Source organism: Nocardia sp. NPDC055029 (genome assembly GCF_053608525.1).
In genome coordinates this window covers 1-55,449 of record NZ_JBSGVQ010000024.1, presented here as the reverse complement: position 1 = coordinate 55,449, position 55,449 = coordinate 1, and the positions used below count along the sequence as shown (strand labels likewise).

Sequence of the window (55,449 nt, the reverse complement as noted above, 5' to 3'; positions counted from 1 at the left end):
CTGGTCGCGTTCTCCTATGCGGTCGACACGCTGCCCGGCCCGCACGCTCAGGGCGCGGATTCGGGCGAACCGATGGTTCGATGGGAGTCGGGTTCCGGTGTCGACTCCGTGTACGCGATGCGGATTCGGCTACCGGTTGTCGATCCCGGCACTTTGCGGCTGGGCCGAGTGGAGGACGATCTGATCGTGGGAGCGGACGGGGTGCGCACACGCGTACGGCTCGCGCCGGTGCTGCAACGCTGCACGGTGGCGGGCGCCGAACTCGACGACGGTCACCTCGTGGTCCGCTTCCGGCCCGATCCGCAGGTGTGGCCCGCCGATCCGAACTACACGAAGGCCACCGCAGATGAGCAGTGACAGGCAGTCCGACCGCCACGGCCACCCCGACGGTTTCGCCGAGTTCACCGAGGAGCTGCGGCTGCTGGCCGAAGTGCTGCTGGCCAGAGTCGAACCGGTGCTGCGCCGCACCGCCGCCGACGGCCAGGCCGATCTGGGCGGCTGCGCCTGGTGCCCGGTCTGCGCGGCCGCCGCCCTGGTACGCGGCGACCACCACGACGTCGTTGCCGCCCTCGCGGACCACGGGACGTCGATGGTGACTGTGCTGCGCGAGGCGCTCGCCGGTGTCCCCGTCGAGCCGGTGATGCCCCCGGAATGGGCCGAACACGCTGCGGGACACCATGATTCGCACGCGGCATGGGTCCACAACGGTGCCGGTGACCCCGTCACGCCGGACCACCCCGCCGAACCGTCGGCTCCCGCGGATCCCGCGGTGGCTCCGTCGGCCGACCGAGCCACCGGAACCGCGCCGCAGCCCGACCACCCCGACACCGCGGGCCGGTCGCGCCTGCGCTGGGGCTCCGCACGTACCGACCAGTCCGCGACTCCCCGCCCCCGCCGGGTCGACGAATACGCGGCGCCACGACAGCAGGGCGCCCCGGCCGGGACCGGCATGGGCCCGCATATCCCCGCCGATTCCGGAACGCCCTCCGGCACCGGTCTGTTCGCGGCACCGACCGAGGACGCCGACCACCACCGCGACGATCGCCCGCGCACCACCCGCGCGCCACGCTCGCGTTATGTCGACATTCCGGTGACGATCCGGGGATGACCCAGCGGATCGACCGTCAACACCTGCTCACCGTCGGCATCGACGTCGGCGGCACGAACATCCGCGCCTCGGTCGTCGACGCCGAGGGTGAGGTGCTCGACAGCGTGCAGGCCCCGACCCCGCATTCGGCGCGCGCGCTCGAGGACGCCATCGACCGCTCGGTGCGCGAGCTGGCGCGCAGGCATCCGATCGCCGCGGTCGGCCTCGCGGTCGCGGGCTTCATCTCCGACGACCGCTCGACCGTCCTGTTCGCCCCGCATCTGCCCTGGCAGGATGCCCCGGTCGCGCAACGGCTCTCCGCGCGCCTCGGCCTGCCGGTGATCCTGGAACACGACGCCAATGCCGCGGGCTGGGCCGAATACCACTTCGGCGCCGCCGCGGGCGGGCACACCGTGGTCCTTGTCGCCATCGGCACCGGCATCGGCGCCGCCCTGCTCATCGACGGTCAGCTCTACCGCGGCAGTCACGGCGTCGCCCCCGAGCTCGGCCACCTGCAGGTGGTGCCCGCGGGCCGGGCCTGTGCCTGCGGCAAGCGCGGCTGCTGGGAGCGCTACTGCAGCGGAACGGCACTGGCCGACACCGCGATCGAACTGCTGGCCACCGATCCGGTGCGCTCGGTGCTGGCTCGCGACGTGATCCACGATCCCGGCTCGCTGACCGGACGCCGGGTGGCGGGCGCCGCCCAGGACGGCGACCCGCTCGCGGTCAGGGTGATGGCCGATTTCGCGCGCTGGCTCGGGCTGGGCCTCGCCTTCGTCAGCGACATCTTCGATCCCGATCTGGTCGTGATCGCCGGTGGCGTGAGCAGTTCGGCCCCGCTGTTCCTCGACGAGGCGCGTGAGCACTACGCGAGGGCGGTCACCGGGGCAGGGCACCGGCCGCTGGCGCGGCTGCGCACCACCCAGCTCGGTGAGGCCGCCGGCATGATCGGCGCGGCGGAATTGGCCAGGGCGGCGGTCGGCGCGCCGGTAGCGGGCCGAAGCGGGAGATGAGTGTCACAACACTGTGACTTGGCTACCGTCCTGGGTTGGTTGTGACCTGCGACCAGCGGTAAAGTCGGTTTCCGACGAGGCTGCACACCACGATCCCGGTCCCAAGAAAGGACGCCATGTTCTACTGGCTGCTCAAGTTCGTCTTCCCGGGACCGTTCATGCATCTATACAACCGACCCGTGGTCGAGGGCGTCGAGCACGTCCCCACCGACGGACCGGCGATCATGGCGGGCAACCATCTCTCGTTCTCCGACTGGCTGTTCGCCCCGCTGCTGAGCCCGCGCCGGATCAGCTACCTCGCCAAGGCCGAGTACTTCACCACCCCCGGCATCAAGGGCCGCCTGCAGAAGTTCTTCTTCAGCGGCACCGGTCAGTACCCGATCGACCGCAGCGGCGCCTCCGCCGCCGAGGACGCGCTCAACGCGGCCCGCAAGCTGCTCGACAAGGGCATGCTGGTCGGCCTGTACCCGGAGGGCACCCGCTCCCCCGACGGTCGTCTGTACAAGGGCAAGACCGGCATGGCGCGCCTGGCCCTGGAGACCGGCGTCCCGGTCATCCCCGTCGCGGTCATCGGCACCGACAAGGTGAGCCCGCCCGGACCGTTCAAGTGGCGTCGGCACAAGGTCGTGCTCAAGTTCGGTGCCCCCCTGGACTTCTCGCGCTACGAGGGCATGAGCGGCAACCGTTTCGTCGAGCGCGCCGTCACCGACGAGGTGATGTACGAGCTGATGCGCCTCACCGGCCAGGAATACGTCGACGTCTACGCGCACAGCCTCAAGAAGGGCGTCGCCCCCACCGATCGCCAGCTCGACGCCACCCGCATCCCGGACACCGCCGCCAGCTGACCCGTAATCCGGTGCGCCGCGGCGCACCGAGCCCAGGCACAGCACTGGCGCCCGGCAAGCGAACGATAAGGACCGTCGGCCAGACTGCTCGCATGTTCAAGCAATTGCTGGCCGCGGCCGGTGTCGGCGGCGCCGAGGTCGAAACCGAATTGTTCACCCCCGGCGTGCAACCCGGCGGACTCGTCGACGGCGTGATCCGGTTGCGCGGCGGCCGCGTCGACCAGGCGATCGGGCACGTGGCGGTCGAGTTCGTCACCCGCGTGGAGCGGGAGTACTCCGACGGCGAGGAGCGGATCGCCGACCTCGGCTTCGGCCGGGTCGGCGTCGCGGGGCCGTTCACCCTGATCGCGGGCACGGTGGCCGAATTGCGTTTCGCCGCACCGGTTCCGTTCGAGACACCGATCACCTTCTTCGACGGCCACCACCTGCCGGGTGCCGCGGTCGCGCTGCGCACCGTCGTCGACATCCACGGCGCCGTCGACGCCACCGACACCGATCCGATCGGCATCGGGGCGCTGCCCGCTCAGCACGTCGTGCTCGATGCCGTGCGGCGCATGGGTTTCGGGCTGCTCCGCACCGATGTGGAGGCGGGCACGATCGCCCGGACGCCGCAGCGGCTGCCCTTCTATCAGGAGATCGAGTTCGGCCGCTCGCACCACTTCCCGCGGGTCAACCAGCTCGAGCTCACCTTCGTCGCCGCGGAGCAGGGCATGAGCGTCGTCCTCGAGGCCGATATCGAGGGTGGCTGGTTCCGGGAGGACCGCGACGGGATCGGGATGTTCTGGGTCGACTACTCGCGCCTGGCCGCGCAGGACTGGACCGCCGAGATCCACCGCACCCTGGCCGGGCTCGGCGCCCTCGGCTGAGGGGCCGTAAGCCCACCGGGCCCACCCACCCGCTTGGTAGCCTCTTGCGAGGCACTGAGCCGACGGGTGGGCGGCCACAGCAGTGGCGGGCGTCGGTGGACAGCGAGGTGGACATGGTCGGACGAGACGCAGAGGGCCGGGTGATGCCGTTCACTCGCCGCGCGAAATCGCCCGATGATCCACGGATCGGTAATCCGCCCACCGGCAAGGTCGCCCGCAGCGCCCGGCTCGCCGCGGTGCCCGTCGCCTACGCGGGGCGGCGCATCGCCGGACTCGGCAAGCGCGCCGTCGGCCGCAATGCCGAGGACGTGGAACGCGAAATCCGCACCAGGACCGCCGAGCACCTGTTCCAGGTGCTCGGCGAATTGAAGGGCTGCGTCGCGAAACTCGGCCAACTGCTCGGCCTGCTCGAACTGGGCCTCGCGCCCGACCTGGCCGAGCCGTATCGCCAAGCCCTTGCGCGCCTGCACGACTCGGCCCCCGCCATGCTGCCCGCCGCCGTGCACGCCGAGCTGGCCGTGCACCTCGGTGCGGACTGGCGCTCGCTGTTCCTCGATTTCGACGACCGTGCGGCGGCGGCGGCCTCGGTGGGCCAGGTCCATCGCGCACACTGGCACGACGGCACGCCGGTGGCCGTGAAGGTGATGTACCCCGGCGCCCGCCGTGCCGTCCTGGCCGATCTACACGCCCTGCGCCGCGCCACCCCACTGTTCACCGCGCTGCTGCCCGGTGCCGACACCCGCCCGGTGATCGAGGCGCTGTGCGACGAGATCCACGCCGAACTCGACTACGCGCGGGAAGCGGCCAACCAGCGCGCGTTCGCCCTCGCCTTCGCCGGTGATCCGGACGTGGTGGTCAGCCGGGTGATCGCCCAGCGCGGCGACGTGCTGGTCACCGAATGGCTCGACGGCGCCCCGCTGACCCGGCTGATCGCCCGCGGCGAGGCCGCCGAACTCGACCGGGTCGGCGTGCTGATCCTGCGCTTCCTGTTCTCCGCGCCCGCCCGCGCCGCCCTCGTCTACGGCGACCCGCATCCCGGCAACTTCCTGCGCATGCCCGACGGCCGCCTCGGCGTCGTCGACTTCGGCGCGTGCACCCCGTGGCCCGCCGCCTTCCTCGACGTCGCCGGTGACGTGGGCGCGGCCGTGATCGCCGACTCCCCCGCCGACCTCGAGGCCGCCATCCGCCGCCACGGTTTCGTCGCCCCCGGCCGCGAACTCGACATCGCCACCGTCGCCGCCCGCCTGCAACCGGTCCGCGACGCCCTGCTGGCTCCCACCTACCCGCTCTCGGCCGACTGGCTGCGCAAGCAGGTCCGCCTGGCCACCGACCTGCGCCTGTCGAATGTGTTGCGCCAGTTGACGATGCCGCCCGACCACACCCCGATCCTGCGCTCCTTCCTCGGCGGCGTCGCGGTCCTGTGCCAGCTCGAGACCGAGGTGCCGCTGCGCGCGGAATGCACCCGCTGGTACCCCGAAACCGCGGCCGCAGCGGGGCTATGACCCGTGGTGCACTGGGACATTCCGCGCACGCCGATGGGGGCGCTGCTGACGACCCGCCTCGGCGAGGAGCGCGGTGTCCCCATGGAAACCTGCCTGCGCGGCACCGGGCTCACCGCCGAGCTGCTCGCCGACCCGAACGCCGAGATCTCCGCGACCGCCGAGCTGGCCGTCATCGCCAATCTGCTTCGTGAACTCGACGATCCGCCCGGCCTCGGCGTGCGGGCGGGCAGCCTGTTCCGGCTCACCTCCTACGGCATGTGGGGTTTCGCGCTCATCAGCAGCCCGACCGTGCGCTCGGCGATCCAGGCCGGTCTGCAGTTCATCGACCTCACCTTCGCCTTCAGCGACATCCGGATGCGCCGCACCGACACCGAACTCCAGCTCACCCTCACCGCCCCCGATGTCGCCGAACCGCTGCGCCGCTTCGTGATCGAACGCGACATGGCCGCCATCCAGACGCTGAACCGGGACCTGCTCGCCACACCGATCCCGATCAACCATGTGCGCTCGGCCTTTCCCCCGCCGCCGCCCGCGGACCTCGCGCTCTACACCGAAACCTTCGGGCTGACCCCCGTATTCGACGCCGAGGAGTGCCTGGCCGGTTTCGACCAGGCCCTCGTCGACGCCCCGCTACCGCAGGCCAACGAGCACACCGCCGCCGTCGCGATCGAGCACTGCCGCGACCTGCTCGACCGGCGCAAGGCCCGCGGCGGCACCGCGGGCCGAGTCCGCGACATCCTGGTCGAGCACCTCGCCCAGCCGCCCGACGCGCCCCGGCTGGCGGCCATGCTGTTCGTCAGCGAACGCACCCTGCGGCACCGGCTGGCCAAGGAGGGCACCTCCTACCGTGCCCTGCTCGACGAGGTCAGACAACGACTGGCGGAGGAGATGCTGGTGACCCGCGGCCTGCCGGTCGCCGAGATCGCCCACCGCCTCGGCTATGTGGAGGTGTCGAGCTTCTCCCAGGCGTTCCGCCGCTGGAAAGGCATGGGGCCCCGCGCCTATCGCGATCAGTGCCGGTCGCGCGATGCTCAGCGAGCCGTCGGCACCGGCTCGTCCGCGGCGGTGACGACGAACTCCGCGTCGTCGAAGCGGCGCAGCCGCCTGCGATAGTCGAAGGTGAAGCCGGGCCAGTTGTTGGTGTTGCGGCCCGCCGCGGTCGTGTACCAGCTGGTGCAGCCGCTGTTCCACACCGTCGCGCGGATCGCCTCCTGCACCGCGGCGTTCGAGCGCTCCTGTACCTCGGGCCGCACATCGATCGAGCGCGCGCCCGCGGCGAGCCGGTCGATGGCCTGCAGCACATAGCCGAACTGGGATTCCAGCATGTAGACGATCGAATTGTGCCCGAGGTTGGTGTTGGGTCCGTAGAGGACGAACAGGTTCGGGAAGCCCGCCACGGTGATCCCGAGGTGAGCTTGCGCGCCGTCGCGCCACACCTCGTCGAGGCGACGGCCGCCGCGCCCGGTCACCGTCATCGGCGCGAGGAACTCGTTGGCCTGGAATCCGGTGCCGAGCAACAGCGCGTCGGCCTCGTGCAGCACGCCGTCGGCGGTGCGCGGACCCGTCGGCTCGATCCGGGTGATCCGCTCGGTCACCACATCCACGTTCGGCCGGTTGAGCGTCTCGTAGTAGTCGTTGGAGATCAGGATCCGCTTGCAGCCGATCTTCGTCGACGGAGTCAGCCGTGCCCGGAGCCCGGCATCGGGCACCTGATCGGCCAGGTGGCGCTCGAAACGCCGCTGCACCAACGCCATCGCCCGCGGGAACTTGGTGAACGCGAAGGCGCGCGGTTCCAGCGTCAGATAGGTCGCGGCGCGCGAGAGCGCCAGCAGGCCGGGCACCCGGCGCAACGCGACCAGAGCACGCGCGCTGTAGGCGTAGTCCGGCTTGGGAATCACATGCGCGGCCTCACGCTGGAACAGCTCCAGGCGCGCCGCCCGGCGCGCCACCCGCGGCACGAACTGGATCGCCGACGCACCGGTACCGATCACCGCGACGCGCTTGCCGTCCAGGTCGTAGTCGTGGTTCCAGGTGGCGGAATGGAACATCTCCCCGGCGAATTCGTCGATGCCCTCGATCGCGGGGATCGCGGGCCTGCTCAGCTGACCGGTCGCGGCCACCAGCGCACGCACCCGGTACTCCGCGCCGTCCGCGACCCGCACCACCCACTCCCCGGACGCCTCGTCGTAGGCGGCCGAGGTCACCTCCGCGGCGAACCGGATGTGCTTGCGCAGGTCGAACCGGTCGGCGACCTCGCGCAGGTACGCGAGGATCTCCGGTTGCTCGGCGAACCGGCGCGACCAATCGGCCTTGGGCGCGAAGGAGAACGAATACAGATGCGACGGAACATCACACGCGGCGCCGGGATAGGTGTTGTCCCGCCAGGTGCCGCCCACCTCGTCGGCCCGTTCGAACAGGACGATGTCGTCGTAGCCGGCGGCCTTCAGCCGCACGGCCATGCCGAGCCCGCCGAATCCGGTCCCGATGATCCCCACCGAGGGCCGCGTGGTGTGTCCAGTCATGCCGATGACGGTAGGCGCGCGACGACTCGCGGCACAGTGCGCGAACGGCGGCATAGTTACTAGATCCGGCAATGCCGGTGCGATCCGTACGGCACCGTTCACGCGGTGTTGCCGCGACCGCGTCCCCCTGTTCCGACCGGTGTTGCACCGTGAAACGCATGGCTGGTTCGGATTTCGCGATGTCCCGGCGCACCCTGTTGCGCGCCACCGCCTTCGGCCTGGTGACCACCCCCGCACTGGCCGCGTGCGGCGATGACGGCCCCGGCCTGGTCCGGGCCAGGCCCACCCTCACCCACGGCGTCGCCGTCGGTGACCCGCGCAGCGACGGCGCCCTGATCTGGGCGCGTTCGGACAAGCCCGCGACGCTGATCGTGGAGACCGCGGCGACCGAGAAGTTCAGCGACGTCAAACGATTCACCGGTCCCCTGCTCACCCCAGCCACCGACGGCACCGGCCGGGTCCGCGTCAACGGCCTGCCCGCGGGCGAGCTGGTGCACTACCGGGTCCGCCTCGACGACGAGGACGGCGCGAGCTCGGAGACCGTCACCGGCGTCTTCCGCACCGCGCCGATCGCACCCGCCGACATCAGGCTGCAGTGGTCCGGTGACGTCGCGGGACAGGGCTTCGGCATCAACCCCGAGCTGGGTGGCATGAAGGTCTTCGCCACCATGGCCGCCCGCGACCCGCATCTGTTCCTGCATTCCGGCGACTGCGTCTACGCCGACAACGCGCTGAAGGAGTCGGTGACGCTGCCCGACGGCCGGATCTGGAAGAACATCACCGCCGAGGCCAAGAACGCGCCCGCGGAGACCCTCGACCAGTTCCGCGGCAACTACGCCTACAACCTCACCGACGACAACTACCGCCGCTTCAACGCCGCCGTCGCCCAGATCGTCCAGTGGGACGACCACGAGACCACCAACAACTGGTACCCCGGCGGCACCGTCGCCGCCGACAAGGGCTACACCGAGCGCAGCATGGACACCCTGGCCGCGCGCTCGTGGCAGGCCTTCCACGAGTGGATGCCGCTGGAGCCCTCCGAAGCCGTCGACGGCAGGCTCTACCGCACGATCGCCTACGGCCCGCTGCTGGATGTGTTCGTCCTCGACATGCGCGCCTACAAGGACGCCAACAGCGCCAACACCGCACCGCAGGGCGCGGTCCTCGGCGCCGCGCAGACCAGGTGGCTCATCGACGGCCTGCGGGATTCGAAGGCCACCTGGAAGATCGTCGCCGCCGACCTGCCGCTCGGCGTGATCGTCCCCGACGGCAAGACCGCCTTCGAGGGCCCGGCCAACGCCGCCCCCGGCGCACCGTCGGGCCGCGAAACCGAGATCGCCCAGGTGCTCTCGGCGATCAAGGCGAACAGGGTCGCCGACGTCGTCTGGCTCACCGCCGACGTGCACTACACCGCCGCGCACCACTACTCGCCCGCCCGCGCGGCGTTCACCGATTTCGACGAGTTCTGGGAGTTCGTCTCCGGCCCGCTCAACGCGGGCGCGTTCGGCCCCAACGACCTCGACTCGACCTTCGGGCCCGAGGCGGTCTTCGTGCACGCCCCGCCCGCGCCCAACACCTCGCCGCTGGACGCGCAGTACCAGCATTTCGGTGAGGTCCGCATCGACGGGCGCTCCGGCGAACTCACGGTCGACCTGTGCGACGCGACCGGAAAAGTCCTGTTCAGCAAGCAGCTCGCCCCTGCCCGGAATTAGCTGCGAGGTACCGTGCGCAAGAAACGCCGAGCTGTGGTTAGCTATGCGGTCATGGGCACGCCGCACACCGTTATCTCCGAAGAATATCTCCCCCGGGACACTGCGGATGTCGTTCGCACTGTGCGTGATTCGCGTGATCGTTCGGAACGGTTGACGGTTCGCGGCGGCGAGCAGACCGAAGAGTCCTATGGCTTGACCGATCAGCGCGCGGTGCTCTCGCTGCGCAAGATGAACTCGGTGCTCGACATCAACCTGGGCAGGCGCACCGTCCGCGTGCAGGCGGGCGCCAAGCTCTCCGAGATCGACCGCCGCCTCGGCGCGCACGGTCTCGGTCTGCCCGTGGTCGGCGACCACCGCGACATCACCGCGGGCGGTTTCGCCTCCGTCGGTGGCGTCAGCACGGCTTCGCATCGCTACGGCATGTTCATCGATCAGATCGTCGACCTCGAGTACGTCGACCCCGACGGCCGGATCGGCACCTGCGGGCGCGGCCACCACACCGAGCGGTTCCACCGCATCCTCGGCGCGGGCGGCCGGGCAGGCATCATCACCGCGCTGACCCTCGACGTCGTCGAGGTCGACAAGGACCACACCTGGCTCACCACCGACGCCGACCGGTTCCTCGACTTCGATTCCTTCGTCGAGCACGCCACCACCGAGATCACCAACCCTGGCAGCGCGGCGCTGCAGGTCGGCCGCTGGGTCGACACCGCGCCGCTGAAGGTGGCGCGCCCCGTCGGCACCGGCCAGGTGACCCTCGGCGCCGTCCGCTTCGGCCAGTGGTCGAGCCTCTACCCGACCGCCCCCACCCGTGGCCTGCGCGCCCGGCGCGAGGTCGGCACCCGTACCCGGAAGTCACTGGGCGCCATCGCCTCCGCCGCGGGCGGCCGCGCGGGCATGCCGGTGCGCAATGCCGCGGCGGGCGCGCTGATGTTCGCGCCGAAGGTACTCACCATGCGCGACGCGGAGTACCTGGCCGACACCGTCATCAGCTCCTCCGAGCGCGGCCCGGCCTACCGGGTCGGCGTGTTCGCGCCGCTGGCCAACTACGGTTCGGTGTTCTACGGCCTGCACGACCTGTTCGCCGATCACCGCGAACGCACCGGCTGCTTCACCGTCATCTCCGCGATGACCTACGGTGTGCGCTCGCCGTACCTGCGCGCCGAAGCCGCGGCCCGTGGCCTCGCCGCCGCCGACTACGGCCTGATCACCTTCACCTGCCGCCTGCGCCCCTCGGCCCTGCCCTCGGAGCAGCTGCGCGAGATCGTGTCCGGCATCGACGACATCTGCCGCTCGGAGCAGGCGCTGCGCTACAGCGTCTAGCCCACAGACATCCAACCCACAGACAAAAGGAAGGGCCCCACCGGGATTCCGGTGGGGCCCTTCCTTGCGTTGTGTGTAGCAGTCGCTCAGTGCTTCTCGGCGCCGATGTAGTACTCGAACACCAGCCCCGCGGCGGCGGCGAGCACGAGCACGACGCCGAGGGCGATCAGCCACATCTGGAAGAACGCCAGGCCCAGCGCGGTCACCGAACCAGCGGCGGCCAGGGTGATGGGCCAGAAGCTACCGGGCGAGAAGAAGCCCAGGTCACCGGCGCCGTCGACGATCTCGGCCTCCTCGTAGTCCTCGGGCCGCAGGTCGATGCGGCGCGCGACGAACCGGAAGTAGGTGCCGATGATCAGCGACAGGCCCGCGGTCAGCACGATCGCGGTGGTACCGGCCCATTCGATGCCGGTGCGCGACTGCGCGGTGAAGAAACCGTAGACGATGCCCACCAGGATGAAGAACGCCGTGAGCAGTTCGAAGATCCGCGCTTCGATCCTCATATCAGAATCCTCACTTGCTCTCGTTCACCGAAGCGCTCTTGATATCACGCTTGGTGTTGAAGGGGTACGTGGAGGTGGCCACCGGCGACTCGCCGATCGACTCGAGGGCCTCACCGTTGGTCTTGCCGTCGATGCGCGCCTGCATGTACTTGGCGTACTTCTCCGGCGAGACCGCGCGGACCTCGAAGTTCATCATCGAGTGGTAGGTGCCGCACATCTCGGCGCAGCGGCCGACGAACGCGCCTTCCTTCTCGATCTCGGAGATCTGGAAGACGTTGTCGGACTGGTTTTCCTTCGGGTTCGGCATCACGTCGCGCTTGAACATGAACTCCGGCACCCAGAAGGCGTGGATCACGTCGGCGGCGGCGAGCTGGAACTCGATGCGCTTGCCGGTCGGCAGCACCAGGACGGGGATCTCGTCGCTGGAGCCGATGGTCTCGACCTTGTCGTAGTGCAGGTACGAGAGCAGGTCGTTGGCCGGCTTGCCGTGCAGCGGACCCGGCTGCGGGTGGCCCTCTTCGTTCTTGCGCTCGGCGTACTCGGCCAGCTGCTCCTGGTTGATCAGCTCACGCTCGGAGTCGATGCCGTTCCAGGTCAGCCCGCCGACATTGTTGATGTTGCGGTAGCCGAACTTCCAGTTCCACTGGAAGGCGGTCACGTCGACGGTGACATCCGGGTTGTCGGTCTTCTCGTGCACGTAGTTCTGCACGACCACGGTGAAGTAGAACAGCACCGCGATGATCACGAACGGGATCGCCGTGTAGGTCAGCTCCAGCGACACGTTGTAGCCCGTCTGGCGCGGGAACTCCGGGGAGTCCTTGCGCTTGCGGTGCATGATGACGGTCCAGAAGGTCAGACCCCAGACCAGCACGCCCATGGCGAGCGCGGCCAGCACGGACCAGGTCCACAGCTCCCGCATCCGGGTGGCCTGCGGCGTGATGCCCGAGGGCCAGCCGAACCGCAGCCATACATTGTCGATCGAGCAGCCCGAGACAAGGACGGCAGTGATCCCCAAGGACACCGCCAGCCCGGCCCGTCGAAGGATGCGGCCCTGCCGACCCCGAACGGGTCGTGCCCCGATCTCTTCGCTCGCCTTGTGCGCCACGCTCACGCCTTCCTGGTCGCTACACATTCCGACACATTGCGTCGTCCGGGCCGCGATCCGCCCGTTCCGACACCGCTTTCAAGCACGTTTCAGGCCGCCCTCGAGTATTGCCGCTGTGACGCCTGCACACCTGAGAAGGACCTGAGTACTACGCAGCGTAGACCAAAGCGGGCGCTGACTTGTCGCGGGGTCGTCTTCGACACTCCGCCGCACCCGTGCCGGATGCGGCGACCTGCGGTTTGCCGCCCTCAGCGCGTCGCGGTGGCCGTGGCGACGGGTTGCGCGCGGCGCGTCGTGCCGGTGTGCGGCATACTCGGACACAGCGTTTGGGCCCGGAAGTGGCCACCCCATCATCGAACGAGAGAAGGTTGCCGACACCGTGTGCGGACTGCTCGGATTCCTGACAGCTGATACGGCGACGACCGAGGTGGTCGATCAGGTGTACGACGCGCTGCACTGCCAGCGGCATCGCGGCCCCGATGAAAAGGGAACCTGGCACGACGATCACATGATCTTCGGCTTCAACCGGCTCTCCATCATCGACATCGAGCACTCGCACCAGCCGCTGCGCTGGGGCCCCGCCGAGAACCCGCAGCGCTACGCGATGACGTTCAACGGCGAGATCTACAACTACCTGGAGCTGCGCGAGCAGCTGGCCGCCGAGCACGGCGCCGAGTTCCCGGACGGCAAGATCTTCGCCACCGACGGTGACGGCGAGTCCATCGTGGCCGCCTTCCACTTCTGGGGCCCCGAGGCCGTGCGCAAGCTGCGCGGCATGTTCGCCTTCGCGATCTGGGACACCGAGAAGAACGAGCTGTTCCTCGCGCGCGACCCGTTCGGCATCAAGCCGCTGTTCATCGCCACCGGCCCGGGCGGCACCGCCTTCGCCAGCGAGAAGAAGAGCGTGCTCGAACTGCTGAACCCGCTCGGTGTGTCCGACGACCTCGACCCGCGCGCACTCGAGCACTACACGGTGCTGCAGTACGTGCCCGAGCCCGAGTCGCTGCACCGCAACATCCGCCGCCTCGAATCCGGCACCTACGCCACCATCGAGGTCGGCAAGGAACCGAAGACCACCCGCTACTTCCGTCCCGACTTCCGGGTGCGCCCGTTCGCCGAGGGCGCCGCGCAGGCCCGTTACGCCGAGATCGCGGCCGCGCTCGAGGACTCGGTCGCCAAGCACATGCGCGCCGATGTCACCGTCGGCTCGTTCCTGTCCGGCGGCATCGACTCCACCGCCATCGCCGCGCTGGCGATGCGGCACAACCCGAAGCTGATCACCTTCACCACCGGCTTCGAGCGCGAGGGCTACTCCGAGGTCGACGTGGCCGCCGAGAGCGCCGAGCTGATCGGCGCCCGCCACATCGTCAAGGTGGTCTCCCCCGCCGAGTTCGCCGCCGCCATCCCGGAGATCGTCTGGTACCTCGACGACCCGGTCGCCGACCCGGCGCTGGTCCCGCTGTACTTCGTGGCCAAGGAGGCCCGCAAGCACGTCAAGGTGGTGCTCTCCGGCGAGGGCGCCGACGAGCTGTTCGGCGGCTACACCATCTACCGGGAGCCGTTGTCGCTCAAGCCCTTCGAGTACCTGCCCGCCGGGCTGCGCAAGCTGGTCGGCAAGCTCGGCGACAAGATCCCCGACGGCAAGCGCGGCAAGTCCCTGCTGCAGCGCGGGTCGCTCACCCTCGAGGACCGCTACTACGGCAACGCCCGCAGCTTCAACGACGCGCAGCTGCGCTCGGTGCTGCGCGAGTTCCGCCCCGAGTGGACCCACCAGGACGTCACCGCCCCGATCTACGCCCAGTCCGCGGGCTGGGACCCGGTCGCCCGCATGCAGCACCTCGACCTGTTCACCTGGCTGCGCGGCGACATCCTGGTCAAGGCCGACAAGATGACCATGGCCAACTCCCTGGAACTGCGCGTGCCGTTCCTGGACAACGAGGTCATGCGCGTCGCCCAGGGCCTGCCCTACGACCAGAAGATCACCAAGGAGACCTCCAAGTACGCGCTGCGCCAGGCGCTGGACGGGATCGTCCCCGACCACGTCCTCAACCGCGCCAAGCTCGGCTTCCCGGTCCCCCTGCGGCACTGGCTGCGCGGCACCGAACTCTACGACTGGGCCGAAACCCAGATCGCGGAGTCCCAGACCGACCACCTGATCGATAAGGCGGCGGTCCTGCAGATGCTGCGCGACCACCGCGCCGGCGTCTCCGACCACAGCCGCCGCCTCTGGACCCTGCTCGTCTTCATGGTCTGGCACGGCATCTTCGTCGAGGACCGGATCAAGCCGGAGATCCAGGAGCCGGTCTACCCGGTCTCGCTGTAGTCCCCCGCGACGCACGAACGCCCCCTCGATCGGAAGATCGAGGGGGCGTTCGGTTTTCGGTTACAGCAGCACGGACAGTTCGTCGGCGGCGTCGGCGCCGTAGGCCTTGGTGAGGCGTTCGACGGCCTCGTCCTTGTTCAGGGTCCACTCCTGGGTGCCGGTGGTCTCCAGGATCAGCACGGCGATCAGAGAACCGAGCTGGGCGGAGCGCTCCAGGCTCAGGCCGGCGCGGTGGGCGGTGAGGAAGCCGGCGCGGAAGCCGTCGCCGACACCGGTCGGGTCGACCTTGGCCACCTCGGGAACAACGCCGACGCGCACCTCGGTGCCGTCGGCGTCGACGACGAGCACGCCTTCCGAGCCCAGCGTGGTGACCCGGATGCCGACCTTCGCGGTGATCTCCGCTTCGCTGAGCCCGGTCTTCTGCTGCAACAGGGCCCACTCGTACTTGTTGGTGAACAGGTATGCGGCACCGTCGACCAGCTCGGCCGCCTGCTCGCCGTCGAGGCGGGCCAGCTGCTGGGACGGATCGGCGGCGTAGGCGATGCCCTCGGCCTTGGCCTGCCGGGTGTGGGCGACCATCGCCTCGGGATCATTGGCACCGACCAGCACCAGGTCCACCTCGTGTTCGGCGGCGATCGCGGCGATATCGATATCGCGCGCCTCGCTCATCGCACCCGGGTAGAACGACGCGATCTGGGCCATCGCCTCGTCGGTGGTGCACACGAACCGCGCGGTGTGCGCTTTGTCGGAGATGTGCACGGCGGAGCAGTCGACCCCGTTGGACTCCAACCACTGCCGGTACTCGGCGAAGTCGGCGCCGACGGCGCCCACCAGCACCGGACGCTGCTTCAACAGGCCCATCGCGTAGGCGATATTGCCCGCGACACCGCCACGGCGGATCTGCAGATCGTCGACGAGGAAACTCAGGGACACATGATCGAGCTGATCGGCGAGCAGCACATCGGCGAACTTGCCGGGAAATCGCATGAGGTGGTCGGTGGCAATAGACGCGGACACGGCAACAGACACGAGGCAAGGCCCCTTCGACACTAGGCGCGGAAAGCAAGAAGTCCGGGATCGTCAGATCCCGGACTTCAACGGTAGCAAGCCGCTACCCCCGCTGGTTCACCTCCGCGCAACCACAGCGTTTTCCACGGCGTGGCCGCCGAGCGTCAGTTGAACGAGTCGCCGCAGGCGCAGGAGCCGGTGGCGTTGGGGTTGTCGATCGTGAAGCCCTGCTTCTCGATGGTGTCGACGAAGTCGATCGAGGCGCCCTGGATGTAGGGGGCGCTCATGCGGTCGACGGCCAGCTTCACGCCGGAGAACTCGACGACGATGTCACCGTCGAGGACGCGGTCGTCGAAGAAGAGCTGGTAGCGCAGACCGGCACAACCACCCGGCTGCACGGCGATACGCAGGGCCAGGTCGTCGCGACCTTCCTGGTCGAGCAGCGCCTTCGCCTTGGCGGCGGCAGCGTCGGTCAGCGTCGCACCGTGGGTCTCGGTGGCGGTCTCGTTCTGCACAGTCATGGACACTCCTAAGTCGGCCGGCCCGTGAAACGGACCTCAGGTGCACAGCGCACGACTGATTTCAACACCATCGCGGCGGCTGCTATTCCTATTTTGCCACCCCTGCCACGCAGCGTGGATTCGACCTGGGTGGTTCGCCCCACAGTACCCGCCGGACCGGGGTGACCGGGGTCTCACGCCACTGTCGATGAGACCGGGCGCACCACTGACCGGACCGCATTTCCCGATGCTCGGCACCATCGAATAGCCTGGTGAACGTGAAATTGTTCCGTCGCGACGAGTCCAGCACCATCGACGAGTCCGTCGACCCCTCGGTGCCGGACGTCGAACAGACCGCTCCCGTACCCGCCTCCACCACGCCGGGCAAGGGTCGCCCGACCCCGAAAAGGCGTGAGGCCGAAGGCAAACGACGCGGCCCGGTCGCGCCCGCCCCGATGACCGCCAAGGAAGCCCGCGCCCGCCGCAAGGCAGCCAAGGGCACCAAGGAAGACCGCAAGGCCGCGGCGGCCGATCGCCGCGCCGCCGTGCAGGATCGCCGCGCCAGGATGCTGGCGGGCGAGGACAAGTACCTGCTGCCGCGCGATCAGGGCCCGGTCCGCGCCTACGTGCGCGATCTGGTCGACGCGCGCCGCAACCTGGTCGGCCTGTTCATGCCGATGGCGCTGGTGCTGATCATGTCGATGTTCGTCGCGCCGGGTCTGCAGACCATCGTCACCCTCGCGATGCTGGTCATGATGGTGTTCATGATCATCGAGGGCTTCGTGCTCGGCAAGATCGTGAACAACCGGGTGATCGAGCGGTTCCCCGACACCACCGACACCGGCTTCAAGCTGGGCTGGTACGCGTTCGTGCGCGCCTCGCAGATCCGCAAGATGCGCGCGCCCAAGCCGCGGGTCGGCCCCGGCGACGCCGTCTGAGTTCTCCCTGTCGCGAATGCCGTTCCACCTCCTCGGGTGGGGCGGCATTCGTGCTGTCAGTGGTGGCCGGGCCGGATGTAGTTCGCATAGCCGGCGATGGCGGACAGTTCGGCGTCGATCCGCTGGGCGTCCCGGTCGACGACCCCGGTCGATCCGGCGGTACCGCGGCCGATGAGGACGGCGAGTCCGATGATGGCGGCGAGGACGATCAAGAAAGTAACCATGGCAGAAATTTTGCGCTCGTTGCTTTTCGGCCGAAAGTGGCTGTTCTGTCATTGTGCGTAAAGATTCAGCCAGATAGCATGGGGTGATGCTGTCGAAGGTTGCCGTCGTCCTCAACGACAAACTCGCCATGTTCGAATTCGGCGTCGTCTGTGAGGTTTTCGGGCTCGACCGCACCGCCGACGGCCTACCCGGCTTCGACTTCCGGGTCTGCGGCGCCACCCCCGGCAAGCCGCTGCGCTCCACCACCCCAGGCGTCTCGGTGACCCCCGAGTACGGCCTCGACGAGCTCGTGCACGCCGATCTCGTCGCCATTCCCGCCTTCCCGTTCACCCTCGGCCAGGGCTACGACGAGCGGGTCGTCGAGGCTGTCCGGGCGGCATCGGACGCGGGCGCGATCGTCCTGACCGTGTGCTCGGGCGCCTTCCTGGCCGGGGAGGCCGGGCTGCTGGACGGCCGCAAGTGCACGACCCACTGGCGCTACGTCGACCTCCTCGCCGCCCAGTTCCCCGCCGCCACCGTCGACCCGGATGTCCTGTTCGTCGACGAGGGCAACCTGATCACCAGCGCGGGCACCGCGGCGGGCATCGACGCCTGCCTGCACCTGGTGCGCCGCGAGATCGGCACGGCCGCCGCCAACGGCATCGCCCGCCGCATGGTCGTGCCGCCGCAGCGCGACGGTGGTCAGCGCCAGTTCATCGAGCAGCCGGTGCCCGAATGCCGGTCCGAGGGCCTGTCGACCACGCTGACCTGGCTGACCGAGAATCTCGCCCACCCGCACACCGTCGACGAGCTGGCCGCCCGCTCGAGCATGTCCACCCGCACCTTCGCCCGCCGCTTCGCCGCCGAGACCGGCACCACCCCGGTCAAATGGCTCACCACCCAGCGCGTCCTGTTCGCCAAACACCTCCTCGAGGCCACCGACATGCCGCTCGAGCGCATCGCCGACCAGTCCGGCTTCGGCTCCGGCGCCCTGCTGCGCCACCATTTCCAGCGCCAGGTCGGCATCGCCCCCACCGAGTACCGCCGCCGCTTCGGCGCCCCTACCCCCGAGCCCGCAGCCGGCGACCGTCCCGCGCGTTGAGCGACATCAGCACGATATTGACCGCGCCCGCGGTGAGTTCCAGCGCCTGCACGCCGTAGAAGGCCGCCCCGAACCGATCCGCGCCCGCCAGCACCGCCAGCGTGATCGCCGACGGGATCAGCACCAGCAGACCGTTGCCCGCGATGAACGGCATCCGGCGCTTCTTCGCGGCAATGATCGGATCGGTCGAGCCGCCCGCCAGCCGGAACCCGCCGACCCCGGTCAAGGCCAGCGCGAGCACCAGCACCGGCAGCCCCCACGGAATCGCCAGTTTCACCGCGCGCACCGCGGCTTCGGACCCGAAGAGCTCGGTCAGCACGGTGGACGTCCAGAAGGTGAGGATCGTGAGCAGTCCGAGCACACCGGCGACGGGATGGATTCGAGCGAGCACGGCTACCCCTCCAGGGTGACGATCGCGTGGCGGATCATGCGCAGGAACACCTCGCGGTCGGCGTCCGAGAACCCGGCGGTGGCAAGGGCATTCACCTCGCGCGCGGCCACGGTGAGTTCCGGGCGCAAGCGCCGCGCCCGGTCGGTGAGGTGGATCAGGGCGCGCCTGCCGTCGGCGGGGTCGGCGGTGCGCACGATGAGGCCGTCGCGTTCCATCCGTTTGAGCGTGTGCGCCATGGTCGACTGGTCGATCCGGACCTTCGCGCACAACTGCTGCTGAGTGACGCCCTCCTCCTCGTAGAGGGCGAGCAGTTGGGCGAACTGACCCGGCACCACGCCGTGCGAGGCGATCCGGTCGCGCAGCGCCTGTTCCATGAGGCGGGCGAGATGATTGACCACGTAGCCCAGTGACGCGCCGCGCTCCATCGGGCGCCTGCCGACCGGTTCCATTCCCACCTCCGCCATCGGGTTCAGCCTCCAGAATACATGGCAAGCCATCTAAATGCTTGCCCAGCGCCGAATTGATTGGTGAACAGCACAGTTCTCCACCTGCCCGGTCTGTATCCCCTCAGCATCGCCTTGACTCGGCGGTATGCCGCTGGCCAGGCTGGCTGGCGTGTCATATGCCGGGTGGGGAAGTCTTCGTAGGCTGATGAGAGCGGTCGTCACGGCGGCCGTGGTCGTGTCGTCGATCGGCGTGTCCGTGGCCGCTGCCGCGCCGGTATCCCGTGCTCCCGCAGGGGGTTTCGAGGAGCTGTTCGTTCCGTCGAGCATGGGCCCGATCAAGGTCCAGGTGCAGTGGGCGGCGCGTGGCGGCAGTTCGGCGCTGTACCTGCTCGACGGTCTGCGCGCGCCCGCGGACCACAGTCAGTGGACCACCGATACCGACGCGCTGCGCCAATTCGCCGGTGACAACGTGACTGTGGTGTTCCCGGTCGGCGGTCACTCCAGCTTCTACACCGATTGGTACCGCCCGAGCAGCACCAATCAGCAAGCCACGACCTACAAATGGGAAACCTTCCTCACCCGCGAACTGCCCGACTTCCTGGCCGGATACGGCGTCTCCCGCACGAACAACGCGATCGCCGGCGTCTCCATGGGCGGCAATGCCGCGCTGACCCTGGCCGCCCACCATCGCGACCAGTTCCGCTTCGCCGGATCCTTCTCCGGGTTCCTCAACCCGACCTATCCGATGTGGAACCAGGCCATGCGGGCCGCCATGCTCCACGAGGGCGGCTTCAATATCGACGACATGTGGGGCGCCGCCGGCGATCCCGCCTGGAGCCGCAACGACGCCACCGTCCAGGCCGACCGGCTGCGCGGCCTGCCCGTGTACGTCACCAGCGGAAACGGTGTCCCCGGGCCGCTCGACCTGCCGAGTGCGGTCGGCGACACGATCAACGCGGCCGGGATCGAAGCGTTCGCGGTGATCGCGGCGAGCGTCTTCCGCGACCGGACCGCCGCCCTCGGCGTCCCCGCCCGGGTCGACTTCGGCAACGGCACCCACACCTGGCCGTACTGGCAGCAGTCCCTCGCCACCGCCCGTCCGATGATCCTCGACGCTCTGGGCGCGCACTGAGCGCATCGCCGCTGATTGCTACCGTGCTGGAATGCCTGTGAGTGTCACGCCGGTCCGCACCCTCGTCCTCGGCGGCGCCCGCTCCGGCAAGTCGGCCTTCGCCGAGAATCTGGTAGCCGACGCGCCCGCGGTTCGCTACCTGGCGACGGCGGTGCTCGACCCCGCCGACCATGATTTCGCCGACCGGATCGCGGGCCATCGCGAACGCCGCCCCGCGCACTGGTCGACCGTCGAGAACACCGAGCCCGCAACGGTTCTCGCCACCGAGGCGCCCGCGACCCTGCTCGACGACATCGGCACCTGGCTCACCGCCCGCCTCGACGCCCGCGCCGCCTGGGATGCCCCGCGCGGCACCGTCGCCCCCGACTGCGACGTGCTCGTCGCGGCCGTCGACGCCTACCGGCAGCGGCTGGTGATCGTCTCGCCCGAGGTCGGGATGGGTGTCATCCCGGCGACCCGGTCGGGCCGGTTGTTCCGCGACGAGATCGGCACGCTCAACCAGCGGCTCGCGCAGGTGTGCGACGAGGCGTTCCTTATTGTCGCCGGGCTGCCGGTCCGGCTGAAATGAGCCGGGTCGGTCGGCGCGACGCACCATGATCCGGGCAAGATGAGCGTCGACACCAGGCACCACTGTCGAAAGGCTTCCCAGTGACTCATGGATTCGGACCTGTCGCGGCCCCGGACGCGCAGGTGCGCGCGGCGGCCGAGCAGCGCCAGACACAGCTCACGAAGCCGGCCGGATCGCTGGGACGGCTCGAGACACTCGGCAACTGGATCGCGGCCTGCCAGGGCGTGTGCCCGCCCAAGCAGTTCGAGCGGGCCCGCGTGGTGGTGTTCGCCGGTGATCACGGGGTCGCCGAGCACGGTGTCTCGGCGTATCCGAGCGCGGTCACCGGGCAGATGGTGGCCAATTTCCTGGCGGGCGGCGCGGCGGTGAACGCATTGGCCGCGGTCGCGGGCGCGACGGTCCGGGTCGCCGATATCGCCGTCGCGGGTGACACCGATCCGTCTGTCTCCCAGCACAAGGTGCGCCGGAGCAGCGGGTCCATCGACCGCGAGGACGCCCTCACCGACGACGAGGTCACCGCCGCGCTGGCCGCGGGCCGCGCCATCGCCGACGAGGAGATCGACGCCGGCGCCGACCTGCTCATCGCCGGGGACATGGGTATCGGCAACACCACCCCCGCCACCGTCCTGATCGCCACCCTCACCGGCACCGAGCCGGTCGCCGCCGTCGGCCGCGGCACCGGTGTCGACGACGCGGGCTGGATCCGCAAGGTCGCCGCCATCCGCGACGGCATGCGCCGCGCCCGTCCCGTCGCCAAAGATCCCGTCGACCTGCTGCGCGTCGCGGGCGGCGCCGACTTCGCCGCCATGGCCGGATTCCTGGCCCAGGCCGCGACCCGCCGGACCCCGGTCATCCTCGACGGTGTCGTCGTCACCGCCGCCGCGCTGGTCGCCGAGGACATCGCCGCGGGCGCGAAAGAATGGTGGCTGCCCGGCCACCGCTCCACCGAACCCGCCCACGACCTGGCCTTGCGGCACCTGCGCCTGGAACCGCTGGTCGACCTCGGCATGCGCCTCGGCGAAGGATCCGGCGCGCTCACCGCCCTGCCGATCCTGCGCGCCGCCGTCGCCACCCTCGCGGACATGTCGACCTTCGCCGACGCGGGCGTCAGCACGGCCGACCAGCCGGACACCGTCGACCTGGTCAAGTGACACCCGGACGGCCTCCGGCGGGCGTGAGCTCGCGGACTCGGTGTGATCCCGACGGCAGCGACCGAGGAGTGCCGTCGTGAACAGCGTGCGACTGGCCGTTTCGTGGCTCACCGTTCTCCCGATCACCGGGCCCGCCACCGTCGATCGCCGCGCCGCGGGTCACGCGATCGCGCTCGCACCGCTGGTCGGCCTGCTGCTCGGCGGTCTCGCCGCGGCGGCGACGCGCCTGTCGGTCGCGGCCGGACTCACCACCCTGCTGGCCGGGCTCCTCACCGTCGGGCTGCTGGCCCTGCTCACCCGCGGCATGCATCTGGACGGTCTCGCCGACACCGCCGACGGCCTCGGCAGCTACGGCCCGCCCGAGCGGGCCAGGCAGATCATGAAGTCCGGCGGGGCCGGTCCGTTCGGTGTCGCCGCGCTGATCTTCGCCATCGCAATCCAGGCTGTGGCCTTCGCCGCCCTCGCCGACGAGGGCCGCTGGCTCGCGATCGCGCTGGCCGTGACGCTCGGCCGGGTCGCCGTCGTCCTCGCCTGCCGCCGCGGCATCCAGGCGGCGCCGGACTCGGGTTTCGGCACGCTGGTGGCGGGCACCCAGCCGCTCACCCCGGTGCTGATCTGGTCGGCGCTGGCCACCGGCTGGTCAGTTTTCGCGGTCCCCGGCAACCTTTGGCTCGGCCCGCTCGTCACCGTCGCAGTTCTCGCCGTATCGGTGCTGATCACGCGGCACAGTGTCCGGCGATTCGGCGGATTGTCCGGTGACGTGCTCGGCGCTGCGGTCGAGATCACGGTTTCATTTGCGGCTGTTGGGTTCTCACTCGCGGGGTAAATCACGCCCGGCAATGTGAAACCTGCACTGTTCATAACTCCGGGGCGTCGCCGGTTGTGTGGTCCCACAGACCGTCCGCTCATCGGTACTCGGGTGCTCCCCCAGCACACCGGTGGCAATACAGTGATGACATGTCTTCCGAACGCCTCTACTTCCGCCAGCTGCTGTCCGGCCGGGATTACGCCGTCGGCGATCCGATCGCCACGCAGATGCGTAATTTCGCGTATCTGATCGGCGACCGGGAGACCGGCGAGACCGTCGTGGTCGACCCCGCGTACAAGGCATCGGACCTGGTCGACGTCGCGACCGCCGACGGAATGACCGTCACCGGCGTCCTCGCCACCCACCACCACCCCGACCACGTCGGCGGCACCATGCTCGGTTTCACCCTCGGTGGCGTGCGCGAGCTGCTGGAGAAGACCAGCGTCGCGGTGCACGTGAACAAGCAGGAACTGGACTGGGTCGCCCAGACCACCGGGATCGCGCCGAGCGAGCTGACCGGCCACGACAACGGCGACAAGGTCAAGGTCGGCGCGCTGGAGATCGAACTCCTGCACACCCCCGGCCACACGCCGGGCAGCCAGTGCTTCCTGTTCGACGGCCGCCTCATCTCCGGCGACACCCTGTTCGTCGACGGCTGCGGCCGCACCGATTTCCCCGGCGGCGACTCCGACGAGATGTTCCGCAGCCTGCGTCATCTGGCCGCACTCGACGGCAACCCGGTCGTCTACCCCGGCCACTGGTACTCCGAGGAGCCCAGCGCCGAACTGTCCTCGATCCGCGACAACAACTACGTGCTGCGGCCGCAAACCTTGCAGCAGTGGCAGGCCTTGATGCCGGGCTGACAGACGAAAGGAGCGGGCCCCGTTCGGGACCCGCTCCTTTTCGAATGCCGTGCCTACACCGTGCGCATCCAGCCGTGGGAGTCGGCGAAGGTGCCGCGCTGGATGCCGGTCAGCGTGTCGCGCAGCGCCATCGTCACGGCGCCGGGCTCGCCGCCGCCGATGCTGAACTCGCCCTCGGCCGATTTCACCCAGCCGACCGGCGTGATCACCGCGGCGGTTCCGCACGCGAAAACCTCGCTGATCTCACCGGATTCGGCGCCCTTACGCCATTCCTCGACCGAGACCTTGCGCTCCTCGACCGGGTAGCCGGAATCGGCGGCCAGGGTGAGCAGCGAGTCGCGGGTGATGCCCGGCAGCAGCGAACCGGACAGTTCCGGGGTCACCAGCCGGGCCTCGGAGCCGGTGCCGAACACGAAGAAAAGGTTGTTCGTGCCCATCTCCTCGACGTAGCTGCGCTCGCAGGCGTCCAGCCAGACGACCTGGTCACAGCCCTTCTCGGTGGCCTGGGCCTGCGCAAGCAGCGAGGCGGCGTAGTTGCCTGCCACCTTCGCCTCACCGGTGCCGCCGGGCGCGGCCCGCACGTACTCGGTCGACAGCCACACCCGCACCGGCTTCACGCCACGCGGGAAGTACGCGCCGGCGGGCGAGGCCAGCAGCAGGTACTTGTAGGCCGAAGCGGGCTTCACGCCGAGGCCCGCCTCGGTGGAGAACATGAACGGCCGCAGGTACAGCGACTCCTCGCCACCGGCGGCGGGCACCCAGTCGGCGTCGACCTCGAGCAGCTGGCGCACGGATTCGACGAAGAGCTCCTCGGGCAGTTCGGCCATCGCCATCCTGGCCGCCGAACGGCGGAAACGCGCGGCATTGGCGTCGATCCGGAAGGTGGCGATGCTGCCGTCGGGCTGACGGTAGGCCTTGAGCCCTTCGAAGATCGCCTGACCGTAGTGGAACACCATCGTCGCCGGGTCCATCGACAGCGGGCCGTACGGCTCGACCCGCGCGTTGCCCCACTCACCGTCGGCGTAGTCGATCGACACCATGTGGTCGGTGAAGAACCGCCCGAAACCGGGGGCCGCCAGTACCTCTTCCCGCTGCTGCGCCGAACGGGGCGCGGGATGCGGAATACGAGAGAACTGTGCAGCGACTGTCATGATGCGATCCTATCCATTGCGCGGAATTACTTCGTTTTGGTGTCGACGAACGGCGGCTTGACCACCTCGCAACGCAGCCTGCGCCCGCGCACGTCGACCTCCACCTCGTCGCCGGGCTCCAGCTTCGCCGCGGTGTCGAGCAGGGCCAGCGCGATGCCGACCTTCAGCGACGGCGAGAACGTGCCCGAGGTGGTCTCCCCGACCGGTTCGCCGTCGCGCAGCACGGTCTGGCCTTGCCGCAGCACGCCGCGATCGAGCGCCTTCAGGCCCATCAGCGTGCGCCGGGGACCGTCGGCCTTCTCCTGCTCGAGCGCCGCCTTGCCCCAGAACTCCGGCTTCTTCCAGCCGACCGCCCAGCCGGTGCGCGCCTGGTTCGGGGTGATGTCGAGCGAGAGCTCGTGGCCGTGCAGCGGGTAGCCCATCTCGGTGCGCAGCGTGTCGCGCGCGCCGAGCCCGGCGGGCTGCCCACCGGCCGCCCGCACCTGCTCGGTGAGCGCGCGGAACACCGCTTCCGCGTCGTTCCAGCGCGGCAGCAGCTCGTAGCCGTGCTCGCCGGTGTAACCGGTCCGGCACACCCGCACCGGGCGCCCGTCCCACTCGGCGTCGGCGTAGGCCATGTACTCCATGTCGGTCGGCAGGCCGAGCGCGGCGAGCACCTCGCTCGACTTGGGGCCCTGCACCGCGAATACCGCGTACGCACGGTGTTCATCGGTCACCGTGACCCCGGCGGGCGCCACCTTCCGCAGTTCGGCGACCACGGCCGCGGTGTTCGCGGCGTTCGGCACGAGGAACACCTCGTCCTCGCCGACGTAGTAGGCGATCAGGTCGTCGATCACACCGCCGTCGGCCGCGCAGCACAGCGTGTACTGGGCCTTGCCCGGCCGGATCCTGGCCAGGTCGTTGGTCAGCGCCGAGTTCACGAACGCCGCCGCGCCGGGGCCCGCGACGGTCGCCTTGCCCAGGTGACTCACATCGAACAGGCCGACCGTGGTGCGCACGGCGGTGTGCTCGCCGACGGTCCCGCCGTACTGCACCGGCATCTCCCACCCGCCGAACGGAGCGAAGGTGGCTCCGAGCTCGACGTGAACAGCGTGGATGGGGCCCTCGAGCAGCGCGTTGTCGGTCATGGGCCCGAGCTTATCGGTCGATCCCCGCGCCGCGCGAACCTCCCGATTCGCCGGGTAGCCCCAGGAATCGGGGGCACCGTGACGGGTTCCGCCGACCGGTCGCCGGTGCGAGGATCTGCGGTCATGAACCTACGTACGGCCGGCGCGGGTGCGCTGCTTGTCTCCGCGACCCTGCTCCTGGCGAGTCCGGTCGCCCACGCCGACACCGGCAGTCTCGACTTCCTCGGCCCGTCCGGCTCGGGCGGCGGGATCAACCTCGGCTGCCTGCTGCAATCGCTGTCCGGCGAATCGCCAACGGCGGATTGCGATCCGCCGACGATCCCGGCGCCCTGATCCGATTCCGGCCGGGATGATCGGGGCCCGTTCGACCGAAAGCCGATGATCGGCAACGGCTGTAAGGTCGTGACCGTGAGTGAGTTGTACGGCCGCAGGTTCCGCAGGGTCGCCCGCATGGACGTCGCCATGAGCCGGGCCGTGTCCCGGATTCCGGAGTCGGCGGCCGATCGCGGCATGCTGCGGCTGACCAGGTCGGCCAACACCGGCGGCCTGTGGCTGGCGACGGCGGCGGTACTGGCGGTGAAGCCGGGCCCGCCGCGACGCGCCGCCCTGCGCGGGGCGATCGCGCTGGCCGGGTCGAGTTTCCTGGTGAATCTCGTGCTCAAGTCGCTGATCCCGCGCCGCCGTCCACCGGCCGAGCTCATGCCGCACAGCCGACGGCTGGTCGACCCGCCGTTCTCGTCGTCGTTCCCGTCGGGCCACAGCGCCAACGCGGCGGCCTTCGCCACCGCCGTCGCGCTGGAGAGCCCGCGCACAGCGCTGGCCGTCGCCCCGGTGGCCGCCGCCGTCGCCTACTCGCGCGTCCACACCGGCGCGCACTGGCCGTCCGACGTCCTGGTCGGCGCCGCCGTCGGCACCGGCGTCGCACTGGCCACCCGCCGCTGGTGGCCGATCCGCGAATCCGACGAGGCCGAGGCGCACGTGGTGCGCGACGCCCCCGCGCTGGTCGACGGCAAAGGCCTACTGCTGCTGATCAATCCGCGTTCCGGGGACTCCGCCTACGACCCCACCCCCGACATCGCCGAGGCACTGCCCGCGGCGACCCTGCTGCACACCCAGCCCGATCGCGACGCCGCCGAGCTGTTGCAGGAGGCGCTCGACCCATCGATCGTCGCGGTCGGCGCGGCGGGCGGTGACGGTACCATCGCCGCGGCCGCCGCCGTGGCGCTGCGCAACGACCTGCCGCTGGTCGTGGTCCCGGCGGGCACCCTCAACCACTTCGCCCGCGATCTCGGCGTCTACGACCTGCGCGAGGTCGCCGACGCGACCGGCGCGGGCGAGGCCGTCGAAGTCGACATCGCCGCAGTGGAATTCGAGACCCCCGACGGTCCACGCACCCACTATCTGATCAACACCGCCAGCATCGGCGCCTACCCCGATCTGGTCCGCCTGCGCGAGAAATGGGAGGACCGCTGGGGCAAGTGGCCCGCGTTCGCGGCCGCGCTGATCGTCACGCTGCATCGCGCCGAACCGATCCGGATCCTGCTCGACGACCGCTGGCACGATCTGTGGTTCCTGTTCGTCGGCAACGGCCCGTACCACCCGCACGGCGCCGTCCCCGCGTTCCGCTCCCGGCTCGACGAGGGTCTGCTCGACGTGCGCTGGTTGCGCGCCGATGTGCGGTTCTCCCGCACCCGCGCCGTCATCGCGCTGATGCTGGCCGCGATCGGGCACAGCCGGGTCTACGGCGAACGCCAGATGCACGAGTTGCCGGTCGCCGTACACACGCCCGTCGCGGTGGCCGCGGACGGTGAAGTGGTCGGCACCGCACGCGATCTACGCTTCACCGTCGCCGGCAAGGTCGCGGTCTACCGTCGCGACGAGGACAACCCGCGCTGGGAGAACCGCGCCCGCCCGCACCACCGCCGTCCCCTGGCCTGGCTCATGGACCGTCGTCGCTGAATCCTCACGAACCCGTCTCACCTCGATCACCATCGGCCACAACGGCCTTGCGCGGCCTGCGCCGGTGGACATGATGGAGGCATGAGCTCGCCGGACGGCGCACGTCCGATCACCGCAACCGAAGCCGATCGCCGCTGGGACCCGTGGACACCCAGCGTGGTCGCCGCCCGCCTGAGTGCCTGCACCGCGCCGTGGGCGGTAGCGGGCGGCTGGGCCATCGATCTGTTCGCCGGAGGCATCTCCCGCGCCCACGCCGACATCGAAATCACCGTTCCCCGAACAGATTTCCCCGAGATCGCGGCCGCGTTCCCGGAATACGAATGGGACATCGTCGGCGACGGTCACCTCTGGCCCTACGCCGACGCCGCCGACCGCACCGACCTGCATCAGGCCTGGCTGCGCGACCCGTTCACCGGCGCGTTCCACCTCGACGTCTTCCGCGAACCGCACCGCGGCGACACCTGGATCTGCCGGCGCGATCCGACGATCACCCTCCCCTACGCCGAACTGATCCTCACCACCACCTCCGGCATTCCGTATGTGATCCCGGAGGTGGTCCTGCTGTTCAAGGCAAAGGCCAACCGCGCCAAGGACGATGCGGATTTCCGCCGGGTCCTGCCGCTGCTGTCCGAGGACCGGCGCGCCCGGCTGTCGTCCTGGCTGGCGCGGGTCCATCCCGATCACCCGTGGCTGAGCAGGACCGCGGCCTGACCGAACCGTCTCAGCCGGGCAGTCGGCACCATCCCTGCCGATAGTCCGCCCAATCCTGAGGCCTGGCAGCAAAATCCACGTACAGCGCCACCCCGAAGTTCTCGCGGTCTACATCGGCTCGCGTGAGCCCGAGCCGAATCCCGCGTACCGCAGCGGCCACTGTCTCTGCCGCACCGTGATGCCCCGGATCGTCGGCCCAGAACGCGGGCGCCCCCATCAGCAGATCCACCTCGTGCGGGGTCACCTCCGCTGCCAGTTCGGTCTGCTGCGCCACGTACCCGCTGTAGAGTGCTTCGGTCGGCATCGCGGTGTCGTAGGACATCACGGCCACCTGGTCGACCCGGCGCGCGACGTCGGCGAAATAGGCTTGACTCCACCACTTCCCGTGATCGGCGACCGCCAGCCCCACCGAGTGCAGTCCCGGCAGCGGATCGATGACCGGCGCCGATACCGACAGCGGCACACGTGCAGCCGAAGTCACCGCCTTGGTCGCGTCGAGCAACGCGAGGAACCCCGGCGATCCCGACCGCACCGGCTCCAGGTCGTAGTGCACGCCGTCGAATCCGTAGGCGAGCACCCGCCGCGCCGAGGCCACCACCCGCTCGCGCGACTGCGCCGATTCCACATCCAGGCCGTCGAATTCGGGCTGCACGACATCGCCGAGCCACGACTGCACCCGGATGCCGGGCAGCTTGGCATGGACCGCGTCGACGAACCATTGCGCCCGCGGCGCCAGATCGTCGCGCAGACTCCCGTCGTGCTCGAGCGGACCGGTGTGCACGTACAGATCACGAATTCCGGTGCCCGCCAGCATGATCGCCAACTCGTCGACATCGGCGTCACTCTTGCGCCCGTCCACCCACGCGTGCCCGAGCCAGAACGCGTCCTCGCCCCTGGTCCGCGCCTGGTCGGACTGCTCACCGATGTTCTGGGCCAGCAGGTACGTCACCGCGACGACAACCGGCGACAACACCACCACAAGCAGCACGAGCGCGACCACCGCGCCGCGCACCCACCACGACCACCCTCGCCACTTCCCCCGCATCAGACCTCCCCGACGTTCGAGACTCCGAGATTACCCGCAGGTACCGATCGGCAGATTTCCGGCAAACCGCCCACCCGTGAAACGCTGTGCGCCGCTGCACAACTGATCGGAGCACCATGAAGTACGCCGTCACCCTCGGATCCGCCGCCATCGCGGCCTTCGCCTTCGCGATCGCGACACCGGCTGTGGCCACCGCACAACCGTCCGGCAACTGCCACAAGTCCTACTCCCCCTGCCTGCCCATCGTCAGCGATGTGGACTGCGAGGGCGGCAGCGGGAACGGTCCCTACTACACCGGACGCGTCCAGGTGATCGGCCCCGACGAGTACGGCCTCGACCGAGATGGCAACGGCGTCGGCTGCGAGTAGTACACGAAAGGGGCGTGCGATGTGGTCATCGCACGCCCCTTGTCGATTCGGTCAGCGGTTCTCTTCGGGGCCGCCGTAGCCCTCGCCGGGCTTGCCGAGATCGGGGCCACCAGGTGTTCCGTAGCCGGGTCCCTGGCCGGGGCCGCCGGGGCCACCGTAGCCCTGACCACCCTGGCCCTGGCCGCCTTCGGCCGGACCGCCGTAACCGGGGCCACCGTAGCCAGGCTGTCCGCCGGATCCTGGCTGGCCCGGCTGACCTGGATATCCCGACTGGCCGGGCTGGCCTGGGTACTGGCCGGGCTGGCCTGGGTACTGTCCGGGCTGACCTGGGTACTGGCCGGGTTGACCCTGACCCGGGTACCCCGCCTGACCGGGCTGACCCGGGTACCCCTGCTCACGGGGGTACCCCTGCTCGCCCGGGTACCCGGGCTCACCGAATCCGCCTGCGGGCCCGCCGTACTGCGGGTACCCCGGTTCCGGTGTGGCCGCCGCCCCGACGACCGGACCACCCGTCACCACCCGATAGGCGTAGGTGGAGGCGATGATCGTCAACGGCACCGTCACCAGCAGGCCGAGGCCACACAGCAGCGCGCCGACGATATTGATACCGAACAGCGCCAGCGCCAGCAGCAACAACGGTCCGGCATTGCTGGATATCGCCGAGAAGCTGGATTTGATCGCCGAGATCGCGTCCTGATCGCGGTCGATCACGAACTGCATCGTCCACCAGGTGAAGAAGGCGATCACCAGACCCGGCAGGATGCACAGCACGAAGCCGATACCGGTCGCCAAACCGACCAGAATGCCCGCCAAAATCACCGCGCCGACATTCGTGAACTTGAAAAAGTCACCGAATCCCGGCTTGCGCCCGTCGGTTTCGTGCAGCGCGCCACGCACGAACGCGGCGGAGATCAAATAACCGATGATGGCACTGACCACCGTGCCGATGAACTGCCAGATACCGAAACCGATGCTGAAGTCACCGTCGGCATCGGTATCGGTGGTGTTACCCAAACCGAACAGGAAGTTGATCGCCACCTGGATGATGAAGGCGATCAGGACGATGGCGACCCACACCACCGCATTGTTCTTGAATTTGTCCCACCCGTAACCGATGGCGTCGCCGACACCGAGTTTCGGCCCCGCCGGTGGATACCCGGGTTGCTGCTGTCCATACGTCATCCGAATCGCATCCCCTCACCTTGTGCGACGACCGAGGCCGCCGATATGAGTCTTCCGATCCGACGCCACGGTCACGCCGACACCCCGATCATTTCACACCACCCACCCCACATCCGGTTTCGTACACCAAACCCGGCGAACCGCGTTATCCGGTCGCCAAGTATGCCGTTTACCTCGAATCCGAGAAAGGTTGCGCCGTTTCGGATTCGCCGAACAATCCGCTCCGGACCTCGCCGCGACCACGAGCCAGCAACCGGACAACTTCCAGCCGCCCCCGCTACATCACCACCATCTGACACGTCACGCTGTACGCCACCTGAAGCACCGATGCCTACGATGTCCCCCGTGAACCTTCGGGCTCGATATCGCGGCGTCGTGCCCGCCTGGATGGGAGTGTGCATCGAATGCCTTGGGGGAGACGCGGCCTGACAGTGGCCGTCACTGCGGTCGCCTTGATCACCGGCTGCAGCACAACGACCGTGCCGGGGCAGGCGAAACCTGCCGCCCGTGACATAGACAAGATCATCGTGTTCAACCCGTGCCGGGGAGACCTATCTGATGGCTCCCTGCGCTCGGCAGGTCTGGACCCGGCGACCAGGCACATCACCACCGATGCCCCGACGGGTGTCTCCTCCTGGCGTGTTTGCAACTGGCGGCCTGTCGATGTTCGTCAGCACGGGTCCGCCAAGCTTGTCGTCGGCCTGTTCTCGACCAGCCACACCCTCTACGAGCTGCGCAAGAAAGAGGGTTCGGTCGTCCTCCGGGAAACCAGGGTCAACAAGCGCCAGGGGCTGGTTTCCAAGGAGCTCTCCGACCCCGGCAGCTGCTACGTGTCGTTCGACGCCGAGCAGGGCATGTTCGAAGTGAAAGCCGGCTGGTTGAGCGATGAGGGCACACGCATCGGCGAGGCCTGCGAGATCGCGCAGCACTTCGCGGAGGCACTCGAGCCACACCTGCCGAAGTGAGGCCGTGGGCAGCCGCGCGCGCAGGGCCGAATCGACTACGCAGCTGTCGCCGATGAGGCTGTGCACATCGGGTGTGGTGGTGTCAGGGTTTGACGGGCAAGGTCAGCGCGGCGTCGATGGTGGCATCGAGGAAGGCGAGAGTGTCGCGGCGGCGGGCCAGGGGGTTGCGGTAGCTGCGGCGGCCCTCGACGCCGTTGGTGCGCAGGTGCAGGCTTTCGGCGACGATGCGCTGCCAGCGTGGATCGAACGTCTTGTGGGCGTAGCGACCTGCGCCGGATTTCGAGGTCATCGTTCCGGTGGCGAGAAGGTGGTGCAGTCGGCTCACGCCGAGCACGGCCCAGACCGGGAACCACGGACTGACCCCGAGGATGAGAGGCAGCGGACGCAGCTGCCGGTTCTGTTCCCACCACGGCCGCCAGTAGGCACGAAGGTTGCCGATGGTGTACTCGCGCAATACCTTCTGGTCCGCCCACAAGTCGATGTCGGTCGGCTGCGATCCGCGCACGGTGATCCCGTGCCAGGCCAGCTCGCAGAACGTCACCGTGTTGAGGCCGAACCGCCCAGCGGGTGTGAACCGATTCTCCTGTGCGCAAGGAACTTCGGAGCAGCCTCTCGGTCCGGCGGCCAGGTCGGCCCAAGTGAGAACCGCGCCATCGAAATTCGGCGTCGGGAACGCAGCCACCGTTCGGGCGTGCGCCTCGGCCAACGCCGCCATCTCCGGAGATCCTTCCTCCAAACGACGATCGATCACCGCGACGAAGTCGATATCGCTGGCCGTCTGGAGTCGACCGCGCCGGCGCCACGAGGTCGAAAGTCGCCCAAGGCCACCGATCCCACCAGATAGAACCCGGTGACCAGCCCCGGCGCCAACTCGTCGACAGCGGTCAGAAACACCCGCACACTCCGCCCGACTTCAGCAGGCAGCTCGTCGCTGGACATGCCAGCCAACCTACTGGCCGCGGCGGTACTCATCGAGCAGACGGAAGAATGAATCGATCGCTGTCTCTCCCTCGTGGCGGTGTTGCTCGATGGCGTACGCCCACCCCATGGACATGCCCCACCCGTATGTCGATCTCAGCCACTCTGTGAACGGTCCTCTCGGGCCGAGCGCGAACTCCTCGGCTTCGGGGACGGAGTGCACGTGCAGTGCCAACGAGTAGCCCGCCAGCAACGTCTCTAGTTCCTGCAACGATCCGCCGCGTGCCCACATCAGAGGTCGTGGCCGAACGTTGTGCTCTAGGAAGTCGTACACGTCATCACAGTCCGCCAGCCTTTTCACCGGCGGGGCCAGGGTGGACGGATCTGCGCCGTAGTACGGACGATTGGCATTGCTTGTCACCATGGACTTACTCCAGCACAGCACCACCACCGAGGTGAACATCCGCCACTGCCGCTAGCCGAAGCGGCCGCCGGAGCCGGAGATCCCGTAGGCCATGCTGGTCGGATGGATTCGGATGGCCTGGTAGCGATCGAACTGTCGGAGGACGAGCGAGCGGTATTGCTCCGCGGACTGGGCGAATGGGGTGGCCCGGCCCGCCCCACCGACGCGCTCGCGATCGCGGTGGGCTTCGATAGCGTGGCGGACCTGCACGAGCAGGGACGACGATTGCGGTCGGCGTTGCTGTCGAATGAGCCGCTGAGCGCGTGGGAATGGCGACGAACTCTGGTGGCGACCGAATTCGTCTTCGCCAGCGATATCGTCGGATCCGGAGTGGAATGGCCGACAACCACCGGGTTCTCCGACGTGGAGACCATTCAGGTGCTTCGCCTGCTGCAGCGGAAACTTGGCCGCGCGGTCGGCCCAGTGCTATACCGCCACCCCTGACACGGAAATACGGCAGGCAGGGCCGGAGCGCCCCGGTGAGAGAGCCGGGGCGATCGGGGGGTGGGGTTACTTGTCCGCGTTCTCCCGTTTGGGGAGCTTCCAGCCCGGCCGGGGGAAGTGGCAGGTGTAGCCGTCTGGGTAGCGGATCAGGTAGTCCTGGTGTTCGGGTTCGGCGTCCCAGAAGGTGCTGGCGGGGGTCACCTCGGTGACGACCTTGCCCGGCCACAGCCCTGAGGCGTCGACGTCGGCGATGGTGTCCAGGGCGGTGCGGCGCTGGTCGTCGTCGAGGTAGAAGATGGCCGAGCGGTAACTGGAGCCGATGTCGTTGCCCTGGCGGTCCCTGGTGGTGGGGTCGTGGATCTGGAACAGGAACTCGAGCAGGGCGCGGTAGTCGGTCCGCGCCGGGTCGTATTCGATCTCGACGGCCTCGGCGTGGCCGGGATGATTGCGGTAGGTGGGGTGATCGTTGCTGCCGCCGGTGTAGCCGACCCTGGTGGACAGCACTCCCGGCTGCCTGCGGATCAGATCCTGCATGCCCCAGAAGCATCCACCGGCCAGAATCGCCTTACGGGTTTTTTCGGTCACGCGTCCTCCTTCTTGACGACCTCTCCCCCTGGGGAGATTCCTACCAGCGCCCTCACAGGCGCTCTCGATGGGTTCCTGTTTCACAGGGACATGCCTTCCGCTACGCGGCAGGACTTACCATCCCTCCGCAAGCGTTTAACCTCTCCACCCGTCCGGCGGCGAGGATATTTCGTGCAGCATTCAGGTCCCGGTCGTGGACCGCCCCGCACGGGCACGACCAGGACCGGACCGACAGTGATTTCGGCCCGTCCACCCGCCCACAGGCCGAACAGGTTCGCGACGACGGGAAGAACCGGTCGACCTTGACGACCACCCGCCCATACCGGACGGCCTTATCCTCCAACATCCGGAGGAACATGCCCCAGCCGGCATCATGCACCGACTTCGCCAACCTGGTTCGCGCCAAACCCTTCACACACAAGTCCTCGACATAGACCGCTTGGTTCTCGCGGATGATCGTCGTGGACTGTTTGTGCGCGAAGTCGCGCCGGGAGTCTGCCACCTTGGCGTGGGCCTTGGCGACACGAATACGTGCCATGGCCCAATTCTTCGAGCCCTTGTCCTTGCGGGACAGAGCCTGTTGCGCCTTCCTCAAACGCCGTTCGGCACGGCGGAAGAACTTCGGGGAGGTGATGACCTTCCCGTCCGAGCAGATCGCGAACGTCGTGAGTCCGAGGTCGATACCGACTTCGGTGTCCGTCTCGGGCAGCGGGGCCGGGTCGAGTCCGACCACGAACGACGCGAAATAGCGGCCCGCCGAGTCCTTGACGACCGTCACACTCGACGGCTCCGACGGCAATACACGCGACCAGCGGACTTTCACCTCGCCGATCTTCGGCAAACGCAACTTCCCGCCGCCGGTGACCGCGAAGTGGGCGTTGCGGGTGAACCGGATCGCCTGCCGATTGTCGCGGCGGGACCTGAATCGAGGTGCCCCGAGTTTCGGACCCTTGCGTTTCCCGGTGATCGAGGCGAAGAAGTTACGGTAGGCGGTGTTCGCGTCGGCGAGGGCTTGCTGCAACACCACCGACGATACTTCGGTGAGCCATGCCCGTTCGGGTGTTTTCTTCACCGCGGTCAGGGCCTTCGACAGTTCCGCATCCTTCGGGTACGGCAACCCGTCCCGTCGTGCCTGCTCGCGCGTGTGGATCGCGTCGTTGTACACCACCCGCGCGCACCCGAACGCCCGCGCCAACGCGATCTGTTGACCGGGCGCCGGGTAGACGCGGAAGTTGTACCGGAGCTGCACGTTTCAAGCCTATCCCAAGGGTCTGACAGGGCCGTCCCGTGTAGGCACGCTCGGCCCCGGAGGCCTCCCGCGTGGGCCTTCGCCCCGCCCTGAAGGGCGGAGCACTGGGCCACATCTCGGTAGCGCCTCCACGGTCGCACAGAACTGCCACAACCGCCTCTATGGAACTCCGCTGACGAGCCTGGAATTCCCGCCAGTAAGATCGCCGCGCAAGCGATACCTCATGAACGTCCCAGCGTGTCCCAGAGTCACCGAGGAAACAGGAGGAATTCGGCGAAATGCCACGTAGCGTCGTTGCCCGGAGTTTGACGATCGGATTGGCCGCAGCAGCTGTGACAGCGGGTGCGGTGAGTAGCGCGGGAGCCCATCCCGGCGGCGATGACACGGTCGGACAGATCTCGACCTGCGAAGTACGACAATCGCGACAAAACAACCACAAGCTACGTGCGCCCAACCCGACCGCCACCGGCCAGATCGACGCCGTCCTCATCGCCTCGACCACCCGCGCCCCCATCGCGGGCGGCAAGGTCATGCTCACCGGCCGCGACACCTGCGGTGACAGCATCCACCGGCACCTGTCGACCGGCACCGACGGCCAGGTCAGCTTTCGCGGGCTCCAGCCGGGCCGCTATCAGGTGACGGCCTACCCCGGCGTGAAGAAGGCACAGTCCACGGCCGATGTGGAGCTGTTCACCCCGACCCTGAAAACCCTGCAGTTCACGGTCTCCACCAGTCACGACTAGCGGCCGTTCGGGCCGGGTGATCGCCGCCCGGCCCGAAACCCGTTGACACCCAGCGCGGTCGCACGCCCCGTGATACAACTCACCCCAGAGTGAGAAGGGGTGGTTTCCGTATGGAGCCAACAGCCGAACAGCGGGCAGCGCTGGGTTTGATCTGTGACACATTCCTGCCCGGTGACGGGCTCGATCTACCGGCGGCGACCGAACTGGGCGCGGTCGACACGATCTTCCGGATCCTGGGCCGCAACCCGCGTGAGGCAGACAAGAAGCAGCTCGCGATGCTGTTGGGGCTGTGGGACTCCCGCGCTTTCGGTCTGGTGACCGGCAGCGGCTTCCGCCGGTTCTCCTCCCTGTCGCAGGAGCGGCGCGAGGCCGCGCTGCTGCGGCTGGCCGATTCCGGGCTCGCGCCTGCCAGAGCGGTGTTCCAGGCACTGAAGCAGGCCTCGCTGCTGGCCTACAACGTGACCCCGGGCCCGACCGGGACGAATCCGCTGTGGGAACAGATCGGCTATCCGGCCCCGACCGGCCCGTCGGCGAACGCGCCGGCGCCCGCGCTCACCCCGGAGCGGTTCACCGAATCGACCACCCTCGACTGCGATGTCGTCGTGGTCGGCTCGGGCGCGGGCGGCGGCGCCGCGGCGGCGGTACTGGCCGAAGCCGGTCTCGACGTCGTGGTGCTCGAACGCGGGAACTATTACGACGACAAGGATTTCGGCAACGGTGAGCTCGATGCGCTGACCAGCCTCTACGCCCCGGGTCCCGCGGCATCGGCGGAGGGCCAGATCACGCTGGTGGCGGGTACCTGCCTCGGTGGCGGCACGGTCGTCAACTGGAGCACCTCGCTGCCAACCCCCGACGGTGTGCGCAAGGAGTGGGCGGAATCGGGTGTCCCCCAGTTCGCCGACGACGAATTCGGCGACGCACTGGACACGGTGCAGCGCCGTATCGGGGTCACCAGGACCAAGTCTCCGCTCTCGGCGCGCGACGGCATTCTCGAACGCGGCGCCAAGGCGCTCGGCTGGGATGTCGACACCTTGCCGCGCAATGTCGGCGACGCCTGCGACGCCGCGGTCGAATGCGGTCGCTGCGGATACGGGTGCAGGCTCGGCGCCAAGCAGTCGGTGACCAAGACCTGGCTCTCCGACGCCGCCGAGCACGGTGCGCGGCTGGTGGTCGACGCCGACGTCCGCTCGATCACGGTGCAAGCAGGCAAGGCGGAATCGGTGTCGGCACGCACCTCCGACGGCGTCGAGATCACCGTGCGGGCGCGCGCGGTGGTCGTCGCAGCGGGAGCCATCCAGACACCCGCGCTGCTACAACGATCGGGCTTGCGCAACAAGAACATCGGCCGTCATCTGCGCCTGCATCCCGCCGCCGCCGTGTTCGGCGTGTTCGAGGAGGAGATCCGGCCGTGGGAGGGCGCGCTGCAGGCGCGGATCAGCAGGCACCACGCCGATCTGGACGGAAACGGCTACGGCGTCATCTACGAGACCGGGCCGATCCACCCCGGCCTGGCGACCGGGTTCATGAGCTGGCGCGGCGCGGCGCAACATCGCGCCACCATGCTCGACTTCGCGCGCACCAACTCGATCGGGGTGATCACCCGCGACCGCGATCCGGGCACCGTGTCGATCGACGGCAGCGGCGAGCCGGTGGTGAAATACCGCCTGTCCGACTACGACGCCAACCATCTGCACACCGGCATCGTCGGCGCCGCCTCTGTCCTGGAAGCCGCGGGCGCGCAACGCATCTACTCCGGTCATCAGGCCGGTGTCTCGTTCGAACCCGGTGTGCGCGGTTCGCTCGCGGAGTTCGACGCGGCCTCCAAGAAGGCAGGCTACGGGCCGGGCCGGTGTTCGATGGGCGCCCTGCACATCATGGGCTCCGCGCGCATGGGCGGCACGGCGGAACTGTCGGCGACCAACCCGGACGGCGCCACCTGGGAGGTCGACAACATCGTCGTGGCCGACGGGTCCAGCTTCCCCACCGCGCCCGGCGTGAACCCCATGGTGACCATCGAGGCGATCGGCTACATGAACGCCAAGCGGCTGGCGGCGAAGCTCGCCTAGCTGTCTACCCGGCGGATCCCCGCGAGGACGGCCCGCAGCACGTCGAGGTCGGCACTGCCGACCGTCCGGTGCTGCGGGGCGCGGGCGACCAGCCTGCCCTCGTCGATGAGGTCGGCGATGAGCACCTTGGCCAGGTTCAGCGGCAGCCCGAGGTGCGCCGATACCTCGGCGACCGCCATCGGCGTCCGGCACAGTTCGACGATCGCGGCGTACTCGGGTTCGGTGCGCCGCAGGCGGGTGCCCGCACCGGCGTCGACCAGCAGGGTCGTGAGGTCGAGTTCGTCGCGCTGGGTCCGGCCGCGCCCGCGGGTCACCGCGTAGAGGCGCACGATCGGGCCCGCGTCCTCCTCGTACCAGTGTTCGCGTTCGTCGCTCATGCGCGCGGCGAGACGGCGGGGAACTGACCGGAGATCGGCGAGGACTGATCGGCGGCCTCGGCCAGCGCCGAGGGGATCAGCACGACAGCGCGCACTCCGCCGTAGACCGATTCGGCCAGCCGCACCGAGATATTGTGCCTGCCTGCCAGTTTCGCGACCACGAACAGTCCGAGCCGCGAACTGCCGGACAGTGTCGCCACACTGAACTCGGGTGGATCGGCCAGCACCGCATTGCGTTCGGCCAGTTCGGCTTCCGACATGCCGAGGCCCTGATCGATGACCTCCACGGCCACCCCGCGCCCGACCACGACACCGGACACGATGACCTGCGCCTCGGGCGGCGAGAACGCCGTCGCGTTGTCCATCAGCTCGGCCAGCAGGTGGATCACATCGGCGACGGCGTGGCTGGCGATGCGCACCTCGGGCATCGCCTTGGTCTGAATCCTGGTGTAGTCCATGCTTTCCGCGATGGCGCCGCGCACCAGTTCCAGCAGCGCCACCGGATTGCGCCAGCGCCTGCCCGGCTGTTCGCCGCCGAGGATGATGAGGTTCTCGGCATTGCGGCGGGTGCGGGTCGCGAGATGGTCGAGCTGGAACAGCAGTTCGAGCTGGTCGGCATTGCCTTCGTCGCGTTCGGCGCGGTCGAGCAGGGCGAGCTGCCGGTGCACGACCACCTGACTGCGGTGGGCGATATTGAGGAACACCGTGTTGATGCCCGCCCTGGTCTGCGCCTCGGCGACGGCCGCCGACACCGCGGCGAGGTGGGCGCGGTTGAACGCGGCCGCGACCTGGCCGAGTTCGTCGGAGCCGAAGTCGAGCCGTGAGGACTCCTGCTTCGCCTCGACCTTCTCCCCCGCCGCGAGCCTGCGCATGAGATCGGGCATCCGCTCGTCGGCCAGTTCCAGGGTGTCGTGGCGCAACCGCCGCATGCGGGCGATGAACCGGTTCGCCAGGACCAGCGCTATCAGGAACGCGCCCACCGCCAGCAACGCGACGACCGCGCCGCCGAGCAGCGCGTTGCGGCTGTCGGTTTCGCCCTGGTGCCGGGCGATGACATGGGCGTCGGAGCTCTGGTCCTGCCAGAGTTTCTGCAAGGCGAGATTCACGTGACGGGAGGCGTCCTGCCACCCCGCCAGGCTCAGCGGTAGCGACGCGTCACCGCGATCGTTGGTGACCGGACCACGCTCCACCAGCGCGTCCTGCATCGACACCACCTGCTGCCAGTCCTGGCTCGCGGTGACGGCGTCGAGTTGCGCGCGCCGAGTGCCCTTCAGCACCGTGGCGGAATAGGCCACCTCGCCCCGGAACTCACCGACCCGGCGACCGAAGTCGAGCAGCTCGGCGGCCGACATCCGGCCGTTGGTCAACGCCACCGACCCCAGGGTGTCGGCCTGCGAGAGCGCTTCGGCGGCACGCAATTGTTCGACGGCATAACCCAATTCGATGCCGATCTTCGCCCCCGGCGCCACCCGGGCCGCCAGCATGGACGCGGCGACGATCGTGCCGATCACCTGGGTGAAGAAGGTGAACACGTCGGCCTGCGGGATCTGCATCGTGTCGACGCCGCCGCGCACGGTCGGCACCATGGCGAACAGCTTGTTGTAGCCCTCGATATCCTCGCGGGAGCCGTCCGGGTTGAGCGCGCGGGCGGCGTCGCCCTTGGCGATCACCGCGGCGAGCGCCTCGTCGGAGCGCTGGCGGGCGGTGACCAGGGCAGGCGTTGACGGCGGATCACCGGCTAGTCGCAGCAGCGACAGCCTGCGTTCCTCCTGGAACGCCGACACCATCAGGATCGCGGGTGCGGTGGTGCTGGTGGCCAGATCGGCCCATTCGGTGGATTCCCGCGCCGAATCCACCAGGTACACCGCCGCGCCACCCCCGGTCGCCAGGAGAACGACACTGGAGCTGAGCACGATCGACAGGAGCCGGGTTCGCACGCTCACCCGGCCGCGAACACCGCGCCCGCCCCGCAAGTTCCCGAGCACCGAGCTACGCCTGATCTTCACACCGAATCTTTCCGCTCCCGGAGCCGCCCCCGGCGCTCCGCTGCGTGCCCGTATCGGCGAAACCGACGATTCGGCACGCTTGTCTTCGCGCAGAGACTAACCGACCCATCGCGCCGGTGCGCGCTTTGTGAGTGAACCCAAACACCCGATAACCCAAGCAAACTCGCAGTTTACGAGTGCCCGACGCCCGCGGTGACCCGGCTCTCCGCGGCTCGGCGGCACGCGCGATCCGAGCATCAGTTACACCCGAATCAGTCGGCCGCGCGCACCCGATGCCGCGACAGGTGACTCAGCACGGCCTGATTCGCCTCCCAGCCGTCGGGGAACTTCACCGGCACCCCGAGGTGCACCGGCTCGGCCGACGGGTGGGCGTCGAGCAGTTCGGGGATACCGGCCCGGCCGACGAGGATGCACGCGTGCCGATGCCGCGAGGCCAGCACGCACAACCGGCCCGCCTCGAGGTGGAAGGCGCTGGCGTCGCGGCGGCCCGACAGCGGGTGCAGCACCAGGGTGACGTCGTATTCGCGGCCCTGCAGCCGGTTGGCGGTGTCGACGGTGACCGGCTCGGCCGCGGTTCCGCGCAGCGCGGTGCGAACGGCGTCGGCCTGGTCGCGGTGCGCGGTGCCGATCGCGACGCGGTCCGTGGTGACCGCACGACTACCCGACTCGGAGTGCGCGGTGGCGCCGCGCTCGATCAGCCGGGCGGCGATCGCGGCGATCGCGTGCACCGCCTCACGATCGGTGCGCAGGGTATGCCGGGCAGGCAGTTCGTACCAGCCCCACCCCGATCCGGCCGCCTCCTCGAGCACCGCGTCGATCGGGCCGCCGAGGCCACGGGTGGTGAAATCCATTCGGCGGTCACCGAATCCGGTGCCGGACTCGAAACCGGTGAAGGGGTAGAAGGCCTGCGAGACGACCGGGGCGGCGGTCGCGGGCAGCCGCCAGGACACCGGGAGGCGGTGGATGGGGATGTTGTCGTTGTTGGCCAGCATCACGGTGACGGCACTCATCGTCGGATCCCAGGTGAGGCCCGCCCAGCGCGCGGTCTCGACCGTGGCGAACGGGTCGAGCTGTCCGGGATCGCCGACGAACAGGCCGCGGTCGAAGCGGTTCGCGATGCGCAGCAACATGTCCGAGCGCATCTGGTAGGCCTCGTCGATGATCGCGTGCGACCAGCTGCCGTCGGTGATGGTGGCCCACTTGGCGGCCGTTCCGATGACGATCGTCGCGTCGGCGAGGTCACCGGGTTTCGTCGCGACGCGGACGTTCTCGTGCTGATCGACGCGATCGCTGGTCACATACGCGGTGCTGGAGAGCCTGCCGATGCGCAGCGCGGGGTCGGCGCCCGCCAGACGGTCGATGAGGTCGTCGACCTGCTCGTTGGTCTGGGCGACGATCATCCGCTGGTCGTCGTCCTCGGCGAGCTGGCGGGCCGCGCGCACCACGAGGGTGGATTTGCCCGCGCCGGGCGGTGAGTCGACGACGATCGCGCGATGGCTGTCGTCGCGCAGATCGGTGAGGATGCCCGCGACGGCCTCGTCCGGCGTGGTCACTGGAGGTCCTCCCCGTCGTCGTCGGTGTGCGGTGTCCATTCCGGCGGCGGACCGCCGTGGGTCCACGGAGTGTCTTCGCGGGCGGGCAGATTCAGCTGGCCGTTGAACGGTGACGGCTTGAACCGGGCGAAGCCGAGGTTCTCACCATCCTCGGGCACGCTGCCCGGTTCGGCGACGAGCTTGCGGCCCATGCCGCCCGAGAGTTCGAGAACGATGCTGTCGCCGTCGATCTCGACCACCACCCCGCTCTGTTTCGGCCGCTCGACGCAGGTCAGTTCCTCGCCGATGACCGCGGTGAACGGGTCGGTGGTGCGAATGTGGATGTGCGGGCGCAGTTTCGGGCGCGCACCCGATCGGTCGACGCGGTCCGGTTCGCTGTGCACGACCGTTCCGCGGAAGGCCGCTCCGGTGACCCGGTGCTCGAGCATGAGCAGCGGATCGTCGAACGCGCACTGCGCCTGCAACGCTTCCAGCGCCCGCTCGCGCTCCAGCAGCCTGCGCACCGCGCGCACAGCGGGATCGCGCCGGGCCTGTGGCGTTCCCTCCGCCACCTCGGCCGCGAAATAGGAGAACGCGCCGCGATCGTCGGTCCACCGGTTCTCGACGCTGGCGCCGGCCGGCAAGGCGCGCAGCAGCTCGATCGCCCGCCACATCAGCTGCCAGGTCGGTTCGAGCTGGCCGCGCAGGGATCGCTCGAGTCGTTCGGCGGCAACCGATCTCGCGGTGTCGTCGGCGGCGGCGTTGTAGGCGGCGATCAGCGGGGCGAGCTCTTCGTTGTCGAAGCCGGGGTCGGTGGCCGGGCCCGCCGGTGGTGACTGCAACGGATCTTCGGCGATGGCGGCGGCTTCGGCGCCGGTGAGCCCGCGGGGCGGGTCGATCCAGCCGAGCAGGGCGGCGAGATTGCCGTCCTCCAGCGCGGATTGGCCCGAGGCCCAGTGCGTCGACAGCACCGAGGTCATCGCGGGCAGGACCGCGGAACCGGGATGCTCGGCGCGATCGCCGAACCAGGTCAGCCAGCGGCCGAGCAGCGGAATCGATGCCGGCACCGGGTTGTCGCCGTCGGTGCGGTGGAAACGCACCGAGCGGCCCAGCAGTTTCAGGAAGTTCACCCCGCCCTGGTTCGGCGTCCACAGCTGGGGTGCGTCCAGGCAGCGGGTGTAGGTCTCGCCCGCCTTGCTGGTGAGTTCTTCGGCGTCGGCCTGGAACGACGAAAGATAGGGCAGCACGACATCGGCCAGCTGCTCGATGAATCGCAATCGCAGCACCCGGTCGCGCGGCTGCGGCACGATCAGCACATTCTGGTCACCGGGCGAGGCGCCGATCATGATCGCCAGCGGCGCCGCCGCCTCACCGGCCAGCCGCAGCGGCACCGCGACCAGCGGCCGATCGGCGAGATGCAGATGCCGCACCGCCGCGGTGGGCTGCGCGCGCCCCGCCCGGACGGCCTCGGCCTTGGCGAGGGCCGACAGCACACTCATCCCGCGATCTCCAGCCGCAACCGGTGCGCGGTGCGCAGCATGGCGGTGATGTCGGCATGCTCGGGCCCCGGTTCCAGGGTCCCGTCGGCCAGGCCGAGGACCGTGTGGATGTTGTCGATGCCGCCGACCTCGTCGCACACGCCGCGACCGAGGGCGTCCACCGAACCGCAGGTCCTGGCCTCGTCGCGGCAGGCGAAGGCGAGCTCGCAGCTCGACATGCACTCCGGCGCGTACCGGGACGGGATGGCGGCGATCGTCTTCTCCAGATCCTCGCCCGGCGCGAAGGTGGCCTCGGGCGGGAGCTGCTCGAGCAACTCGGGGATGGCGGTGAGCCTGGCCAGCTGCCGGGAGACGACGGCGAGCTGTTTGCGCAGGTCGACCAGCGTGGCGGTGGGCCGGTTGGTGAAGTCCTTCGCGCACACCAGGATCGTGTTGTGCGACACCAGCTCCGGTGACTCCCCGATCTCGGTCATCAACTCGCGCAAGGCGATCACGTACACCGCGGACTGGCGCGCGGCGGCCGCGACCTGCGCCGGATCGGCCTGCCCGTCGATCACCGGGAACGCCTTGATCTCGACGACATGGAACTTGCCGTCGAGCTGCACGGCGACCACGTCCGGTTCCAGATAGGCGGTGGCGCCCGCGATGTCGAGCCGCAGCATCGGGTGGTCGAACAGGGTGCCGTCGCCCGCGGCGATCGCCGACTTCAGCAGCTGCCTGGTGCGCTGGTAGCGCACCGCGTTGCCGGTGTTCTCGCCGACCGAGTTCAGGTCGTGATAGGCGACTTCGGGGATCGTGAGGCCGAGGGTGTCGCGCAGCAGGGCCAGCAGTTCGGCGCAGCCGTTGGCCTTCACCATCGATTCGAAGGCGTTGCCGCGGGTGATGGCGAACTGGGACTGACCGAACTGCGGTGGGAAACCGAGCGATTGGGCGATCACGGTCTTGTCCACCGCGGCCGCGTCGAGCAGGGCGCGCCGGGCGCATCCGGGATTGGCCGTCAGCGCGGCGATGGTGCGGGCATTGTGCCTGGTCGCGGGCGCTGCGCCGCGCAACTGGTCCAACTGTGCTGCGAGAGTGCTCATTTCACCTCGATTCGTCGCCGATCGGCCACCCCGAGCCGAACACCGAATAGTTGTGCGGCCGGATCGGCCAGCTGCTCCCCCGCCCGACGCGCGGCCGCTTTCCGCTGCCGCGCGTCCTCGTCTTCGTGGACCGCCAGTTCCCGCCGGGCGGCCTCGATCACCCGCGCCGGGTCGAGTGCGTCCGGCGCGCCCGCGACGCCCGGAATCGACACGGCGAGCCGCCACAGTACGCGCAGGCCCGCCTGTGCCACGGCAGGCTGCGCCGAAAGATGTTCGGCCAGGCGGATCGCCGAGGTCAGCAGGTCGACGCGCGGACTCAGCGGACCGACCATCCGGCGCTCCAGCGGCCACGAACTCACGGCCATCACCCCACGCGCCGGGGACAGCAGGTCCGTGGTGAGCGCCGCGCAGATGTAGTACGGACGCGCGTACGGGGCCGAGCGGAACGAGCGCTCCTCGTCGCGGCGCAGGCTGGTCAGCCGGGCGGGCACCAGTTCGCCCGAGAAGAAGGCGTCATGGGTGGCCAGCACCAGTTTGGGCGACGACGGCACCGACAGCAGAGTCAGCGCGCGATGCACGTGTTCGCGCACCGGCACCGCGGGAGCGTCGGTGCGATCCGGTGTAGTCGGGGTCTCCGGGATCGATCCGAGGACGACCACATCCCAGGCGGATTCGGTCTTGCGCAGTTGCGCGCGCAACTGCCGGGCGGCGGCCCGGTCACCGGACGCGGCGGCACGGCGCACCTCGGCCCTGAGGTCGGCGATGCGCGCCTCCAGCTCCTCGGCCGAGTCCGTCACGAGCGTGAGCGTATTCAGCTGTTCCAGTGTTGTCCAGTGTTTGCCAGTATTGTCCACGAGATTGCCACGCGCCGAACACCATCGAATCAGGGCCTGTGGTGCGCGATCCCTTGGATTTGCCGACGACCAGGCCTGCCACCGCGGGCCGACCGCGCACCATGCGGGCATGCTGTCGGCGCGCCGTCACAGCTAGCGCGGCTCGGGATCCGCGGTCGCGCGGCGCGTCGATCACCTTCCACGCTGCGCGGGTCAGCCGCGAAACCACATGGGCAGCAGGGTCGGCCCGCCGTCCGGTAGCTCGATCGGTTCGCCCTCGTGCGCGAAACCGTTGCGGGCGTATAGCCGCGACGACCGTCGCGTACTGGCCTCCAGGAACGCCGTCTCCCCCGCGTCGGCGAACGCCGCGAGCCGGTCGGCGAGGATGGCACCGCCCGCGCCTTTGCCCCGATGCTCGGGCACCGTGACGACGACGTGCAGGTAGCGGTGCGGGAATTCGCGCGGATGCGCGGCGGCGACCAGGCTCGACACCGCCGCCATCCGCTGGAACGTCACCACCTCAGGTGCCGCCGCGAGCAACTCCGCCGCCTCGGCGACCTCGGCGGCGAGGCGGTCGGCGGAGGTGACCGTCTGCCACAGCGACACCGCCCAGATGTCGTCGCCGTCGCCCGCCACCCAGACCTCGTCCGCGGCCATGGCCTTGGCGACGAACTGCGGGCCGAAGGTGGTGCGGTAGGCCTCGTCGATGACAGGGTCGCCTGCCCGGATCCAGGCCGAGACGACCTCGTCCATGCTCGCGGCGACGAAGGCGTCGGCGACCGCCGCGAGCTCGTCGGGTCCGGCCTGTCTGACGTGCGGATTCATCGGTCTCTCCTCCTACGTGAACAGCGTTCGTAGCCGCCAATCTAGGAGTGGGACAGCACGACGGCGAGGATTTCGTCACACTGGTTGGTGTGCGGAAATCGACGCTGTGCGTGCACTGTGGACGCGAGGTGGAACAGGCCGAACGTGGACGCGCGCGCCGCTATTGCTCGCGGTCGTGCCAGGGACGGGCCTATCGGGCGCGCCGGGATCGCCGCCCACCGGTACGCCGCGCGCGACCCACCCGGCTGACCCCGGTGCACATCGCCGCCACCGCGATCGAGGTCGCCGACCGGGACGGGCTCGACGGCCTCACCATGCGCCGCCTTGCCCGCGAGCTCGGCGTCGCGACCGCCGCGCTGTACCGACACTTCCCCGACCGCGAGGCACTGCTGGCGGCGATGACGGAACTGGCACTGGACGAGACACCCGCACCGCCGCCGGCCCCGCACTGGCGAGCGACCCTCGCGGCCGAGGCCGAGGAGGAATGGCGGCTCTACCGACGGCACCCCTGGATGCTCACCGTGCTCGCCCGCACCCGGCCGCCACTGGGCCCTGCCCTGCTCGACTCGCTGGAACGCGCCTTCGCCGCGCTCGACGAACTCGACCTGACCAGCGCCGAGATGCTCACGATCTACCTCGCCTACTCCGGCATGGTCCAGGGACTGGCGCTGATGTGGAGCACCGATCGCGGCGAGCGCATCGGCGCCGGGGCGATCGCGAGCACCGACCCGGTGCGCGCCGAACTCGCCGAACTCCTCGACCCGCGCGCCCGCCCGGTCCTGCACCGGATGTTCGCCGCCGAGCCGCACGGACCCGATCTCGACTTCGACGAACTGGTCGCCGCCGGTGTCGGGCTGCTGCTCGACGGCGTCGCGATGCGGCGGCGAAGGGCGACCGAATAATCTGGGGCGATGACCGCTGTTGCAGATCGTTCACTCGGACCGGAATTGGCACGCATCGAAACCATCAGCCCGGACACCGATGTACTGGTGATCGGATTGACCTCCTCGGAGAACGGGCCGGCCATCGTCCCCGCCGACCTGTTCGGCGACGTGCTCACCGCCGAGGTTCGGGCCGAACTGCTGGATGCCCTCGGCGCGGTCGGCGCCAAGGGCAAGCCCGAGGAACTGACCAGGGTGCCCGCACCGGCGGCGCTGGCCGACGTGACCAGCGTGCTCGCGGTCGGCCTCGGCGCGGCCGAGAAGATCGATGCCGAGCAGGTGCGCCGCAGCGCCGGGGTGGCCGGGCGCGCGCTCAGCGGCACCGAACTGGTGGCGACCACGCTGTCCGGCGTCGACCTGGCCGCCGCGGCCGAGGGCTTCTACCTCGGCGCCTACACCTTCACCACCTTCAAGTCCGCCAAGAGCGCGCCGAAGCCGGACGAGCAGCCGGTGCTGCGCCTCGAGTTGCTGGTGCCCGCGCCGGAATTCGGCGTGCTGGAACTGCTGCGGGCGCAGCTGGTCGCCGAGGCCGTCGCCACCGCACGCGATTTCGTCAACACCCCGCCGAGCGCGCTGTACCCGGCCGAATTCGCCGAGCGGGCCCGCGTGCTCGCCGAGGCCGCCGGCCTCGAGGTCGAGATCCTCGACGAAGACGCCCTCGCCGCAGGCGGTTACGGCGGCATCGTCGGTGTCGGCCAGGGCTCCTCGCGCCCGCCGCGGCTGGTGCGCATCACCTACGCGGGCGGCCCGAAGAAGATCGCGCTCGTCGGCAAGGGCATCACCTTCGACACCGGCGGCATCTCGATCAAGCCCGCGGCCAACATGGAGAACATGACCTCCGACATGGCGGGCGCGGCGGCGGTGATCGCGACCACCCTGCTGGCCGCCCGCCTCGGCCTGCCGGTCACCGTCACCGCGACCGTCCCGATGGCCGAGAACATGCCATCGGCAACCGCGCAGCGTCCCGGCGACGTGCTCACCCAGTACGGCGGCACCACCGTCGAGGTGCTCAACACCGATGCCGAGGGTCGTCTCATCCTGGCCGACGCGATCGTGCGTGCCGCCGAGGACGAGCCCGACTACCTGATCGACGTCGCCACCCTCACCGGTGCGCAGATGGTCGCGCTCGGCACCCGCACGCCCGGCGTGATGGGCACCGACGAATTCCGCGATCGCGTCGCGGCGGTCTCGCGCACGGTCGGCGAGAACGGCTGGGCGATGCCGCTGCCCGCCGAGCTGCGCACCGACCTCAACTCCAAGGTCGCCGACCTGGCCAATGTCGCGGCGCACCGGTGGGGCGGAATGCTCTCGGCCGCACTGTTCCTCAAGGAGTTCGTGCCCGAGGGCGTGCAGTGGGCACACCTCGACGTCGCGGGTCCGGCCTACAACACCGGCGGACCGTTCGGCTACATCGGCAAGGGCGGCACCGGCGTTCCGGTGCGCACCCTGATCACGGTGATCGAGGAGATCGGGGCGGAGTAGTCACTGCTCCTGCTCACGGGCCCGCCGCTGCTCGATGCGGCGGCGGGCGTCGTAGTCGCGCATGCGCTGTGGATAGCCGGTGCGGTTGACGTCGTAGACCGGGATCTTCAGCGCACCGGCCAGTCGTCGCGCGCCGCGTTCACCGACGATGCGCCGGGTCCATTCGCCGTCCGCGGCCACCAAAACCGCTGTGACATCGGTCACAGTGGTTTTCGGTTCGACGAAGGCTTCGACGCCACGCCGCGCCCGCGCCCACTCGCCGAGCGCGGCGATCTCCGACGCGCTGTCACGGGCGACTGTCCTGCTCCTGCCGCGCGCACTGCGGAAACGATCCAGCAAACCCACCGGTAACAACCTCCTGCGCTCCGACGGAAATCTGCTCACCGCCGTACATTCCATGGTGCCAGCTCTGCCCGGATTGCCGCCCTGCGCTACGTCGGCGGCGAGCGGGTGCAAGGATGGTTGCCGGAACAAGAAACCGACGATTCCCGGACGCCTCGCTCGTTGCGGCGGGGTGGACGTACGCCGCGACCCGCGACGCGTGTCTGCCGGGGTCGAAGCACTGTTGTATTACCCGTCTAACAGTCAGAGGAGACAGAGGACATGGCCTTCTCCGTCCAGATGCCGGCTCTTGGTGAGAGCGTCACCGAGGGAACGGTGACCAGGTGGCTGAAGCAGGAAGGAGACACGGTCGAGGTCGACGAACCGCTGCTCGAAGTCTCCACCGACAAAGTCGACACCGAGATCCCGTCGCCCACTGCCGGTGTGCTGTCGAAGATCGTCGCTCAGGAAGACGACATCGTCGAGGTCGGCGGTGAGCTCGGCGTGATCAGCGAAGCAGGCGAAGCCCCCGCCGCCGCTCCCGCGCCTGCTGCCGCACCTGCCGAATCCGCGCCCGCTCCGGCTCCCGAGCCCGCCCCCGCGGCGCAGGCTCCGGCCGCCGCCCCCGAGTCCGCTCCGGCCGCCGCGTCCGCCGCTGCGTCCGGCACGTCCGTCAAGATGCCCGAGCTGGGCGAGTCGGTGACCGAAGGCACGGTGACCCGGTGGCTGAAGGCCGTGGGTGACACCGTCGCGGTCGACGAGCCGCTGCTCGAGGTGTCCACCGACAAGGTCGACACCGAGATCCCCTCGCCCGTCGCCGGCACGCTGCTCGAGATCTCCGCGCAGGAAGACGACGTCATCGCCGTCGGTGGCCAGCTGGGTGTGATCGGCAGCGGTGCGCCCGCGGCCGCTCCGGCTCCCGCGCCTGCCCCGGCTCCCGCGCCTGCCCCGGCTCCCGCGCCTGCCCCGGCTCCGGCGCCCGCCGCCGTTGCTCCGGCACCCGCTCCGGCACCGGCCCCCGCGCCTGCTCCGGCGAAGGCCCCCGCTCCGGCGTCCTCCGCCAACGGCAGCTCCCCGTATGTGACCCCGCTGGTCCGCAAGCTGGCCGACGAGAACAACGTCGACCTGGCGACCCTCACCGGTTCCGGTGTGGGCGGGCGCATCCGCAAGCAGGACGTACTCGCCGCCGCCGAGGCCAAGAAGGCGCCCGCTCCGGCTCCGGCCGCTGCCGCGCCCGCCGCTCCGGCCAAGCAGACCGCAGCGCCGAAGCTGGCCGGTCTGGTCGGCACCACGCAGAAGGCCAACCGGATCCGGCAGATCACCGCGACCAAGACGCGCGAATCGCTGCAGACCACCGCGCAGCTGACCCAGGTCCACGAGGCCGACGTCACCAAGATCGCGCATCTGCGTCAGCTCGCGAAGGCCTCGTTCAAGAACCGCGAGGGCGTCAACCTGACGTACCTGCCGTTCTTCGCGAAGGCCGTCGTCGAGGCACTCGGTGTGCATCCGAACGTGAACGCCTCCTACAACGAGGACGCCAAGGAGATCACCTACCACGCGTCGGTGCACCTGGGTATCGCGGTCGACACCGAGCAGGGTCTGCTCTCGCCGGTCATCCACAACGCCAGCGACCTGTCGCTGGCCGGGCTGGCCCGCGCGATCGCCGACATCGCCAACCGCGCCCGCACCGGTGGGCTGAAGCCGGACGAGCTGTCCGGTGGCACCTTCACCATCACCAACATCGGCAGCGAGGGCGCGCTGTTCGACACCCCGATCCTGGTTCCGCCGCAGGCGGCCATGCTCGGCACCGGCGCGATCGTCAAGCGCCCGGTGGTGGTGACCGACGAGGCCGGTGGCGAGTCCATCGGTGTCCGCTCGATGGTGTACCTGCCGCTGACCTACGATCACCGTCTCATCGACGGCGCCGACGCCGGTCGCTTCCTCACCACCATCAAGCATCGTTTGGAAGAAGCGGCGTTCGAGGCCGATCTCGGTCTGTAGCCGAGGAATTCGACAGGTATGAAGGTGGTGATCGCCGGTTCGTCCGGGCTGATCGGGACAGCGCTCGTCGCGGCATTGCGCCGCGACGGGCACGAGGTGTCGCGATTGGTGCGCCGCGCCCCCGGCGGGCCGGACGAATTCGCGTGGGATCCCGCGCGCGCCCGGCTCGACGAGCGGGCGTTGCGCGGGGCCGACGCGGTGGTGAATCTGTGCGGCGCGAGCATCGGCGCGCGTCGCTGGAACGGCGGCTACAAGCAGGAGCTGCGCGACAGCCGCATCACCCCCACCGACGTACTGGCCACCGCGGTCGCCGCCGCGGGAGTGCCGACGCTGGTCAACGCCAGCGGCGTGCACTACTACGGCGGCGACACCGGTGACACGGTCGTCGACGAGACATCGCCCGCCGGAACCGGTTTCCTCGCGACCCTGTGCCGCGACTGGGAAGCCGCCACGGAACCGGCCGCTTCCGCCGGGGTGCGCACCGTCCTGGTGCGCAGCGCGGTGGTGCTGGCTCGCAACGGCGGCATGCTGAGCATGCTGCACCCGCTGTACTGGCTCGGCCTGGGCGGACGCCTCGGCAGCGGCCGCCAGTACACGCCGTGGATCTCCCTCGACGACGAGGTCGGCGCCGTCATCTTCGCGCTCACCCATCCCGAGATCTCCGGCCCGATCAACTCCGCGGGCCCTGCCCCGGTCACCAACGCGGAATTCACCAGGGCCATGAGCCGCGCCGTGCACCGCCCCGCCCCGTTCATGGTCCCCGGTTTCGCCCTGCGCGCCCTGGTCGGCGAGCTCGCCGACGAGGCGATCCTGCGCGGCCCGCGCGCCATCCCGGCCGCGCTGGAACAGGCCGGTTACACCTTCCAGCACCCGACGATCGGCGCCGCCCTGGCCGCCACCGTCGGCAGCCCCGGAGCCCACTGATGTTCATTCGCGACGCCGACAAGGCCGACCTCCCCGCCGTTCTCGCGATCCACAACACGAATATCGCCGAGTCGACCGCGATCTGGGACACCGACGAGGTGGACCTCGACGACCGCATCACCTGGTTCGCCGACCGCACCGCCGCCGGCATGCCGATCCTGATCGCCGAGATCGACGGCGAGGTCGCCGGTTACGCCTCCTACGGCCAGTGGCGGCCCAAATCCGGCTACCGCTTCACCGTCGAGAACTCCGTCTACGTCGACCACCGCTTCCAGCGCCGCGGCGTGGCCACCGCCCTGCTCACCGTGTTGATCGCCCGCGCCGCCGATTCCGGCCGCGTGCACGCCATGATCGCCGCCATCGAATCCGGCAACGCCGCGTCGATCACCCTGCACGAACGCTTCGGCTTCCGCACCGTCGGCGAACTCCCGGAAGTCGGCCGCAAATTCGACCGCTGGATGGACCTGACCCTCATGCAGCGAAACTTCCCGGTCGAGCCGTGACCGGTGGCGACGACCGGTCTGCGCCGCCGTCGGCCCCGGGGCGTAACGTCAGGATCGTGAACGACACGCGCCCCACCGCGTCCGCTCGATTCGATTCGACCCCGATCGTGGTCGAGGATCTCGGACTCATCGAATACAACGCCGCCTGGGAGCTGCAACGGCAGATCGCCGACGAGCGCGCCGCAGGCGAAGGCGCCGACCGGCTGCTCCTGCTCGAGCACCCGTCGGTCTACACCGCTGGCCGCCGCACCGAGGCCGAGGACCTGCCGATCGACGGCAGTCCGGTGGTGCAGGTCGACCGTGGCGGCAAGATCACCTGGCACGGTCCGGGTCAGCTGGTCGGGTATCCGATCATCCGCCTGGCCGAGCCGGTCGATGTCGTGCAGTACGTCCGGCGCCTGGAGGAGGCGCTGATCCAGGTCGTGTCCGGCCTCGGGATCGAGTGCGGCCGGATCGAGGGCCGCTCGGGCGTGTGGCTGCCCGCCACCGAATGGTTCGCCGAGCGCAAGATCGCCGCGATCGGCGTGCGCGTGCAGCGCGGCGTCGCCCTGCACGGCATCTCGCTGAACTGCAATTCCGCGCTCGACGGATTCCAGGCGATCGTGCCGTGCGGCATCAAGGACGCCGGCGTCACCACCTTGACCCGCGAGCTCGGCCGCGAGGTCACCGTCGCCGAGATCAAGCCCCTCGTCGCGGAGGCGATTGTTTCCGCTCTCGACGGCGAAATTCCCGTTCAGCCGCATGACATTGATCGCACCACCATCGCCGCGGACGCCGTGGCCCCGAGCGTAGAGTCGGTTCAGTGACCTCCGTAGACGCCTCTGCCCCCGCCGGACGCAAGCTGCTGCGCATCGAAGCGCGCAACGCGGAGACCCCGATCGAGCGCAAACCCAAGTGGATTCGCACCCGCGCCACCATGGGCCCGGAATACACCGAGCTCAAGGGCCTGGTGAAACGCGAAGGCCTGCACACCGTCTGCGAGGAAGCGGGCTGCCCCAACATCTTCGAATGCTGGGAGGACCGCGAGGCCACCTTCCTCATCGGCGGTGAACAGTGCACCCGCCGCTGCGACTTCTGCCAGATCGACACCGGCAAGCCCGCCGCCCTCGACCGCGACGAGCCCCGCCGCGTCGCCGAGAGCGTCCAGGCGATGGGCCTGCGCTACTCCACCATCACCGGCGTCGCCCGCGACGACCTCGACGACGGCGGCGCCTGGCTCTACGCCGAAACCGTGCGCGCCATCAAGGCACTCAACCCCGGCACCGGCGTCGAGCTGCTCATCCCCGACTTCAACGCCGACCCCGACCAGCTCGCCGAGGTCTTCTCGACCCGCCCCGAGGTCCTGGCCCACAACCTGGAGACGGTGCCGCGCATCTTCAAGCGCATCCGCCCCGCCTTCCGCTACGAGCGCTCCCTGGCCGTGATCACCGCCGCCCGCGAAGCAGGCCTGGTCACCAAGTCCAACCTCATCCTCGGCATGGGCGAGACCCCGGAGGAGGTCACCGCCGCGATGCGTGACCTGCACGAAGCGGGCTGCGACATCCTGACCATCACCCAGTACCTGCGCCCGTCCCCGCGCCACCACCCGGTCGACCGCTGGGTGAAGCCGGAGGAGTTCGTCGAGCACTCCAAGGTCGCCGAGGAACTCGGCTTCGCCGGTGTCATGGCAGGCCCGCTGGTCCGTTCCTCCTACCGCGCGGGCCGCCTCTACGCCCAGGCCATGGCCCACCACGGCCGCGAGATCCCCGAGGCGATGGCCCACCTGGCCCAGGAAGGCACCGCCTCCCAGGAAGCCAGCTCGGTCCTGGCCCGTTACGGCAGCTGACCACGCCGGGCCAGGGCTCGGTGAGCCCTGGCCCCTCAGTAGACTAAGGGTCCCCTCACCCCCGGAAGGACCCATGTCGAAGTTCGAGAACGTCTCCGTCGTCAAGAAGGCCAACGTCTATTTCGACGGCAAGTGCGTCAGCCACAACATCGAGCTGCCCGACGGCACCTCGAAGTCCGTCGGCGTGATCCTGCCCGCCACCCTGACCTTCACCACCGGCGCCCCGGAGATCATGGAGCTCATCGAGGGCGAGGCGAAGGTGACCCTCCCCGGCGAGACCGAGCCGAAGACCTTCCGCGGCGGCGAGTCGTTCTCGGTCCCCGGCAACAGCGCCTTCGACATCGAGGTCGTCGAAACCCTGCACTACGTCTGCCATTTCGGCTGATCGTCGGCGCGGCGAAGGGCGGCGG

Annotated in this window: 58 protein-coding genes (1 of these 58 only partly in view); 33 read left to right on the top strand and 25 right to left on the bottom strand. The window is 69.4% G+C overall.

From position 1 onward, the window contains the following. The 7 genes from ACWF9G_RS20855 to ACWF9G_RS20825 form a co-directional block, all read left to right on the top strand. Window positions 1–357, top strand: the 3' end of a protein-coding gene (locus ACWF9G_RS20855) for an ArsA family ATPase (RefSeq protein WP_452517226.1). Its footprint begins 924 nt before the window's first position; 357 of the gene's 1,281 nt are visible here — the last part of the coding sequence; its start codon lies beyond the left edge, outside the window; its stop codon occupies window positions 355–357. Then, window positions 347–1,108, top strand: coding sequence for a hypothetical protein (locus ACWF9G_RS20850; RefSeq protein ID WP_452517166.1), 762 nt, complete (start codon window positions 347–349; stop codon window positions 1,106–1,108). The genes ACWF9G_RS20855 and ACWF9G_RS20850 overlap by 11 nt, the downstream gene beginning before the upstream one ends. Next, window positions 1,105–2,100 carry an ROK family protein gene (locus tag ACWF9G_RS20845; protein ID WP_379309496.1) on the top strand — a complete coding sequence of 332 codons (996 nt, stop codon included), beginning with the start codon at window positions 1,105–1,107 and terminating at the stop codon, window positions 2,098–2,100. Before ACWF9G_RS20850 ends, ACWF9G_RS20845 begins: the two co-directional genes overlap by 4 nt. Before the next feature lie 116 nt (window positions 2,101–2,216). Continuing rightward, window positions 2,217–2,945 (top strand): lysophospholipid acyltransferase family protein, encoded by a 729-nt coding sequence (locus ACWF9G_RS20840; protein ID WP_379309495.1) that lies wholly within the window; start codon window positions 2,217–2,219, stop codon window positions 2,943–2,945. A 92-nt stretch (window positions 2,946–3,037) separates the two neighbouring features. Beyond that, the gene (locus ACWF9G_RS20835; protein WP_379309493.1) at window positions 3,038–3,811 is read left to right on the top strand and encodes a sporulation protein; all 774 of its coding nucleotides are present in this window, start codon (window positions 3,038–3,040) and stop codon (window positions 3,809–3,811) included. Window positions 3,812–3,924: 113 nt separating this feature from the next. Further along, complete coding sequence (locus tag ACWF9G_RS20830) at window positions 3,925–5,313, top strand: ABC1 kinase family protein (RefSeq protein WP_452517163.1); 1,389 nt, start codon at window positions 3,925–3,927, stop codon at window positions 5,311–5,313. Between the two features lie 3 nt (window positions 5,314–5,316). Further along, window positions 5,317–6,426: an AraC family transcriptional regulator gene (locus tag ACWF9G_RS20825; RefSeq protein WP_452517161.1), complete on the top strand. Its 1,110-nt coding sequence runs from the start codon at window positions 5,317–5,319 to the stop codon at window positions 6,424–6,426. Here ACWF9G_RS20825 and ACWF9G_RS20820 read toward each other — a convergent pair. Beyond that, on the bottom strand, window positions 6,345–7,835 hold the full coding sequence (locus ACWF9G_RS20820) for a flavin-containing monooxygenase (RefSeq protein WP_452517159.1): 1,491 nt from the start codon (window positions 7,833–7,835) through the stop codon (window positions 6,345–6,347). The two genes, ACWF9G_RS20825 and ACWF9G_RS20820, sit on opposite strands and share 82 nt — an antisense overlap. A 158-nt stretch (window positions 7,836–7,993) precedes the next feature. Here ACWF9G_RS20820 and ACWF9G_RS20815 point away from each other — a divergent pair, with 158 nt between their 5' ends. Then, entirely contained in the window at window positions 7,994–9,547 is a 1,554-nt protein-coding gene (locus tag ACWF9G_RS20815; protein WP_452517157.1) for an alkaline phosphatase D family protein, read from the top strand. 51 nt (window positions 9,548–9,598) lie between these two features. Beyond that, window positions 9,599–10,870: an FAD-binding oxidoreductase gene (locus tag ACWF9G_RS20810; RefSeq protein WP_379311217.1), complete on the top strand. Its 1,272-nt coding sequence runs from the start codon at window positions 9,599–9,601 to the stop codon at window positions 10,868–10,870. An 86-nt stretch (window positions 10,871–10,956) separates the two neighbouring features. On the opposite strand, the gene ACWF9G_RS20805 is transcribed toward ACWF9G_RS20810, so the two are convergent. Beyond that, entirely contained in the window at window positions 10,957–11,373 is a 417-nt protein-coding gene (locus ACWF9G_RS20805; protein WP_379311216.1) for a cytochrome c oxidase subunit 4, read from the bottom strand. 10 nt (window positions 11,374–11,383) lie between these two features. Then, on the bottom strand, window positions 11,384–12,505 hold the full coding sequence (gene ctaC, locus ACWF9G_RS20800) for an aa3-type cytochrome oxidase subunit II (RefSeq protein WP_378855290.1): 1,122 nt from the start codon (window positions 12,503–12,505) through the stop codon (window positions 11,384–11,386). 352 nt (window positions 12,506–12,857) lie between these two features. On the opposite strand from ctaC, the gene asnB reads away from it, so the two are divergent. After that, window positions 12,858–14,801, top strand: a complete 1,944-nt coding sequence (asnB, locus tag ACWF9G_RS20795) for an asparagine synthase (glutamine-hydrolyzing) (protein ID WP_452517154.1) — start codon at window positions 12,858–12,860, stop codon at window positions 14,799–14,801. A 60-nt stretch (window positions 14,802–14,861) separates the two neighbouring features. Here asnB and ACWF9G_RS20790 read toward each other — a convergent pair whose 3' ends face one another. After that, window positions 14,862–15,788, bottom strand: coding sequence for a carbohydrate kinase family protein (locus tag ACWF9G_RS20790; RefSeq protein ID WP_452517224.1), 927 nt, complete (start codon window positions 15,786–15,788; stop codon window positions 14,862–14,864). A gap of 185 nt (window positions 15,789–15,973) precedes the next feature. Beyond that, window positions 15,974–16,330 (bottom strand): iron-sulfur cluster insertion protein ErpA, encoded by a 357-nt coding sequence (gene erpA, locus ACWF9G_RS20785; RefSeq protein WP_067496006.1) that lies wholly within the window; start codon window positions 16,328–16,330, stop codon window positions 15,974–15,976. A 314-nt stretch (window positions 16,331–16,644) separates the two neighbouring features. Here erpA and ACWF9G_RS20780 point away from each other — a divergent pair, with 314 nt between their 5' ends. Then, complete coding sequence (locus ACWF9G_RS20780; RefSeq protein ID WP_452517223.1) at window positions 16,645–17,247, top strand: DUF3043 domain-containing protein; 603 nt, start codon at window positions 16,645–16,647, stop codon at window positions 17,245–17,247. 56 nt (window positions 17,248–17,303) lie between these two features. On the opposite strand, the gene ACWF9G_RS20775 is transcribed toward ACWF9G_RS20780, so the two are convergent. Further along, window positions 17,304–17,471: a hypothetical protein gene (locus tag ACWF9G_RS20775; protein ID WP_189033638.1), complete on the bottom strand. Its 168-nt coding sequence runs from the start codon at window positions 17,469–17,471 to the stop codon at window positions 17,304–17,306. 86 nt (window positions 17,472–17,557) lie between these two features. Between ACWF9G_RS20775 and ACWF9G_RS20770 the strand changes: the two genes are divergently transcribed. Beyond that, window positions 17,558–18,553, top strand: a complete 996-nt coding sequence (locus ACWF9G_RS20770; RefSeq protein WP_452517152.1) for a helix-turn-helix domain-containing protein — start codon at window positions 17,558–17,560, stop codon at window positions 18,551–18,553. Here the strand turns inward: ACWF9G_RS20770 and ACWF9G_RS20765 are convergent. Together ACWF9G_RS20765 and ACWF9G_RS20760 are read right to left on the bottom strand one after the other, a co-directional pair. Further along, window positions 18,513–18,944, bottom strand: a complete 432-nt coding sequence (locus tag ACWF9G_RS20765) for a hypothetical protein (protein WP_452517150.1) — start codon at window positions 18,942–18,944, stop codon at window positions 18,513–18,515. The two genes, ACWF9G_RS20770 and ACWF9G_RS20765, sit on opposite strands and share 41 nt — an antisense overlap. A 2-nt stretch (window positions 18,945–18,946) precedes the next feature. Further along, window positions 18,947–19,408 carry a MarR family winged helix-turn-helix transcriptional regulator gene (locus tag ACWF9G_RS20760; protein WP_452517148.1) on the bottom strand — a complete coding sequence of 154 codons (462 nt, stop codon included), beginning with the start codon at window positions 19,406–19,408 and terminating at the stop codon, window positions 18,947–18,949. A 187-nt stretch (window positions 19,409–19,595) separates the two neighbouring features. On the opposite strand from ACWF9G_RS20760, the gene ACWF9G_RS20755 reads away from it, so the two are divergent. The 5 genes from ACWF9G_RS20755 to ACWF9G_RS20735 all read left to right on the top strand — a co-directional run bounded on the left by ACWF9G_RS20755 (window position 19,596) and on the right by ACWF9G_RS20735 (window position 23,912). Beyond that, window positions 19,596–20,522, top strand: a complete 927-nt coding sequence (locus tag ACWF9G_RS20755; RefSeq protein WP_452517146.1) for an alpha/beta hydrolase — start codon at window positions 19,596–19,598, stop codon at window positions 20,520–20,522. A gap of 31 nt (window positions 20,523–20,553) precedes the next feature. After that, the gene (locus tag ACWF9G_RS20750; protein WP_452517144.1) at window positions 20,554–21,090 is read left to right on the top strand and encodes a bifunctional adenosylcobinamide kinase/adenosylcobinamide-phosphate guanylyltransferase; all 537 of its coding nucleotides are present in this window, start codon (window positions 20,554–20,556) and stop codon (window positions 21,088–21,090) included. 80 nt (window positions 21,091–21,170) lie between these two features. Further along, window positions 21,171–22,241: a nicotinate-nucleotide--dimethylbenzimidazole phosphoribosyltransferase gene (cobT, locus tag ACWF9G_RS20745; RefSeq protein ID WP_452517142.1), complete on the top strand. Its 1,071-nt coding sequence runs from the start codon at window positions 21,171–21,173 to the stop codon at window positions 22,239–22,241. A gap of 76 nt (window positions 22,242–22,317) precedes the next feature. Further along, complete coding sequence (locus ACWF9G_RS20740) at window positions 22,318–23,067, top strand: adenosylcobinamide-GDP ribazoletransferase (protein ID WP_452517140.1); 750 nt, start codon at window positions 22,318–22,320, stop codon at window positions 23,065–23,067. A 131-nt stretch (window positions 23,068–23,198) separates the two neighbouring features. After that, window positions 23,199–23,912: an MBL fold metallo-hydrolase gene (locus ACWF9G_RS20735; protein WP_189033631.1), complete on the top strand. Its 714-nt coding sequence runs from the start codon at window positions 23,199–23,201 to the stop codon at window positions 23,910–23,912. Between the two features lie 53 nt (window positions 23,913–23,965). Here ACWF9G_RS20735 and ACWF9G_RS20730 read toward each other — a convergent pair whose 3' ends face one another. Continuing rightward, window positions 23,966–25,063 carry a branched-chain amino acid aminotransferase gene (locus tag ACWF9G_RS20730; protein WP_452517138.1) on the bottom strand — a complete coding sequence of 366 codons (1,098 nt, stop codon included), beginning with the start codon at window positions 25,061–25,063 and terminating at the stop codon, window positions 23,966–23,968. A gap of 26 nt (window positions 25,064–25,089) precedes the next feature. Next, window positions 25,090–26,190, bottom strand: a complete 1,101-nt coding sequence (gene gcvT, locus ACWF9G_RS20725) for a glycine cleavage system aminomethyltransferase GcvT (protein ID WP_452517136.1) — start codon at window positions 26,188–26,190, stop codon at window positions 25,090–25,092. Between the two features lie 123 nt (window positions 26,191–26,313). Between gcvT and ACWF9G_RS20720 the strand changes: the two genes are divergently transcribed. The 3 genes from ACWF9G_RS20720 to ACWF9G_RS20710 all read left to right on the top strand — a co-directional run bounded on the left by ACWF9G_RS20720 (window position 26,314) and on the right by ACWF9G_RS20710 (window position 28,860). Then, window positions 26,314–26,523, top strand: a complete 210-nt coding sequence (locus ACWF9G_RS20720) for a hypothetical protein (RefSeq protein ID WP_452504703.1) — start codon at window positions 26,314–26,316, stop codon at window positions 26,521–26,523. A gap of 75 nt (window positions 26,524–26,598) precedes the next feature. Then, window positions 26,599–28,149, top strand: a complete 1,551-nt coding sequence (locus ACWF9G_RS20715) for a phosphatase PAP2 family protein (protein ID WP_452517134.1) — start codon at window positions 26,599–26,601, stop codon at window positions 28,147–28,149. Window positions 28,150–28,230: 81 nt separating this feature from the next. Next, on the top strand, window positions 28,231–28,860 hold the full coding sequence (locus tag ACWF9G_RS20710; protein ID WP_379309613.1) for a nucleotidyltransferase domain-containing protein: 630 nt from the start codon (window positions 28,231–28,233) through the stop codon (window positions 28,858–28,860). A 10-nt stretch (window positions 28,861–28,870) separates the two neighbouring features. Here ACWF9G_RS20710 and ACWF9G_RS20705 read toward each other — a convergent pair whose 3' ends face one another. Then, window positions 28,871–29,905 carry a hypothetical protein gene (locus ACWF9G_RS20705; RefSeq protein WP_452517132.1) on the bottom strand — a complete coding sequence of 345 codons (1,035 nt, stop codon included), beginning with the start codon at window positions 29,903–29,905 and terminating at the stop codon, window positions 28,871–28,873. A 116-nt stretch (window positions 29,906–30,021) separates the two neighbouring features. Here ACWF9G_RS20705 and ACWF9G_RS20700 point away from each other — a divergent pair, with 116 nt between their 5' ends. Beyond that, entirely contained in the window at window positions 30,022–30,273 is a 252-nt protein-coding gene (locus tag ACWF9G_RS20700) for a hypothetical protein (RefSeq protein ID WP_452517130.1), read from the top strand. A 51-nt stretch (window positions 30,274–30,324) separates the two neighbouring features. Here the strand turns inward: ACWF9G_RS20700 and ACWF9G_RS20695 are convergent, their stop codons facing one another. After that, window positions 30,325–31,455 (bottom strand): hypothetical protein, encoded by a 1,131-nt coding sequence (locus ACWF9G_RS20695; protein WP_452517128.1) that lies wholly within the window; start codon window positions 31,453–31,455, stop codon window positions 30,325–30,327. A 431-nt stretch (window positions 31,456–31,886) separates the two neighbouring features. Here ACWF9G_RS20695 and ACWF9G_RS20690 point away from each other — a divergent pair, with 431 nt between their 5' ends. After that, window positions 31,887–32,420 carry a DUF3558 domain-containing protein gene (locus ACWF9G_RS20690; protein WP_452517126.1) on the top strand — a complete coding sequence of 178 codons (534 nt, stop codon included), beginning with the start codon at window positions 31,887–31,889 and terminating at the stop codon, window positions 32,418–32,420. Window positions 32,421–32,502: 82 nt separating this feature from the next. On the opposite strand, the gene ACWF9G_RS20685 is transcribed toward ACWF9G_RS20690, so the two are convergent. The 3 genes from ACWF9G_RS20685 to ACWF9G_RS20675 form a co-directional block, all read right to left on the bottom strand. Then, on the bottom strand, window positions 32,503–32,961 hold the full coding sequence (locus ACWF9G_RS20685; protein ID WP_452517124.1) for a hypothetical protein: 459 nt from the start codon (window positions 32,959–32,961) through the stop codon (window positions 32,503–32,505). A gap of 206 nt (window positions 32,962–33,167) precedes the next feature. Beyond that, window positions 33,168–33,359 carry a hypothetical protein gene (locus tag ACWF9G_RS20680; protein ID WP_452517122.1) on the bottom strand — a complete coding sequence of 64 codons (192 nt, stop codon included), beginning with the start codon at window positions 33,357–33,359 and terminating at the stop codon, window positions 33,168–33,170. A 10-nt stretch (window positions 33,360–33,369) separates the two neighbouring features. Beyond that, window positions 33,370–33,801, bottom strand: a complete 432-nt coding sequence (locus tag ACWF9G_RS20675) for a hypothetical protein (RefSeq protein WP_452517120.1) — start codon at window positions 33,799–33,801, stop codon at window positions 33,370–33,372. Window positions 33,802–33,864: 63 nt separating this feature from the next. Between ACWF9G_RS20675 and ACWF9G_RS20670 the strand changes: the two genes are divergently transcribed. Next, window positions 33,865–34,245 (top strand): hypothetical protein, encoded by a 381-nt coding sequence (locus tag ACWF9G_RS20670; protein ID WP_452517118.1) that lies wholly within the window; start codon window positions 33,865–33,867, stop codon window positions 34,243–34,245. A 66-nt stretch (window positions 34,246–34,311) separates the two neighbouring features. On the opposite strand, the gene msrA is transcribed toward ACWF9G_RS20670, so the two are convergent. Together msrA and ACWF9G_RS20660 are read right to left on the bottom strand one after the other, a co-directional pair. After that, window positions 34,312–34,830, bottom strand: a complete 519-nt coding sequence (gene msrA, locus ACWF9G_RS20665; protein WP_452517116.1) for a peptide-methionine (S)-S-oxide reductase MsrA — start codon at window positions 34,828–34,830, stop codon at window positions 34,312–34,314. A 100-nt stretch (window positions 34,831–34,930) separates the two neighbouring features. Continuing rightward, entirely contained in the window at window positions 34,931–36,079 is a 1,149-nt protein-coding gene (locus ACWF9G_RS20660; protein WP_452517113.1) for an RNA-guided endonuclease InsQ/TnpB family protein, read from the bottom strand. Window positions 36,080–36,426: 347 nt separating this feature from the next. Between ACWF9G_RS20660 and ACWF9G_RS20655 the strand changes: the two genes are divergently transcribed. Both ACWF9G_RS20655 and ACWF9G_RS20650 read left to right on the top strand, forming a co-directional pair. Continuing rightward, window positions 36,427–36,822: a carboxypeptidase-like regulatory domain-containing protein gene (locus tag ACWF9G_RS20655; RefSeq protein WP_379309608.1), complete on the top strand. Its 396-nt coding sequence runs from the start codon at window positions 36,427–36,429 to the stop codon at window positions 36,820–36,822. A gap of 110 nt (window positions 36,823–36,932) precedes the next feature. Continuing rightward, a complete protein-coding gene (locus ACWF9G_RS20650) occupies window positions 36,933–38,888 on the top strand; it encodes a GMC family oxidoreductase (protein WP_452517111.1) in 1,956 nt (651 codons plus the stop codon). Here ACWF9G_RS20650 and ACWF9G_RS20645 read toward each other — a convergent pair. The 7 genes from ACWF9G_RS20645 to ACWF9G_RS20615 all read right to left on the bottom strand — a co-directional run bounded on the left by ACWF9G_RS20645 (window position 38,885) and on the right by ACWF9G_RS20615 (window position 47,042). Beyond that, window positions 38,885–39,265: a DUF742 domain-containing protein gene (locus ACWF9G_RS20645; RefSeq protein ID WP_189033622.1), complete on the bottom strand. Its 381-nt coding sequence runs from the start codon at window positions 39,263–39,265 to the stop codon at window positions 38,885–38,887. The two genes, ACWF9G_RS20650 and ACWF9G_RS20645, sit on opposite strands and share 4 nt — an antisense overlap. Then, entirely contained in the window at window positions 39,262–41,208 is a 1,947-nt protein-coding gene (locus tag ACWF9G_RS20640; RefSeq protein WP_452517109.1) for a nitrate- and nitrite sensing domain-containing protein, read from the bottom strand. Before ACWF9G_RS20640 ends, ACWF9G_RS20645 begins: the two co-directional genes overlap by 4 nt. A gap of 314 nt (window positions 41,209–41,522) precedes the next feature. Then, window positions 41,523–42,824, bottom strand: a complete 1,302-nt coding sequence (locus tag ACWF9G_RS20635; RefSeq protein ID WP_379309605.1) for an AAA domain-containing protein — start codon at window positions 42,822–42,824, stop codon at window positions 41,523–41,525. Then, window positions 42,821–44,302 carry a hypothetical protein gene (locus tag ACWF9G_RS20630; RefSeq protein WP_452517106.1) on the bottom strand — a complete coding sequence of 494 codons (1,482 nt, stop codon included), beginning with the start codon at window positions 44,300–44,302 and terminating at the stop codon, window positions 42,821–42,823. The genes ACWF9G_RS20635 and ACWF9G_RS20630 overlap by 4 nt, the downstream gene beginning before the upstream one ends. After that, window positions 44,299–45,384, bottom strand: coding sequence for a hypothetical protein (locus ACWF9G_RS20625; protein ID WP_452517104.1), 1,086 nt, complete (start codon window positions 45,382–45,384; stop codon window positions 44,299–44,301). The genes ACWF9G_RS20630 and ACWF9G_RS20625 overlap by 4 nt, the downstream gene beginning before the upstream one ends. Further along, window positions 45,381–46,181 carry a hypothetical protein gene (locus ACWF9G_RS20620; protein WP_452517102.1) on the bottom strand — a complete coding sequence of 267 codons (801 nt, stop codon included), beginning with the start codon at window positions 46,179–46,181 and terminating at the stop codon, window positions 45,381–45,383. The genes ACWF9G_RS20625 and ACWF9G_RS20620 overlap by 4 nt, the downstream gene beginning before the upstream one ends. 249 nt (window positions 46,182–46,430) lie before the next feature. Then, window positions 46,431–47,042, bottom strand: a complete 612-nt coding sequence (locus ACWF9G_RS20615) for a GNAT family N-acetyltransferase (protein WP_379309601.1) — start codon at window positions 47,040–47,042, stop codon at window positions 46,431–46,433. An 89-nt stretch (window positions 47,043–47,131) separates the two neighbouring features. Here ACWF9G_RS20615 and ACWF9G_RS20610 point away from each other — a divergent pair, with 89 nt between their 5' ends. Further along, window positions 47,132–47,944: a TetR family transcriptional regulator gene (locus ACWF9G_RS20610; protein WP_452517100.1), complete on the top strand. Its 813-nt coding sequence runs from the start codon at window positions 47,132–47,134 to the stop codon at window positions 47,942–47,944. Between the two features lie 9 nt (window positions 47,945–47,953). Then, window positions 47,954–49,465 carry a leucyl aminopeptidase gene (locus tag ACWF9G_RS20605; RefSeq protein ID WP_452517098.1) on the top strand — a complete coding sequence of 504 codons (1,512 nt, stop codon included), beginning with the start codon at window positions 47,954–47,956 and terminating at the stop codon, window positions 49,463–49,465. Here ACWF9G_RS20605 and ACWF9G_RS20600 read toward each other — a convergent pair whose 3' ends face one another. Next, window positions 49,466–49,810 (bottom strand): oxidoreductase, encoded by a 345-nt coding sequence (locus ACWF9G_RS20600; protein ID WP_379309598.1) that lies wholly within the window; start codon window positions 49,808–49,810, stop codon window positions 49,466–49,468. It abuts the gene before it with no gap. A 258-nt stretch (window positions 49,811–50,068) separates the two neighbouring features. Here ACWF9G_RS20600 and sucB point away from each other — a divergent pair, with 258 nt between their 5' ends. The 6 genes from sucB to ppnP all read left to right on the top strand — a co-directional run bounded on the left by sucB (window position 50,069) and on the right by ppnP (window position 55,424). Continuing rightward, complete coding sequence (gene sucB / locus ACWF9G_RS20595; RefSeq protein ID WP_452517096.1) at window positions 50,069–51,787, top strand: 2-oxoglutarate dehydrogenase, E2 component, dihydrolipoamide succinyltransferase; 1,719 nt, start codon at window positions 50,069–50,071, stop codon at window positions 51,785–51,787. Between the two features lie 18 nt (window positions 51,788–51,805). Further along, entirely contained in the window at window positions 51,806–52,711 is a 906-nt protein-coding gene (locus ACWF9G_RS20590; protein ID WP_452517094.1) for a TIGR01777 family oxidoreductase, read from the top strand. Further along, on the top strand, window positions 52,711–53,214 hold the full coding sequence (locus ACWF9G_RS20585; protein WP_452517092.1) for an N-acetyltransferase family protein: 504 nt from the start codon (window positions 52,711–52,713) through the stop codon (window positions 53,212–53,214). The genes ACWF9G_RS20590 and ACWF9G_RS20585 overlap by 1 nt, the downstream gene beginning before the upstream one ends. Window positions 53,215–53,270: 56 nt before the next feature. Continuing rightward, a complete protein-coding gene (gene lipB / locus ACWF9G_RS20580; protein WP_452517090.1) occupies window positions 53,271–54,020 on the top strand; it encodes a lipoyl(octanoyl) transferase LipB in 750 nt (249 codons plus the stop codon). Then, window positions 54,017–55,039, top strand: a complete 1,023-nt coding sequence (lipA, locus tag ACWF9G_RS20575; protein ID WP_357349371.1) for a lipoyl synthase — start codon at window positions 54,017–54,019, stop codon at window positions 55,037–55,039. Before lipB ends, lipA begins: the two co-directional genes overlap by 4 nt. 73 nt (window positions 55,040–55,112) lie before the next feature. Continuing rightward, window positions 55,113–55,424: a pyrimidine/purine nucleoside phosphorylase gene (gene ppnP, locus ACWF9G_RS20570; RefSeq protein ID WP_379307253.1), complete on the top strand. Its 312-nt coding sequence runs from the start codon at window positions 55,113–55,115 to the stop codon at window positions 55,422–55,424. The last annotated feature ends 25 nt before the right edge of the window (window positions 55,425–55,449 follow it).

Coding starts and splice junctions, on each gene's coding strand:
- ACWF9G_RS20850 (WP_452517166.1), top strand. CDS start 347: ATGAGCAGTGACAGGCAGTCCGACCGCCACGGCCACCCCGACGGTTTC.
- ACWF9G_RS20845 (WP_379309496.1), top strand. CDS start 1,105: ATGACCCAGCGGATCGACCGTCAACACCTGCTCACCGTCGGCATCGAC.
- ACWF9G_RS20840 (WP_379309495.1), top strand. CDS start 2,217: ATGTTCTACTGGCTGCTCAAGTTCGTCTTCCCGGGACCGTTCATGCAT.
- ACWF9G_RS20835 (WP_379309493.1), top strand. CDS start 3,038: ATGTTCAAGCAATTGCTGGCCGCGGCCGGTGTCGGCGGCGCCGAGGTC.
- ACWF9G_RS20830 (WP_452517163.1), top strand. CDS start 3,925: ATGGTCGGACGAGACGCAGAGGGCCGGGTGATGCCGTTCACTCGCCGC.
- ACWF9G_RS20820 (WP_452517159.1), bottom strand. CDS start 7,835: ATGACTGGACACACCACGCGGCCCTCGGTGGGGATCATCGGGACCGGA.
- ACWF9G_RS20815 (WP_452517157.1), top strand. CDS start 7,994: ATGGCTGGTTCGGATTTCGCGATGTCCCGGCGCACCCTGTTGCGCGCC.
- ACWF9G_RS20810 (WP_379311217.1), top strand. CDS start 9,599: ATGGGCACGCCGCACACCGTTATCTCCGAAGAATATCTCCCCCGGGAC.
- ACWF9G_RS20805 (WP_379311216.1), bottom strand. CDS start 11,373: ATGAGGATCGAAGCGCGGATCTTCGAACTGCTCACGGCGTTCTTCATC.
- ctaC (WP_378855290.1), bottom strand. CDS start 12,505: ATGTGTAGCGACCAGGAAGGCGTGAGCGTGGCGCACAAGGCGAGCGAA.
- ACWF9G_RS20790 (WP_452517224.1), bottom strand. CDS start 15,788: ATGCGATTTCCCGGCAAGTTCGCCGATGTGCTGCTCGCCGATCAGCTC.
- erpA (WP_067496006.1), bottom strand. CDS start 16,330: ATGACTGTGCAGAACGAGACCGCCACCGAGACCCACGGTGCGACGCTG.
- ACWF9G_RS20775 (WP_189033638.1), bottom strand. CDS start 17,471: ATGGTTACTTTCTTGATCGTCCTCGCCGCCATCATCGGACTCGCCGTC.
- ACWF9G_RS20770 (WP_452517152.1), top strand. CDS start 17,558: ATGCTGTCGAAGGTTGCCGTCGTCCTCAACGACAAACTCGCCATGTTC.
- ACWF9G_RS20760 (WP_452517148.1), bottom strand. CDS start 19,408: ATGGCGGAGGTGGGAATGGAACCGGTCGGCAGGCGCCCGATGGAGCGC.
- ACWF9G_RS20755 (WP_452517146.1), top strand. CDS start 19,596: ATGAGAGCGGTCGTCACGGCGGCCGTGGTCGTGTCGTCGATCGGCGTG.
- ACWF9G_RS20750 (WP_452517144.1), top strand. CDS start 20,554: ATGCCTGTGAGTGTCACGCCGGTCCGCACCCTCGTCCTCGGCGGCGCC.
- ACWF9G_RS20735 (WP_189033631.1), top strand. CDS start 23,199: ATGTCTTCCGAACGCCTCTACTTCCGCCAGCTGCTGTCCGGCCGGGAT.
- ACWF9G_RS20730 (WP_452517138.1), bottom strand. CDS start 25,063: ATGACAGTCGCTGCACAGTTCTCTCGTATTCCGCATCCCGCGCCCCGT.
- gcvT (WP_452517136.1), bottom strand. CDS start 26,190: ATGACCGACAACGCGCTGCTCGAGGGCCCCATCCACGCTGTTCACGTC.
- ACWF9G_RS20720 (WP_452504703.1), top strand. CDS start 26,314: ATGAACCTACGTACGGCCGGCGCGGGTGCGCTGCTTGTCTCCGCGACC.
- ACWF9G_RS20710 (WP_379309613.1), top strand. CDS start 28,231: ATGAGCTCGCCGGACGGCGCACGTCCGATCACCGCAACCGAAGCCGAT.
- ACWF9G_RS20705 (WP_452517132.1), bottom strand. CDS start 29,905: ATGCGGGGGAAGTGGCGAGGGTGGTCGTGGTGGGTGCGCGGCGCGGTG.
- ACWF9G_RS20700 (WP_452517130.1), top strand. CDS start 30,022: ATGAAGTACGCCGTCACCCTCGGATCCGCCGCCATCGCGGCCTTCGCC.
- ACWF9G_RS20695 (WP_452517128.1), bottom strand. CDS start 31,455: ATGACGTATGGACAGCAGCAACCCGGGTATCCACCGGCGGGGCCGAAA.
- ACWF9G_RS20680 (WP_452517122.1), bottom strand. CDS start 33,359: ATGTCCAGCGACGAGCTGCCTGCTGAAGTCGGGCGGAGTGTGCGGGTG.
- ACWF9G_RS20675 (WP_452517120.1), bottom strand. CDS start 33,801: ATGTTCACCTCGGTGGTGGTGCTGTGCTGGAGTAAGTCCATGGTGACA.
- ACWF9G_RS20670 (WP_452517118.1), top strand. CDS start 33,865: ATGGATTCGGATGGCCTGGTAGCGATCGAACTGTCGGAGGACGAGCGA.
- ACWF9G_RS20650 (WP_452517111.1), top strand. CDS start 36,933: ATGGAGCCAACAGCCGAACAGCGGGCAGCGCTGGGTTTGATCTGTGAC.
- ACWF9G_RS20645 (WP_189033622.1), bottom strand. CDS start 39,265: ATGAGCGACGAACGCGAACACTGGTACGAGGAGGACGCGGGCCCGATC.
- ACWF9G_RS20630 (WP_452517106.1), bottom strand. CDS start 44,302: ATGAGTGTGCTGTCGGCCCTCGCCAAGGCCGAGGCCGTCCGGGCGGGG.
- ACWF9G_RS20625 (WP_452517104.1), bottom strand. CDS start 45,384: ATGAGCACTCTCGCAGCACAGTTGGACCAGTTGCGCGGCGCAGCGCCC.
- ACWF9G_RS20615 (WP_379309601.1), bottom strand. CDS start 47,042: ATGAATCCGCACGTCAGACAGGCCGGACCCGACGAGCTCGCGGCGGTC.
- ACWF9G_RS20605 (WP_452517098.1), top strand. CDS start 47,954: ATGACCGCTGTTGCAGATCGTTCACTCGGACCGGAATTGGCACGCATC.
- sucB (WP_452517096.1), top strand. CDS start 50,069: ATGGCCTTCTCCGTCCAGATGCCGGCTCTTGGTGAGAGCGTCACCGAG.
- ACWF9G_RS20590 (WP_452517094.1), top strand. CDS start 51,806: ATGAAGGTGGTGATCGCCGGTTCGTCCGGGCTGATCGGGACAGCGCTC.
- ACWF9G_RS20585 (WP_452517092.1), top strand. CDS start 52,711: ATGTTCATTCGCGACGCCGACAAGGCCGACCTCCCCGCCGTTCTCGCG.
- ppnP (WP_379307253.1), top strand. CDS start 55,113: ATGTCGAAGTTCGAGAACGTCTCCGTCGTCAAGAAGGCCAACGTCTAT.